The sequence below is a fragment of the Pallidibacillus pasinlerensis genome (assembly GCF_009996845.1).
GTDB lineage: Bacteria > Bacillota > Bacilli > Bacillales > Caldibacillaceae > Pallidibacillus > Pallidibacillus pasinlerensis.
In genome coordinates this window covers 1-57,671 of the sequence record NZ_JAACYS010000001.1, presented here as the reverse complement: position 1 = coordinate 57,671, position 57,671 = coordinate 1, and the positions used below count along the sequence as shown (strand labels likewise).

58 protein-coding genes and 1 other annotated feature (1 of these 59 running past the window's edge) are annotated in these 57,671 nt (G+C 34.3%); of the genes, 4 read left to right on the top strand and 54 right to left on the bottom strand.

What is annotated here, in order from left to right; genetic code table 11:
* The 37 genes from GW534_RS00290 to GW534_RS00110 all read right to left on the bottom strand — a co-directional run.
* Window positions 1-681, bottom strand: partial view of an RluA family pseudouridine synthase gene (locus GW534_RS00290; protein ID WP_161919049.1) — the 5' portion only. The gene continues 231 nt to the left of window position 1, outside the view; 681 of the gene's 912 nt are visible here — the first part of the coding sequence; its start codon is at window positions 679-681; its stop codon lies beyond the left edge, outside the window.
* Window positions 653-1,150, bottom strand: coding sequence for a signal peptidase II (gene lspA / locus GW534_RS00285; RefSeq protein ID WP_161919048.1), 498 nt, complete (start codon window positions 1,148-1,150; stop codon window positions 653-655). Before lspA ends, GW534_RS00290 begins: the two co-directional genes overlap by 29 nt.
* Window positions 1,151-1,297: 147 nt before the next feature.
* Window positions 1,298-1,615 carry a hypothetical protein gene (locus GW534_RS00280; protein ID WP_161919047.1) on the bottom strand — a complete coding sequence of 106 codons (318 nt, stop codon included), beginning with the start codon at window positions 1,613-1,615 and terminating at the stop codon, window positions 1,298-1,300.
* A gap of 183 nt (window positions 1,616-1,798) precedes the next feature.
* Window positions 1,799-4,573, bottom strand: coding sequence for an isoleucine--tRNA ligase (gene ileS / locus GW534_RS00275; protein ID WP_161919046.1), 2,775 nt, complete (start codon window positions 4,571-4,573; stop codon window positions 1,799-1,801).
* Between the two features lie 111 nt (window positions 4,574-4,684).
* Window positions 4,685-4,911, bottom strand: a binding site (T-box leader).
* A gap of 83 nt (window positions 4,912-4,994) precedes the next feature.
* Window positions 4,995-5,525, bottom strand: coding sequence for a DivIVA domain-containing protein (locus tag GW534_RS00270; protein ID WP_161919045.1), 531 nt, complete (start codon window positions 5,523-5,525; stop codon window positions 4,995-4,997).
* A 90-nt stretch (window positions 5,526-5,615) separates the two neighbouring features.
* Complete coding sequence (locus GW534_RS00265; RefSeq protein WP_161919044.1) at window positions 5,616-6,389, bottom strand: YlmH family RNA-binding protein; 774 nt, start codon at window positions 6,387-6,389, stop codon at window positions 5,616-5,618.
* A 12-nt stretch (window positions 6,390-6,401) separates the two neighbouring features.
* Window positions 6,402-6,656, bottom strand: a complete 255-nt coding sequence (locus GW534_RS00260) for a YggT family protein (RefSeq protein WP_161919043.1) — start codon at window positions 6,654-6,656, stop codon at window positions 6,402-6,404.
* A 3-nt stretch (window positions 6,657-6,659) separates the two neighbouring features.
* Window positions 6,660-7,124 (bottom strand): cell division protein SepF, encoded by a 465-nt coding sequence (locus tag GW534_RS00255; protein WP_161919042.1) that lies wholly within the window; start codon window positions 7,122-7,124, stop codon window positions 6,660-6,662.
* A 17-nt stretch (window positions 7,125-7,141) separates the two neighbouring features.
* Window positions 7,142-7,819 (bottom strand): YggS family pyridoxal phosphate-dependent enzyme, encoded by a 678-nt coding sequence (locus GW534_RS00250; RefSeq protein WP_161919041.1) that lies wholly within the window; start codon window positions 7,817-7,819, stop codon window positions 7,142-7,144.
* A gap of 2 nt (window positions 7,820-7,821) precedes the next feature.
* Entirely contained in the window at window positions 7,822-8,649 is an 828-nt protein-coding gene (pgeF, locus tag GW534_RS00245) for a peptidoglycan editing factor PgeF (protein WP_161919040.1), read from the bottom strand.
* 245 nt (window positions 8,650-8,894) lie between these two features.
* A complete protein-coding gene (gene sigG, locus GW534_RS00240; protein WP_161919039.1) occupies window positions 8,895-9,671 on the bottom strand; it encodes an RNA polymerase sporulation sigma factor SigG in 777 nt (258 codons plus the stop codon).
* 164 nt (window positions 9,672-9,835) lie between these two features.
* Window positions 9,836-10,558, bottom strand: a complete 723-nt coding sequence (gene sigE / locus GW534_RS00235) for an RNA polymerase sporulation sigma factor SigE (protein ID WP_161919038.1) — start codon at window positions 10,556-10,558, stop codon at window positions 9,836-9,838.
* Between the two features lie 36 nt (window positions 10,559-10,594).
* A complete protein-coding gene (gene spoIIGA / locus GW534_RS00230) occupies window positions 10,595-11,512 on the bottom strand; it encodes a sigma-E processing peptidase SpoIIGA (RefSeq protein ID WP_312854608.1) in 918 nt (305 codons plus the stop codon).
* A gap of 411 nt (window positions 11,513-11,923) precedes the next feature.
* Window positions 11,924-13,108: a cell division protein FtsZ gene (gene ftsZ / locus GW534_RS00225; RefSeq protein WP_161919036.1), complete on the bottom strand. Its 1,185-nt coding sequence runs from the start codon at window positions 13,106-13,108 to the stop codon at window positions 11,924-11,926.
* 36 nt (window positions 13,109-13,144) lie between these two features.
* Window positions 13,145-14,434, bottom strand: coding sequence for a cell division protein FtsA (ftsA, locus tag GW534_RS00220; protein WP_161919035.1), 1,290 nt, complete (start codon window positions 14,432-14,434; stop codon window positions 13,145-13,147).
* A 195-nt stretch (window positions 14,435-14,629) separates the two neighbouring features.
* Complete coding sequence (locus GW534_RS00215) at window positions 14,630-14,998, bottom strand: small basic family protein (RefSeq protein WP_161919034.1); 369 nt, start codon at window positions 14,996-14,998, stop codon at window positions 14,630-14,632.
* Window positions 14,999-15,017: 19 nt separating this feature from the next.
* Window positions 15,018-15,674 (bottom strand): DUF881 domain-containing protein, encoded by a 657-nt coding sequence (locus tag GW534_RS00210; RefSeq protein ID WP_161919033.1) that lies wholly within the window; start codon window positions 15,672-15,674, stop codon window positions 15,018-15,020.
* Between the two features lie 78 nt (window positions 15,675-15,752).
* The gene (locus GW534_RS00205) at window positions 15,753-16,457 is read right to left on the bottom strand and encodes a DUF881 domain-containing protein (protein ID WP_161919032.1); all 705 of its coding nucleotides are present in this window, start codon (window positions 16,455-16,457) and stop codon (window positions 15,753-15,755) included.
* A gap of 176 nt (window positions 16,458-16,633) precedes the next feature.
* Window positions 16,634-17,419 carry a cell division protein FtsQ/DivIB gene (locus GW534_RS00200; RefSeq protein ID WP_161919031.1) on the bottom strand — a complete coding sequence of 262 codons (786 nt, stop codon included), beginning with the start codon at window positions 17,417-17,419 and terminating at the stop codon, window positions 16,634-16,636.
* A 345-nt stretch (window positions 17,420-17,764) separates the two neighbouring features.
* On the bottom strand, window positions 17,765-18,865 hold the full coding sequence (gene spoVE, locus GW534_RS00195; RefSeq protein ID WP_161919030.1) for a stage V sporulation protein E: 1,101 nt from the start codon (window positions 18,863-18,865) through the stop codon (window positions 17,765-17,767).
* Between the two features lie 67 nt (window positions 18,866-18,932).
* Window positions 18,933-20,285 (bottom strand): UDP-N-acetylmuramoyl-L-alanine--D-glutamate ligase, encoded by a 1,353-nt coding sequence (gene murD, locus GW534_RS00190; RefSeq protein ID WP_161919029.1) that lies wholly within the window; start codon window positions 20,283-20,285, stop codon window positions 18,933-18,935.
* Window positions 20,286-21,260: a phospho-N-acetylmuramoyl-pentapeptide-transferase gene (gene mraY / locus GW534_RS00185; protein WP_161919028.1), complete on the bottom strand. Its 975-nt coding sequence runs from the start codon at window positions 21,258-21,260 to the stop codon at window positions 20,286-20,288.
* An 18-nt stretch (window positions 21,261-21,278) separates the two neighbouring features.
* Window positions 21,279-22,778: a UDP-N-acetylmuramoyl-L-alanyl-D-glutamate--2,6-diaminopimelate ligase gene (locus GW534_RS00180; protein WP_161919027.1), complete on the bottom strand. Its 1,500-nt coding sequence runs from the start codon at window positions 22,776-22,778 to the stop codon at window positions 21,279-21,281.
* A 391-nt stretch (window positions 22,779-23,169) separates the two neighbouring features.
* The gene (locus GW534_RS00175) at window positions 23,170-25,083 is read right to left on the bottom strand and encodes a stage V sporulation protein D (RefSeq protein WP_161919026.1); all 1,914 of its coding nucleotides are present in this window, start codon (window positions 25,081-25,083) and stop codon (window positions 23,170-23,172) included.
* 117 nt (window positions 25,084-25,200) lie between these two features.
* A complete protein-coding gene (locus tag GW534_RS00170) occupies window positions 25,201-27,402 on the bottom strand; it encodes a penicillin-binding protein (RefSeq protein ID WP_161919025.1) in 2,202 nt (733 codons plus the stop codon).
* Window positions 27,399-27,764, bottom strand: a complete 366-nt coding sequence (gene ftsL / locus GW534_RS00165; protein WP_161919024.1) for a cell division protein FtsL — start codon at window positions 27,762-27,764, stop codon at window positions 27,399-27,401. Before ftsL ends, GW534_RS00170 begins: the two co-directional genes overlap by 4 nt.
* Before the next feature lie 22 nt (window positions 27,765-27,786).
* Window positions 27,787-28,722 (bottom strand): 16S rRNA (cytosine(1402)-N(4))-methyltransferase RsmH, encoded by a 936-nt coding sequence (rsmH, locus tag GW534_RS00160; protein WP_161919023.1) that lies wholly within the window; start codon window positions 28,720-28,722, stop codon window positions 27,787-27,789.
* A gap of 80 nt (window positions 28,723-28,802) precedes the next feature.
* Window positions 28,803-29,234, bottom strand: coding sequence for a division/cell wall cluster transcriptional repressor MraZ (gene mraZ / locus GW534_RS00155; RefSeq protein ID WP_161919022.1), 432 nt, complete (start codon window positions 29,232-29,234; stop codon window positions 28,803-28,805).
* A 175-nt stretch (window positions 29,235-29,409) separates the two neighbouring features.
* A complete protein-coding gene (bshC, locus tag GW534_RS00150) occupies window positions 29,410-31,029 on the bottom strand; it encodes a bacillithiol biosynthesis cysteine-adding enzyme BshC (protein WP_161919021.1) in 1,620 nt (539 codons plus the stop codon).
* A 60-nt stretch (window positions 31,030-31,089) separates the two neighbouring features.
* Window positions 31,090-31,317, bottom strand: a complete 228-nt coding sequence (locus GW534_RS16870) for a DUF3397 family protein (protein WP_407670421.1) — start codon at window positions 31,315-31,317, stop codon at window positions 31,090-31,092.
* A gap of 153 nt (window positions 31,318-31,470) precedes the next feature.
* The gene (locus tag GW534_RS00140; protein WP_161919020.1) at window positions 31,471-32,358 is read right to left on the bottom strand and encodes a 2-dehydropantoate 2-reductase; all 888 of its coding nucleotides are present in this window, start codon (window positions 32,356-32,358) and stop codon (window positions 31,471-31,473) included.
* Window positions 32,359-32,716: 358 nt separating this feature from the next.
* Complete coding sequence (locus GW534_RS00135; RefSeq protein WP_202630772.1) at window positions 32,717-34,252, bottom strand: acyl-CoA carboxylase subunit beta; 1,536 nt, start codon at window positions 34,250-34,252, stop codon at window positions 32,717-32,719.
* A 17-nt stretch (window positions 34,253-34,269) separates the two neighbouring features.
* On the bottom strand, window positions 34,270-34,482 hold the full coding sequence (locus tag GW534_RS00130) for an acetyl-CoA carboxylase biotin carboxyl carrier protein subunit (protein WP_161919018.1): 213 nt from the start codon (window positions 34,480-34,482) through the stop codon (window positions 34,270-34,272).
* Window positions 34,483-34,495: 13 nt separating this feature from the next.
* Window positions 34,496-35,836 (bottom strand): acetyl-CoA carboxylase biotin carboxylase subunit, encoded by a 1,341-nt coding sequence (locus tag GW534_RS00125; RefSeq protein ID WP_161919017.1) that lies wholly within the window; start codon window positions 35,834-35,836, stop codon window positions 34,496-34,498.
* A 281-nt stretch (window positions 35,837-36,117) separates the two neighbouring features.
* Entirely contained in the window at window positions 36,118-36,732 is a 615-nt protein-coding gene (locus GW534_RS00120; RefSeq protein WP_161919016.1) for an RsfA family transcriptional regulator, read from the bottom strand.
* 370 nt (window positions 36,733-37,102) lie between these two features.
* Window positions 37,103-37,276, bottom strand: coding sequence for a 50S ribosomal protein L32 (gene rpmF, locus GW534_RS00115; RefSeq protein ID WP_161919015.1), 174 nt, complete (start codon window positions 37,274-37,276; stop codon window positions 37,103-37,105).
* Between the two features lie 29 nt (window positions 37,277-37,305).
* The gene (locus GW534_RS00110; RefSeq protein WP_161919014.1) at window positions 37,306-37,833 is read right to left on the bottom strand and encodes a YceD family protein; all 528 of its coding nucleotides are present in this window, start codon (window positions 37,831-37,833) and stop codon (window positions 37,306-37,308) included.
* A 242-nt stretch (window positions 37,834-38,075) separates the two neighbouring features.
* Here GW534_RS00110 and GW534_RS00105 point away from each other — a divergent pair, with 242 nt between their 5' ends.
* Window positions 38,076-39,284: a nucleotidyltransferase gene (locus tag GW534_RS00105; RefSeq protein ID WP_161919013.1), complete on the top strand. Its 1,209-nt coding sequence runs from the start codon at window positions 38,076-38,078 to the stop codon at window positions 39,282-39,284.
* 188 nt (window positions 39,285-39,472) lie between these two features.
* Here the strand turns inward: GW534_RS00105 and GW534_RS00100 are convergent, their stop codons facing one another.
* Both GW534_RS00100 and GW534_RS00095 read right to left on the bottom strand, forming a co-directional pair.
* Entirely contained in the window at window positions 39,473-40,489 is a 1,017-nt protein-coding gene (locus tag GW534_RS00100; protein ID WP_161919012.1) for a SepM family pheromone-processing serine protease, read from the bottom strand.
* On the bottom strand, window positions 40,486-41,277 hold the full coding sequence (locus GW534_RS00095; protein ID WP_161919011.1) for a patatin-like phospholipase family protein: 792 nt from the start codon (window positions 41,275-41,277) through the stop codon (window positions 40,486-40,488). The genes GW534_RS00100 and GW534_RS00095 overlap by 4 nt, the downstream gene beginning before the upstream one ends.
* A 244-nt stretch (window positions 41,278-41,521) precedes the next feature.
* Between GW534_RS00095 and ylbJ the strand changes: the two genes are divergently transcribed.
* Window positions 41,522-42,721, top strand: coding sequence for a sporulation integral membrane protein YlbJ (gene ylbJ / locus GW534_RS00090; RefSeq protein ID WP_161919010.1), 1,200 nt, complete (start codon window positions 41,522-41,524; stop codon window positions 42,719-42,721).
* Window positions 42,722-42,780: 59 nt separating this feature from the next.
* Here the strand turns inward: ylbJ and coaD are convergent, their stop codons facing one another.
* The 8 genes from coaD to GW534_RS00050 all read right to left on the bottom strand — a co-directional run bounded on the left by coaD (window position 42,781) and on the right by GW534_RS00050 (window position 48,456).
* Window positions 42,781-43,266: a pantetheine-phosphate adenylyltransferase gene (gene coaD / locus GW534_RS00085; protein WP_161919009.1), complete on the bottom strand. Its 486-nt coding sequence runs from the start codon at window positions 43,264-43,266 to the stop codon at window positions 42,781-42,783.
* Between the two features lie 11 nt (window positions 43,267-43,277).
* Window positions 43,278-43,832, bottom strand: a complete 555-nt coding sequence (gene rsmD, locus GW534_RS00080) for a 16S rRNA (guanine(966)-N(2))-methyltransferase RsmD (RefSeq protein ID WP_161919008.1) — start codon at window positions 43,830-43,832, stop codon at window positions 43,278-43,280.
* A 410-nt stretch (window positions 43,833-44,242) separates the two neighbouring features.
* Window positions 44,243-45,652 (bottom strand): hypothetical protein, encoded by a 1,410-nt coding sequence (locus GW534_RS00075; RefSeq protein ID WP_161919007.1) that lies wholly within the window; start codon window positions 45,650-45,652, stop codon window positions 44,243-44,245.
* A gap of 133 nt (window positions 45,653-45,785) precedes the next feature.
* The gene (locus GW534_RS00070) at window positions 45,786-46,064 is read right to left on the bottom strand and encodes a YlbG family protein (protein ID WP_161919006.1); all 279 of its coding nucleotides are present in this window, start codon (window positions 46,062-46,064) and stop codon (window positions 45,786-45,788) included.
* A gap of 33 nt (window positions 46,065-46,097) precedes the next feature.
* Window positions 46,098-46,538 (bottom strand): YlbF family regulator, encoded by a 441-nt coding sequence (locus GW534_RS00065; RefSeq protein WP_161919005.1) that lies wholly within the window; start codon window positions 46,536-46,538, stop codon window positions 46,098-46,100.
* Between the two features lie 206 nt (window positions 46,539-46,744).
* The gene (locus GW534_RS00060; protein ID WP_161919004.1) at window positions 46,745-46,984 is read right to left on the bottom strand and encodes a YlbE-like family protein; all 240 of its coding nucleotides are present in this window, start codon (window positions 46,982-46,984) and stop codon (window positions 46,745-46,747) included.
* Window positions 46,985-46,999: 15 nt separating this feature from the next.
* Window positions 47,000-47,434 (bottom strand): spore coat protein YlbD, encoded by a 435-nt coding sequence (ylbD, locus tag GW534_RS00055; RefSeq protein WP_161919003.1) that lies wholly within the window; start codon window positions 47,432-47,434, stop codon window positions 47,000-47,002.
* 170 nt (window positions 47,435-47,604) lie between these two features.
* On the bottom strand, window positions 47,605-48,456 hold the full coding sequence (locus tag GW534_RS00050; RefSeq protein WP_312854607.1) for a CAP domain-containing protein: 852 nt from the start codon (window positions 48,454-48,456) through the stop codon (window positions 47,605-47,607).
* 546 nt (window positions 48,457-49,002) lie between these two features.
* Between GW534_RS00050 and GW534_RS00045 the strand changes: the two genes are divergently transcribed.
* Complete coding sequence (locus GW534_RS00045; RefSeq protein ID WP_161919002.1) at window positions 49,003-49,389, top strand: YugN family protein; 387 nt, start codon at window positions 49,003-49,005, stop codon at window positions 49,387-49,389.
* A 258-nt stretch (window positions 49,390-49,647) separates the two neighbouring features.
* Here GW534_RS00045 and GW534_RS00040 read toward each other — a convergent pair whose 3' ends face one another.
* The 7 genes from GW534_RS00040 to cyoE all read right to left on the bottom strand — a co-directional run bounded on the left by GW534_RS00040 (window position 49,648) and on the right by cyoE (window position 56,323).
* Complete coding sequence (locus tag GW534_RS00040; protein ID WP_161919001.1) at window positions 49,648-50,112, bottom strand: DUF420 domain-containing protein; 465 nt, start codon at window positions 50,110-50,112, stop codon at window positions 49,648-49,650.
* A gap of 46 nt (window positions 50,113-50,158) precedes the next feature.
* A complete protein-coding gene (ctaG, locus tag GW534_RS00035) occupies window positions 50,159-51,064 on the bottom strand; it encodes a cytochrome c oxidase assembly factor CtaG (protein ID WP_161919000.1) in 906 nt (301 codons plus the stop codon).
* Window positions 51,065-51,300: 236 nt separating this feature from the next.
* Window positions 51,301-51,630 (bottom strand): cytochrome c oxidase subunit IVB, encoded by a 330-nt coding sequence (ctaF, locus tag GW534_RS00030; protein WP_161918999.1) that lies wholly within the window; start codon window positions 51,628-51,630, stop codon window positions 51,301-51,303.
* A 5-nt stretch (window positions 51,631-51,635) separates the two neighbouring features.
* Window positions 51,636-52,268, bottom strand: coding sequence for a cytochrome c oxidase subunit 3 (locus GW534_RS00025; protein ID WP_161918998.1), 633 nt, complete (start codon window positions 52,266-52,268; stop codon window positions 51,636-51,638).
* On the bottom strand, window positions 52,265-54,154 hold the full coding sequence (locus tag GW534_RS00020) for a cytochrome c oxidase subunit I (RefSeq protein ID WP_161918997.1): 1,890 nt from the start codon (window positions 54,152-54,154) through the stop codon (window positions 52,265-52,267). The genes GW534_RS00025 and GW534_RS00020 overlap by 4 nt, the downstream gene beginning before the upstream one ends.
* Window positions 54,155-54,181: 27 nt before the next feature.
* The gene (coxB, locus tag GW534_RS00015; RefSeq protein WP_161918996.1) at window positions 54,182-55,246 is read right to left on the bottom strand and encodes a cytochrome c oxidase subunit II; all 1,065 of its coding nucleotides are present in this window, start codon (window positions 55,244-55,246) and stop codon (window positions 54,182-54,184) included.
* Between the two features lie 174 nt (window positions 55,247-55,420).
* The gene (gene cyoE, locus GW534_RS00010) at window positions 55,421-56,323 is read right to left on the bottom strand and encodes a heme o synthase (protein WP_312854606.1); all 903 of its coding nucleotides are present in this window, start codon (window positions 56,321-56,323) and stop codon (window positions 55,421-55,423) included.
* Window positions 56,324-56,716: 393 nt separating this feature from the next.
* Here cyoE and GW534_RS00005 point away from each other — a divergent pair.
* On the top strand, window positions 56,717-57,671 hold a 955-nt coding region (locus GW534_RS00005; RefSeq protein WP_161918995.1), incomplete at its 3' end, for a COX15/CtaA family protein.

The following is a 57,671-nucleotide window of genomic DNA, read 5'->3' as shown; positions in this document are numbered from 1 at the left end:
TTCACATTCGACATGGGTAAAATCCGTAAAACGTTCAATCACTCTAAAATGGGTGACGGCATGTTTTCCATTATCGACGACGGCCATTTTTTGTCGATCCGTTTTATCACGACCAATAGGTGCATCGATTGTTCCGAAATCATGGGGAATTACACCATGGACAATTGCCTCATACTTTCTTGTTACTGTTTTTGCAACAAGTTGTTCAACTAAAGCTTCATGGGCTACGTCATTTTTTGCCACCATTAATAAACCAGAAGTGTCTTTATCAATACGGTGAACGATTCCTGGACGCATGACACCATTGATGCCAGAGAGATCTTTACAATGGGCCATTAATCCATTAACTAATGTTCCGGATGTGTGTCCCGGTGCCGGATGAACAACCATTCCTCGTGGTTTATTAACGACAATGACATCACTATCTTCATAAACAATATCTAAGTCCATTTCTTCCGCTTCAATATTTAATGGAACAGGTTCAGGAATGTTAACAATGATTTTATCATTCACTTCACATTTATAATTTGTTTTCACTTTTTTACCATTAACTAACACATGTTCAGATTTAATCCATTCTTGGATTTGTGTGCGGGACCATTCTTCATCAACGGTAGTTAATAGTTTGTCGATACGAATCCCTGCTTCTTCTTCACTTACTAGATGATAAACCTTCTCCATCTTTTTTCTCCTTTTTATTCTTTCTTTCATCAAGAATCATAAAAATAATTAATAAAATAACACCGACTGTTAAAGCCGAGTCCGCAATATTAAACACTGGAAAATTATAGCCAAAAATATTAGTAAAATGGAGAAAATCTACGACTTCCTGCCTAAATAATCGATCAATAAAGTTTCCAATTGCTCCACCTAACATTAAGCCAAGAGCAGTACCGAAAAGAGGCTCACCCTTCGTATGTTTTTGTATGTAATATATTAATATAACAACAACAACGACTGTTACAATATAGAAAAACCACATTTGTCCTTGTAGCATTCCCCATGCAGCACCTTTATTACGATGAGAGGTAATGTGGAAGAAATTTTCAATTACTGGAATACTTTCCCCTAATTCCATCGATTTAACGATAATCCACTTTGTAAGTTGATCGATGCCAATTATAATTAAAGCAATAATATAGTATACCAAACTTTCCCCTCCAAACTTTAAGTGAACTCTTTTGCATTTTAGCATAAATTACCACATTATGCGATGTTTACTATAAGAAAAGAAGTTATATTATAAAAGTTAGGGTCGACTAAAAAATTTAAAAAATGTATATTTTTAGCCAACCCATTAAAAGTTTGGAGTTTTTATTTGGCTCGGTGGAAAAACTGGTTTTTTAAAGTATTTTAAAATAGAATTCACTTCACTTATTGAACGTACATTCGGTTGGAATGTTAATAATTCAAGTGGGATAGTGCTTCCAGTTTCTTCGCAAACGCCAAAATCACCGTCTTCAATTTTTTTAATCGTCGCTATTATGTCAAGTAACTCCTCTTCCGCCATTTGTTTCACATAAGGTGATAATTGTTGATTATAAAGGCGTTCTTCCAAATCTTCCTTCATTGCCAATAATTCCTCATAAAGTGAATATAGCAATGTGTTTTCCATGAAAAACCTCCCTATACGTTCAATAATCTATTTTTCATTGTATGTATAGTATGACCGAATGTGACGAGGAAAGTTTGAAAAAAATATTGCTTTTTTGACGATAGAAGGAAATTGAGGGAGATTTTTCAAAAGAAAAGGGCTGTCAATAAGACAACCCATGATTGATTTTCATTTGTCAAAAAATTATTTTACTGTATTACTATAATTTTCTTCTACAACCTCAGCACAGCGTGGGCATAATGTAGGATGGTTTTCGTTTTGACCAACATCTGGTGTTACAACCCAACAACGTTCACAAGTTTCACCTTCTGCTTTAGTCACTACAATTGCAGAATGTTCTAGTTTTAATGCATTTTCTGGGGCATCTTCGTAGCTGCCGGCAACTTCTAAGTCAGATACGATGAAAATTTGTCCAACGTTTTCGTCAATCGAATCAAGTAATTCTTTTACATGTTCACGAACATATAATGTAACTTTCGCTGTTAAAGATTTACCGATTACTTTTTCATTACGTGCTTCTTCTAATGCTTTTAATACTTCATCACGAAGCTTCATGAATTTCGTCCATTTTTCCACTAATTGATCAGCATTAGGAAGTTCTTTATACTCAGGAATATCAGTTAATTGTACACTTTCTTCTTCTACTCCTGGAATGTATTCCCAAATTTCATCTGCTGTATGTGGAATGATTGGCGATAACATTTTTGTTAAAGCAACTAGGCATTCATAGATTACGGTTTGCATGGAACGACGAACTGGATTATTTTCCGCTTCAATGTAAAGTACGTCTTTTGCAAAGTCTAAGTAGAACGCACTTAAATCTAATGTAATAAAATGAGTTAAGTCATGGTAAATTTCTGAGAATCGGTAATTTACATAGTTTTCACGAACATTTTTAATTAGTTGATTTAATTTTACAAGCATAAATTTGTCAACTTCACGTAAGTTCTCATATGGGACAGCGTCTTTTTTAACGTCAAAGTCATTTAAGTTACCTAACATAAAGCGAACGGTGTTACGGATTTTACGGTACACTTCAGAAATTTGTTTAAAGTGATCCATTGAAACTTTAACATCTTGTGTATAGTCAACGGAAGTTACCCATAGACGCAGTACGTCAGCACCGTATTGTTTTGTTACTTGTTCAGGAACAATGACGTTACCTACGGATTTAGACATTTTCTTACCTTCACCATCAACGGTAAATCCGTTAGAAACAACACCTTCATATGGTGCGACACCATTTACTGCTACACTAATGATTAAGCTTGAGTTAAACCAGCCACGATATTGGTCAGAACCTTCTAAATAAATATCCGCTGGGAATTTTAATTCTTCGCGTGTACGTAAAACACCGTGGTGAGAAGAACCAGAGTCGAACCAAACGTCCATAATATCTGTTTCTTTCGTAAACTCACCATTCGGACTACCTGGATGTGTAAAGCCTTCAGGAAGTAAATCTTTCGCATCGCGCTCGAACCAAACATTGGAACCATGTTCTTCAAATAATTTTGCCACATGTTCAATTGTTTCTTCAGTAATAATTGGTTCACCATTTTCCGCATAAAAGACTGGAATTGGAACACCCCAAACACGTTGACGAGAAATACACCAGTCACCACGGTCACGAATCATGTTGTAAAGTCTTGTTTCGCCCCATTGGTTAAACCATTTAACATTTTGAATTTCTTGTAATAATTTTTCACGAATTGGCTCAATCGATGCAAACCATTGAGGTGTTGCACGGAAAATAACTGGTTTTTTCGTACGCCAATCATGTGGATAGGAGTGAGTAATAAAAGTAAGTTTTAATAAAGCGCCTACTTCTTCTAATTTTTGTGTAATTGCTTTATTTGCTTTATCGTAAAACATGCCTTCGAATCCAGGTGCCTCTTCTGTCATATGACCACGATCATCTACTGGAGCTAATACACCTAAATTGTATTTTTGACCGATACGGAAGTCGTCTTCCCCGTGTCCTGGAGCTGTATGAACGGCTCCTGTACCTGCATCTAAAGTGACGTGTTCACCGCACATCACAAGAGAATCACGATCATAAATCGGATGTTTTGCAACGACGTATTCTAACTCTTTTCCTTTCACTGTTTGAACAACTTTATAGTCTGTCCATTCGATTTCTTCTGCCACAGTTTTTAATAAATCTTCAGCAATTAGGAATTTACGGTCCCCAACGTTTACAACAATATAGTTAAACTCAGGGTGAACAGAAATACCTAAGTTAGCTGGAATTGTCCATGGTGTCGTTGTCCAAATCACAATTTCAGTATCATTATCTAAAACACCTTTTCCATCTTTTACTGGGAAAGCAACATAAATCGATGGTGAACGGACATCTTTATATTCAATTTCCGCTTCAGCTAAAGCTGATTCAGATGATGGTGACCAATAAACTGGTTTTGAACCTTTATAGATTAAGCCTTTTTTTGCCATTTCACCGAATACGCGAATTTGTTGCGCTTCGAAAATTGGATTTAGGGTTAAATAAGGATTTTCCCAGTCTCCACGAACACCTAAACTCTTAAACCCTTTTCTTTGAATATCAATTTGTTCAAAAGCATATTGTTCACAAAGCTTACGGAACTCGGAAACGGACATTTCTTTTCGATTTACACCTTTTTTCGTTAATTCTTGTTCAATCGGTAAACCATGTGTATCCCAACCAGGAACATATGGAGCATCGTAACCTAACATTGATCTTGAACGTACAATTAAATCTTTTAATACTTTGTTTAATGCGTGCCCCATGTGAAGACTACCGTTCGCATAAGGTGGTCCATCATGTAGTACATACTTCGGACGACCTTTTGTCCGTTCTTGTACTTTTTTGTAAATATCCATTTCTTCCCATTTTGCTTGAATTTCAGGTTCTTTTTTCGTTAAATTTCCACGCATTGGAAATTTTGTTTTTGGCATTAATAATGTTTCTTTATAATCCAATTTCTTACACCTTCCTTTTATTATCTTCATCATTACCTGTTAAGTAATTTTCTAATCATTTTAGGAAAATAAATTAGAAATTATTAGAAATACAAAAAGCCCTCTCATCCCATTTGGGACGAGAAGGCTATTCCCGCGGTACCACCCAATTAGGCAAAAATATAAAATAATTTTGCCCACTTGTATTCGTTAACGTGCACGCACGCTTGTACTTACTATAATTTCGGTACAAGAACTCCAGGGTGATCTTCCAACTTCTTCTTTTACCGGACTCCCACCATCACCGGTTCGCTGTAGAAAAGAATTAGAAGTTGTACTTTCCCTCTCATCGTTTCTAATTATTAAATTCGATACGTATAAATATTAGTATAACGAATTATATGCAAAATTTACTAATTCGTCAACTTTTTATTAAAAATTATTATTTTTGTGTACTAAATTGAACTTCTTCGTCCTCTTCTAAAGACTTCAATTCAGTAGCATCAATATCAAATTCCATTAATTGATCCCAATCTTTACTATCTACCATTTCTAATTGGGCTTCAATTAACATTCTAAAACGATTGCGGAATACTTTTGACTGTTTCTTTAAATCTTCAATTTCTAATGCAATTTTTCTTGCTTTAGAAAGAGCTTCATTTACAATACGATCGGCATTTTTTTCCGCTTCACGAATGATTAGTTTTGCTTCTTTTTGGGCGCTACTTTTTACTTCTTCTGCAGCCTCTTGTGCAACAACAATCGATTTATTTAATGTTTCTTCGATATTATTGTAACGGCTTAATCTTTCTTCTAAATCTTTTATTCGCTCTTCAAGTTCTTTTTTATCACGAATAATAATTTCATAATCTTTAATAACTTGATCTAGAAACTCATTAACTTCGTCTTCATCGTAGCCTCGAAATGATTTGGAAAACTCTTTATTATGTATGTCTAATGGCGTTAACGGCATAAAGCCACCTCCAAAGTAAATATCATATTATTTTATATTATAAACTATTTTTCGACAGTTTGTGATAATTTTCCTGCAAAACGGGTAAATTTATTTAAAATAACCGAGACGGATTCGCCATTTGTTTTTTCTCGTTTGTTCACCAATGAAAGTTAACTTCATGCGCCCAATTCTTTTTGCAGAAATTAAATCACCTTCATCTAACAGATAAGATGGTGATTCAACGATTCTAAAATTTACTTTCACAAGGCCATTTTCAATTAATTTCTGTGTCTTTTCACGTGAAAGACGACTGGCCGTTGATAAAACCGCATCTAACCGTAAAGAAGAAACGGTAAATTCCTTTTCTTCAGTTTGTTCGTTTGCTTTGATTGCTTCAGATAAAGGTAAATCTTCCAATTTTACGGTTGCTTTTCCAACTTGATGAAAATGTATGCGAATATAGTCAGCAATTTCTTTTGCAACGAAAAATTGGATTCGTTCCCCATCGATTAATATATCGCCATATTTTTCCCTTTTCAACCCAATCCCCATTAAACTACCTAAAACTTGGGGATGGGATAAATTGACAAATTTTACTGGATATTTAATCTCAAATAGTTGAATTTCAAAGTCGTCATCTTCCGGTTGAAAATAATCCGGATATATAAGTGCTCTTTTTCTTTCTGCACTGTTTGCTCCACCAAATAATTGGTACTTTACTTCCCCATTTTGTCCAATGATGGATTGGACGATGAACTGTTCCCGTGGGTCTAAAAAATCCGTTAATTTCGGAGAATAATTCATTTCAACATAATTTTTCCAACTCATTACTTGATCAATAAACTCTTTTTCTTCAGGGCGAAAATGTTGATAAATTGACATACTATCTCCTTACTAGAAAATCATTAATAATACTTGAATTAAACCAACTTTTGCAAATTGAAGTACTAAAATAGCGACAATTGGAGATAGGTCGAACAATCCTAAAGGTGGGATGAATCTTCTAAAAGGTTCTAAATACGGCTCACATATTTTCGCTAAAAATTCACCAATAGCGGTTTCCCGAGAACCCGGTACCCATGACATGAAAATGTAAATAATTAATGCAATAAAATAAATTTGAAATAACAGATTAACAATTGCAACCAATGCTTACCACCTCGTATCATCAAATTCTTGATCTATAAACATATCCGAAATATTTCCTGATACTTCAACATTATCAGGTGTACACAAAATAATATTTGTGCCTACCTTTTGTATATCTCCACCTAATGCATAAACTGTTCCGCTTAAAAAGTCGACAATTCTTTTTGCTTGGTTTTTATCAATTCGTTGTAAATTAACGACAACCGCTCTCCGATTTTTTATATGGTCCGCAATTTCTTGTGCCTCTGCAAATACTCGAGGTTCTGAAAGAACTAGTTTCGACTGGTTTTTCACACTTTCTAGTTTAACAACATTACTTCTAGTTTGGTTCACTTTTTCATGGACTACATTTTCCTTTTGAACAGGATAATGTTCTTTTTTATTATCGCTATAATTTTCATCATCGTATTCTTCTTCATAAGATTCATCTAAGAAAAACCAGTTTTTTATTTTTGATTTAAATCCCATTCGGGGTCACCTCCAAACTATTCACCTACAAGGGCTGTACCAATACGTATATAAGTTGCTCCTTCTTCTATGGCAATCTCATAGTCATTGGACATTCCCATCGATAATTCGGTACATGGGGCATATTCTAACTCCAACTGTTGAATTTGTTGTTGGAGTTGGCGAAGCTTTTGAAAACATGTTCGCAAGATTGTTTCATCTTCTATATGCGGCGCCATCGTCATTAAACCAATAATACGAATATTTGGGTACTGTTGTAAAGATTTTACAAATTCTACAGTTTCTTCAGGTGCAATCCCGTGTTTCGATTCTTCACCACTGACATTTACTTGTACAAAACAATTGATCGGTTTTGTTGCTCGTTTATTTATTTCTTTTGCTAATGATTTTCGGTCAAGGGAATGAATATAATGAACTTTATCAATTATATTTTTTACCTTTCTTGATTGCAACGTACCTATAAAATGCCATGTAGGTTTATCTCCCAACACTTCATATTTATTTAAAAATTCATGATCACGGTTTTCACCTAAATGAATTACTCCAGCTTCAATCGCTTCTTTAGTTCGTTCAATAGTAGAATATTTCGTTACAGCGATAATTTTAATTTCTTGAGGATCACGACCTACTTTTTCACATGTTTGCTTTATCTTCTCTTGAATTACTGCTAAATTTTCTTTTACACTTGTTGCCAAGTCTAATCCTCCTTCTCCTTAATCCCTATAAATCCCATCATACGTCCAGTCTTTCCCTGGTCACGACGATGAGAGTAAAACTGTGAATTCTCACAGCTAGTACAAAGACTTGTCAATTGAATTTGATTTTCCCGTAGACCTATTTGTGTTAATAAGGCTTTATTTAATCCTTTTAAATCAAGTTTATATTGGTTCGGTTTAATTTCATTATAAAAACGTTCATGATGACTTAGATTCATGATTTTTACTTCATTAATTACTCTATCATCTACAATATAACAATGTTCGCAAATAGATGGTCCAATACAAGCATAAACGCTAGATAAATCAATACCCTTATGTTGCCAATCATTTAGCAAAGATTGGACGATTTTTTTCACAGTACCTTTCCAGCCTGCATGGACAATTCCAACCATTTGCTCCTGTGGTGCATAAAAGTAAATAGGCACACAGTCGGCATACATCAAACCAAGTAATGTTCCTGGTTGATTCGTGTAAATGCCGTCACAATCTTTTATACTCGTTTCAAAATCAAGAGCACCACTTCCCCAATGTTCTTGATTAACGTACTGAACGTTATTTCCGTGCGTCTGTTGTAAACACACCCATTGATTAAGCGGAATTTGAATTTGGTCAGCCAATTTTTCTCGATTTTTCACAACGGTATGGCTGTCGTCACCTACGTGAAGACCTAAATTATTACTTTTATAATGAGAAAGACTGAAACCATTGTTTTTAGTAGTAAATCCAGCAATAATTCGTGGATTTAGTTTTTGCCATTCTTCAATAACGAAAAATGTTGGATCTTTAAGAAGAAAAGGTTCAGTCATTTCATCACCTGCTTTTAAAATTTTAAGATTTAGTATAAAGCATCCTTAAATGTTTAAAATTTTATAAGGACATTATTTTCGCTCACTGTTCTACTTATTATAATACAGCTTAAAATAAGAATCTCTTTTTAAGTTTACCATAGAAACTTGAAAAACTTAACAAAATTTGCTAATCCATAATAAAAAACAAAGGACTTCTGTAATTACTACAGAAAGTCCTTTCATTTGTAATTATCTATTTTAATTTATTGTATATTTTTCGACATTTGTTTAATTGCTGCTTTTTCCAAACGAGAGACTTGTGCCTGTGATATACCGATTTCTTCGGCTACTTCCATTTGTGTCTTCCCTTGGAAAAACCGTTTTTTCAAAATCATCTTCTCACGTTCATTAAGCCTTCGTATTCCTTCTTTTAAAGCGATTTCATCAATCCAATTTGAATCCTTATTTTTTTCATCACTAATTTGATCTACTACGTAAATCGGATCACCGCCATCATTATAAATCGGTTCAAAAAGGGATACAGGGTCTTGAATTGCATCTAAAGCAAAAACGATTTCTTCTTTCGGTACATCGAGTTCTTTTGCAATTTCTTCAGCAGTCGGTTCCTTTGATGACTCGGCCATAAGTCGCTCGCGAACTTGCAAAGATTTATAAGCAATATCGCGTAGGGACCGAGAGACTCTTATTGGATTATTATCCCGTAAGTATCGGCGAATTTCTCCAATAATCATGGGAACCGCATAAGTTGAAAAGCGAACATTTTGGCTTAAATCAAAATTATCAATAGATTTCATAAGACCAATACAACCAACTTGGAATAAGTCATCGACATATTCCCCTCGATTATTAAATCTTTGAATGACACTTAATACGAGACGTAAATTCCCATTTACTAATTTTTCTCGAGCAGATAAATCACCCGCCTGCATTTGTTTAAATAGTTCTCTCATCTCTTCATTTTTTAAAACGGGTAACTTAGAAGTATCCACTCCACAGATCTCTACTTTGTTGCGCATCATCGTCTGTTCCCTCCTCACAGGAGTGCTTTACAATTTTCAGTATCTCCGTGGGAGGGAAAAATATGCAGCATAAAAAAATAATATATAGTTAAAAGGTAGTCTAAAACCGTTATATGTTACTGTTTATTGGAATAAATTTTTTTAATAAAATATGTTAGTATATTTTATACCATTTTTTCAAATTCTTTCCGTAAACGTTTGAATATTCTCTTCTCAAGCCTAGAAATGTATGATTGAGAAATCCCTAGCATATCAGCGACATCCTTTTGTGTCTTCTCTTCACCACCGACAAGGCCAAAACGTAATTCCATTATTTGTTTTTCACGGTCTGATAACGTATGAAGTGCTTTCATTAATAATTTTCGGTCTACACGAGCTTCTAAATCTTTTGTAATAATGTCATCTTCTGTTCCGAGAACGTCTGATAAAAGCAATTCATTACCGTCCCAATCAATATTTAATGGCTCATCAAAGGAAACTTCAGACCTCACTTTATTGTTTCTTCGTAAATACATTAATATTTCATTTTCAATACAGCGAGAAGCATATGTTGCAAGTTTAATTTTTTTCTCAGGATTAAATGTGTTAACCCCTTTAATTAAACCGATAGTACCTATACTAATTAAATCTTCTATATTAATCCCTGTATTTTCGAATTTTTTCGCTATATACACAACGAGACGTAAATTTCTTTCAATTAGCATGGAGCGTGCTGTTTCGTCTCCTTTTGGGAGTTTTTGGATTAAAATTTCTTCTTCTTCCTTCGTTAATGGTGGAGGTAAAGCCTCGCTACCACCGATATAGAAAATCTCATCTGCCTTCTTAATATGTAGCTTTCTCAACAACTTCGACCAGTAATAGGTTAAATAAAATTTAAATTTTTTCATTTTCAAACTCCCTTCTAACTTTTATTTTTTATATTTTTAAGATACTTGTTGACCTTTTGCACTAGTAAGAATTTTAGGATGGATAATGCTATCGAATGTGTCATCACTAGAGAGTTTTTGATTCACTAACCCAATTAATAATTTGTCTGTTTGAAATTTCTCCTCATTTTGCATGAACATAACCTTATCAGGTCGAAATGTAACAATCAGTTGATGGTCTTTACCAACAACGCGATATGGGACAACGGATAGACGATTCCCCCACTCATTTGGGACTTCATTGCTCTCGTTCCACAATTGATTAACATTATTAAAAATCGGGATTATTTCTTTCGGAAGAAGATTAGTCATTTTTTTTAAGGAAACAATCATCACCGGTCTTCTCGTAAGCGGATCATACAATTGGTTACCACTATCTACCAATCCTCGTAAACGAACGGATTTATCAAATATGAATACCTCTAAGTCAATGAGCTGATCAGATTGAATTTTATGATTTTCAAACCGATCGAACGTATTTTTTGAAAAATACCAAAGCACAGGAAAACCGAGAATAACGAACAACCAACTAATCGGATCTCCAAAACCTTGAATATGAGTTAAAAAGAGGGCATTTGCAAGATCGTAATCAAAATTCAACAAATAATGAACACCAATCATTGCACCTCCCATTGCAAATGTTACGAGATAAAAAATTGATAAGTTCGCAAAAAAGTATTTCATTCGCTTAAAGCCAAAGGCTACAATAACCATCAAAATTGAAATGAAAATTTTAAAAAATGAAGATGTTAATATTGCAAAGGGTGTAAAAGGTGCAAAAATAATTAATGAACCAAAAAATCCACCGAGAAAAACGCGCCATTTTTTGGTTCTTCTTTTTAATATTAATCCAGTTAAAAAAAGCAAAAGACTATCAAATAAAAAATTAAGTATCCAGATAATATCTAAATACACGGTCAACAGAGTATACCCCTTATTATTAATTTTAAGTTGGATTGGATAGACTATTATTTAATCTCCTATTCTTATCCATAAGTATATTCTGATTTTATTCAAAAGTGTGTCGCTTTATGTCATGGAAATGTAGGAAGTTTTCAGGAAAAAACCATTATTTTGTCGTGGAAAAACGAATGGGAATTGTGGATATATACAGAACTTAAAGAAAAGGATTTAGAACATATTTTACTGTAGTTTCGTTTTCTTGAAGATTAATGTTACTTTCCATAGTAACTTTAGCAAGTTTTGTAGAGTAAAAGGTTACTAGCGATATTATGGGGTAATTATTTCATTGGGAGTTTTTAGTGAAACATAAAAAGATTACCCACCGAAAGAAATTTTTCTTACACATGGGTAATCTTTTCCATTTTATAGTCTGCGTTTATTACGGTTACGAAGGAATGCTGGGATATCTAACATATCTTCCTGATAGTCCACATTTGTTTCCCTTGCAGGTTCCTGATATTGAGGTTGTTCATTAACTGGTTGTTCTCTTCTTTGTTGTGTTTGGCTTTGGTTTTGACTTTGACTTTGTGTTGAAGTCGTTGTTTTAGCTTGTTTAACATTAGGACGAGTTTGAGGTTGTTTATTTTGATTTGAATCCTCATTAAATCCAGTAGCAATGACCGTAACAACGATTTCATCTTTCAAGTTTTCATTAATTACAGAACCAAAGATCATGTTAACTTCTTCGTCAGACGCAGAAGAAACAATTTCAGCTGCTTCTTGTACTTCAAATAAACTTAAGTTAACGCCACCTGTAATATTCATGATGACACCTTGGGCACCATCGATAGATGTCTCTAACAATGGACTATTAATTGCTTTTTTCGCTGCTTCAGCCGCTCGATTTTCTCCAGAAGCAATTCCGATTCCCATAAGTGCTGAACCTTTATTGGACATAATCGTTTTCACGTCAGCGAAGTCAAGGTTAATTAGACCTGGTACTGCGATTAAATCGGAAATTCCTTGTACACCTTGACGTAATACATTGTCAGCTTCTTTAAACGCTTCTAACATCGGTGTACTTTTATCGACGATTTCTAATAGTCGGTCGTTCGGAATAACAATTAAAGTATCAACAGAATCTTTCATTGTAGTGATACCGTTTGCTGCGTATGTTTGACGTCTTTTACCTTCAAAAGAAAATGGACGTGTAACTACTCCGACAGTTAGTGCACCAAGTTCTTTTGCAATTTTCGCAATTACAGGTGCTGCACCCGTACCAGTACCGCCACCCATTCCTGCGGTAACGAAAACCATATCTGCACCTTTAACTACTTCTTCAATTTGTTCTTTACTTTCTTCAGCAGCTTTTTTACCTACTTCAGGATTAGCACCGGCACCTAATCCTTTCGTAAGTTTTGCACCGATTTGAATTTTTATATCAGCTTTCGATAAATTTAAAGCTTGAGCATCAGTATTGACGGCAATAAATTCAACCCCTTGAACTCCATGCTCAATCATTCGATTTACTGCATTATTTCCGCCGCCACCGACACCAATTACTTTTATTGTCGCTAATTGGTCGATTTGTGATTCAAATTCCAACATGCAAAAATCCTCCTAATTCCTTATTCCTATTATTTTCTATTCAAAAAAAGAGCCTAGGAACTTTTTCATTTTTGAAAACTTCCCATCTTGTTGTGGTTCTTTATTATTGTTGTTGTTAACTTTTGCTTGTGGTTTTGCCGTTTTACGTTCCTTTTGCTCAACTGGTACAACGGCGGTTTCAGTTTCTTTTCCTTGTAATCTAGCATTCTCATAAGCATATTTTATAATTCCAACTGCAGTTGTATATTGGGGCTCACGCACTCCAATATAATCTGGGATCGCTACCCGTACACGATTTTGGAAAATCGCTTGTGCTAACTCAGGTAGACCTTGCATGCTTGCAGTACCACCAGTTAATACAAATCCTCCTGGTAATTCTTCAATGCCCATTTTTTGAATTTCATAGGCAACAAGCTCTAATAATTCTACTAATCTTGCTTCGATAATTTCGGCAAGGAATTGTTGATTGTATTCTTGTTTTTCATTACTGCCAATTATTTGTACTGTAAATGTTTCATCTTCTGATGCTAAATCATATAATGCTTGGCCATATTTGATTTTTACAGCTTCAGCATCTTCCGTCGAAGTTCTAAGTACAATGGAAATGTCCTTAGTAATTTGGTCACCACCAATAGGTAACATAGCTGTACCTTTAATAAAACCATCTTCAAATACGGTAACGGTAGTGGAACCTCCTCCGATTTCAATAAGTGCTGAACCTAAGTATTTTTCATCAGAAGATAAAGCAACTTCTCCGGTTGCTAAAGGCTGAAGAACAATGTCAACTATCTCGAGTCCCGCCTTTTCTACGCAACGAAGTATATTAAGTAAAAATGTACGTGGTCCTATTACTAATGAACCTTCCATTTCTAGACGTACACCAATCATTCCTCTTGGATCATTTATTTCATCTTGTGTATCGACAATAAATTGCTTTCTAATAATATTTATAATTTCTCGATCAGGCGGTATTGATATTACCTGAGCCGCATCAATTACTCGATAGACATCTTCATCCGTAATTTCTCGATTCTCACTACTAACGGCAACAACTCCATGACAATCGATGAGAGAGATATTTTGTGCAGGTATACCTACAATCACTTGGTTTATCTCCATATCGATCATTCGTTCAGCCTGTTCTTTCGCCCGTTTAATAGATTGAACAGTTTTATCAATATCGATAATGGCACCTTTTTTCAAGCCTTCGGACTTCACATTTCCAACGCCAATTACATTTAAGGATTTATTTACCATCTCACCGATAATTATCTTCACATTGGATGTACCGATGTCTAAACTTACATAGATCGCATTGCTGTTCATCTATGGCACCTCCTTTTTCCCACATATTTCGTGTGAACAACAATATAAATGTTTTTAATATAATTTTCCAATAAAAAAATGAACGAAATTATGTTTAAAAAATGCATATACATTTATTAAAACGTATTTTTCAAAAACAGTAAACGAAAAAATAATAGCACTAGAAATATTCGCTTTTTTCAATGGTTTTTCCTTTTATTTTATCGTTCTTTTTTCACTTTTTCTCGGAAATGACCACTTTGTAATTAAAATTCTTCTTATGACGGCAATATTTTGGAATAACCTTACTCCAAATGCAAAAACTGCCGCTAAATACAAGTCTACACCAATCTGGACGCCGAGGAAAGCTAAACTTGCTGCTAAAATAATATTTGTGAAAAAACCCGTTACAAATATCTTTTCGTCATATAAATTTTGCAATTGTGCTCGAATACCACCAACTAATGTGTCTAATGCAGCTAGTATAGCAATGGAAAGGTAATCTGAATATTGATTCGGTATTTCCAAATCTGTTAATATTCCGAGACTTAAACCAATAATTAAACTCAATATAGGGAGCCACATTCTAAATATCTATCCCCTTCTAATTTACAATCTCCATCGATTTAATATGAAAATCACCATTGTAGGCAGGAATCGTTATACTTTGTTTCGGTTCCGAAATTGATATATTAAATCGATCAATAAAAAAGTCATCAGAAATTGTCGAAACTTGCATATAATTATACAACTTTTCCGCAGATTCTTCATCTTCTGTTACTACTTTTATTTGCATCGGAAAATTTTTTAATGGAAAACCGTCAACTTTCGTCTCCCCTTCAATGTAGCGTATTGTAGAATATGTAATTATCCGCTGGTCAGCAATAGAAATCGCTTTAGCACCATAACGATTTAATTCATTCATTAGTTTCCGTAATACAGATGGCGATATATATGGATTAGAGTCACCGGCGTTAATAAATTCATCTGCTTTAGAAACGGTTATTATAATACCTGGACCTTCCAATTCCTCCAACCCCGCTTCTAATCGTAGGTCATTTAAAGTATCTTGCAGTATACTTCTTCCTGACTGGGCATTTTTTGTTTCATATTGAGCAAGCCGTTCATCTACTTCCTGTATTTCTTTTAATATGTTTGATTCAGTTTTCATTGCTTCTGTCAATTTTTGCCTTAATTCCCAAGTATCTTGTGACTCAACAGTTTCTTCTTTCTTTAATGAGTTAATTTGGATTGCTAACATTACTCCAAATAAAAAACAAATAAAAATGAAACCTTTCTTGTTTATCGTTATCATTTCCATCAAACTTTCTATCGTCAATTACGAATCGTTTTTACCAAGTATAGTTTTCATAACAATTTTATCCTTTTTTTCTAACTTAAAAACGATATTATCATTTACGAGTTGGTCTTTTACACCACCTTGTATATTTATCGCTTTTACTAAAGTATCAGCATCGCCTATCGCACTGATAACAAAGGGAGCAGGAAACTGTTCGCCATCGACAGTTATGACAGGTCCAGTACATTCTATATAGGAATTACTAGTTAATCGTTTCCCATTAATTGCTATAGCTTCAGCACCAGATATGTACAATTCATTAACAACATTTAAAACATGGTGCTCATGAACGAGGAAACTATTTATATCACCAGCTTTAGGATCGAATGTACCATCGTCTAACGTAACTTCTATCCCTTCCCCTTGAACTGCCACTTTACCAAGTACCATACGTAACTCTTCAACTTCTTCAGCTAAATGAGCGAGAAGCTTTTCATCTTCAACAATACTTTCTTCTAATTCAAATAACGTTTTCTGTTTTTCAAAAAGCTCTTCTTGTAAACGAGTATTTTTTTCTTCTAAATCATTTAATTGATTTCGTAATTGAATGTTTCTTTCCCATTCACGATCATTAATTGTTACTTGATTTGCATTATTTTTTGTTAATTGATAAGAGTAACTAATCATAAAGCCGAGTACTAAAAAAACAAGAGCAAAAACAATTCGATTTTTTTTCAACTTCATCGACACTTTCTTTATAAAATTACTGTTACAGGCGATCCCTAATTACACAAAAATAAATACAAGATGGAATTTGATTGCAAAATAAAAAACTATTTATGTTAAATTTTATTAAATTAAATTGTGTAGAATTATGGACCGCCTACTACATCTTTTATTTTTTATTAAATATAAGATTACTATTCCTGTGAATTTTCTTCATTTGGATCTGAATTTGAAGTTTCTGCCTGATAGGATTTAAAAAAGGCACCTACTTCAATATCGATTATCCCTTTATCTTCTGGATCTAATTGTTTTACGAATGTAGGATAATATTTCATTTTTTCTGCAAAAGTTCGTAATGTAGCCCGAACCTCATTTCCATCATTCATAAAGGCAGTAATACTATATTCATCCGTTTCTTTTGGGGTATAAATAATTTCCGATATTGAATGTCGAATTTCTTCTGGCATTTCCTTTAACGCATCGGCTAGAAGACTCCGGATATTTGAATCATTAAAATTTTGCAGGACAGGACCTATTGTTGGAGCATTTGTTGGATTTTGCTTAACCACAATTCCGTTTTCTAAAAAAGGGGAAATAGTTCCGTTTTCTTGTAAATATCCTAATATTTTTTGTTCTTCTATTGTTAACGTAACTTTGTTTGGAAATCGCATTGAAATTTCGACATCTTTTATTGTTGGTATGGATAAAATTCGTTCTGCAATTTCCGCTTTATTCAAATTAAAAAGAACCGTTTTGTCGGTTAAGTTACTTAGTGAAATAATCTCTTCTTTCGTTACGAGATAATTTCCTTCAACATGAATTTCACCAATTTTACTATATGGTGAATTAAAATAAAGAATTGATAGGATTAACATAAAAAATAAAAATAATAAGGTGACAATTCTTCGATTTGCCTTTTTCTTACGTTGCTCTTTTAATTTTGGAATTCGATCTTCGATTGATATTACTTTTTTTGCCAAACTTTACACCTCACCTACGCAAGAGGTTTATATTAATATATTTTAAATATTTCACGATTAATAATATATAGCCTTTTAGTACCAATTTTATATAACCCCATTATAACATAGGATTACAGACAATTCCGATACAAATGATACAGATTTTATTTTAATTTTTTATGTTTTTTTGAAAAAGCAAGATGTGGTATTTAACGCTCCTGGTAAACCTAATAATACAACATTGTATGAGGGTTTTGTTCCTTGTATTGGAAATGTAAATATAATATTACAAAAATGAAACTGGGGTGTTATAAAAATTTTAAACATGAAAAAGAGCGGAACTAATTCCGCCCTAATTTTAAATTAAATCCTAGCATATCTACTAATATTCAATAATATTCCTACGGCCATGAGCATTAATGTAAGGGATGAGCCTCCATAGCTAAAAAATGGGAGGGTAATTCCGGTAACTGGGATTAATCCAGTAACAACTCCGATATTAATCATTACTTGAACCGCAATCATCGAGATAATCCCGACGGCTAAAAAGCTACCATATAAATCTGGTGCGTTTAATGCAACCCGAATGCCTCGCCATAACAATAAAGCAAATAATAGTAAAACGAAGGCTCCGCCAATAAACCCTAATTCTTCAGCTAGAATAGCAAAAATAAAATCTGTTTGTGGTTCCGGTAAATAGAAAAACTTTTGTCTACTTTGTCCAAGTCCTAAGCCGAACAATCCGCCTGGTCCAATCGCATACAATGATTGAATAATTTGAAATCCAGTTCCTAACGGGTCAGACCAAGGATCAAGATATGATGTAATCCGAGCCATTCGATATGGGGCCGCTAAAATTAAGCCGACAAAACCAGTAACCCCAACTAATCCTAGCCCAATAAAATGGGATATTTTTGCACCTGCAACAAAGATCATAATCATACAAGTGCCGACCATAACCGTACCTGTTCCTAAGTCCGGTTGAAGCATAATTAAACCGAAGGCTAGGAAAACGAGTGCTAGACTTGGAACAAATCCTTTTGTAAATTGGGTAATATTTCTTTGATTCGCAGATAAAAATTTAGCTAAAAAAACAATCATCGCTAACTTCATAAATTCAGAAGGTTGGATGGAAAATGCGCCGACACCAATCCAACTTCGCGAACCATTTCGCACAATTCCAATTCCAGGAATTAATACAGCGATAAGTAATATAAAACAAAAAATTAATAGAACCTTAGACCAATTGCGCCATGTCCAGTAATCAACATTCATAATGAAAAACATCGCAACGAGTCCGACGACGGCAAATAAAAGTTGCCTTTTTGCAAAATAAAAGGAATCGTCGAAATTGTAATCGGCCCAAACGGCACTGGCACTATATACCATGATTAATCCGATGGACAATAGTAATAAAATGACAATTACTAAAATAAAATCTGGAGTCGTTTTTTTTACCGGCAAAACAGGTCACCCCATTAAAGCAAATTAAAGCTTGAACCTATTTTCCTTAGTAAGTTTGTCCAAGCTTTTATACTAGCTTATGCACCGCATTTATAAAAATGTCTCCTCGTATTTCAAAATTTTTATATTGATCCCAACTTGCACACGCTGGCGATAATAATACAACATCACCTGGTTGGGACAAGGAGTAAGCTAGTGGTACAGCCTCTTCAACATTATTGACGGCATGTAAGCTTTCTATCCCTGCTTTTTCACCTGTTTGAATAAGTTTATCTTTCGTCTCTCCGAACGTTATTAGCGCTTTTACATTATCCAGATACGGGATTAACTCATCGAAGCCATTTCCACGATCTAATCCCCCAGCGAGTAAAACAATTGGTTGTTTAAACGAGGTAAGGGCCATTCTCGTCGCTAAAATATTCGTTGCCTTTGAATCATTGTAAAATAAAGTACCATTGATATCGCGAACGAATTGTAAACGATGTTTTACCCCATGGAAAGTAGTTAACACTTGTTCAATTGCATCATTCGTAACACCAGTCAGTTTAGCTGCTGCCACACTCGCTAAAATATTTTCCAGATTAAACTTACCCGGTAACACAACTTTACTATATTCAATTACTTTTTCACCGTTGAAATAAATATAACCATCTTTTACTGATACACCGTTTTCTAAATACTCTTCCGTTGAAAATGGAATGACCGTAGCCTTCGTCTCCTCAGCAAGCTGTCTACATTCTTCCTGATTAAAGTTTAAAATTAGGAAGTCTTCTTCCCTTTGATTTTTATAAATATTTTTCTTCGCTTCAACATACTGTTCTCTCGTACCGTGATAATCAAGATGTGCCTCATAAAGATTTGTAATAATAGCAATATGTGGGCGAAATTCGCGAATTCCCATTAATTGGAACGAGGATAACTCAATCACAATTTTATTTTCACTCGTCGCTTCTTTTGCAACACCTGAAGCTACTGTACCGATGTTACCGGCAATTAACGGGTTCTTTTGGCCTTCTTTTAACATTTCAAAAATTAACGTTGTTGTCGTCGTTTTTCCGTTTGTCCCTGTTATACCGATGAATTCCGCTTCAGATATTTTATAAGCAAGCTCTACTTCTGTAATAACAGGAATTTTTCTCGAAATTGCATCTTCAATTAAAAAGTTGGAATAAGGAATACCTGGATTTTTTACGACTAATTGAAAGCCTTCATCTAACAAATCTTCTGGGTGTTCGCCACAAATTACCTTAATCCCTTTTTCTAATAAACTTTGTGCTTCTGGATTTTCTGAAAAAGGTTTTAGATCATTTACAGTAACAAGGGCACCTAATTCATGTAAAAGAAGGGCGGCACTAACACCGCTTTTTGCTAATCCTAAAACTAATACTTTTTTATTGCGATAATCTGTTATAGTTTTCAATTATAACCACACCTCAACATAGATTCCTAACACTGCAAACAGTAAACCAACTGTCCAAAACGTGACTACAACACGCCATTCACTCCACCCACTTAATTCATAATGATGGTGTAATGGGCTCATTTTAAATACACGTTTTCCAGTTGTTTTAAATGATGCCACTTGGATAATAACAGATAAAGTCTCTATAACAAATATTCCACCAATAATGACAAGTAATAATTCCATATTCGTTAAAATGGATACTGTCGCAATGGCACCACCTAGCGCTAGAGAACCAGTATCACCCATAAACACTTTAGCTGGATGAGCATTAAAGACTAAGAAACCTAATACAGCACCAACAATAGCAACAGAAAAGATTGCTGTTTCAAAATCTCCTTGATTCCATGCCAAAATTGCATAGGCACCAAAGGCAATTGCTGCAGTACCGGAAACTAAACCATCTAAACCGTCCGTTAAATTAACTGCATTCGAAAAGCCGACAAGCCAAAAGACGATAAATAAAATATAAAACCATCCTAAATCGATTGAAACATCTAGTAATGGAATATGTAACGCTGTTGACATGTCAAAGGAAATATAAACAAAGAAAAATATGATAGAAATAAGCACTTGACCTAAAAACTTTTGCTTAGATGTTAAGCCAAGATTTCGTTTTAATGCTACTTTAATAAAATCATCTAAAAAGCCTAATATTCCAAATCCAATCGTAACTAATAATAGTAAATAAACTTCGACGGTCATTTTCGAAAATACGCTTGTTATGACAATTGTCGTTACGATAATTGAAAGTAATATCATAATTCCGCCCATTGTTGGCGTTCCGGATTTTTTTTGGTGTGATTTTGGTCCTTCTTCCCGAATACTTTGTCCAAATTTCAATCTCCTAAGAAAAGGTATAAAAATTGGGGAGAGGATAACGGTTATAGCAAATGCTGTTAATATTGTGTATACGATGACTTGTTCTTGCATAATAAAAACTCCCTCCCTTTACTGTTCTTCCTTCTTGATTGTATTTGCTACCTTTGCTTCGATTGCCTCTTTTGCTACTATGCGATCATCAAAGTCATATTTTGTTTCACCAATAATTTGATAATCTTCATGGCCTTTTCCTGCAATTACAACGATATCACCGTTATTTGCATGTTGAATTGCATGGTAAATCGCCTCTTTACGGTCTTGAATAACTTCATATTGCAAACCTATGACACCTTGAACCATATCATCTAATATTTGTTTTGGATCTTCAGTTCTAGGGTTGTCAGATGTAAAGATAGGATTCGTTGCATATTTGCAAGCCACTTGTGCCATTAATGGACGTTTTGTACGATCCCGATCTCCACCACAGCCGACTACGCAAAAAATATTCGCATCCTTTGATAAAGATTTCACAGTTTGTAAAACATTTTCTAAACTATCTGGTGTATGTGCATAATCAACAATTACTGGGAATGATTGGCCAGCTTTTACTAACTCAAATCGACCAGGTACCGATTGAAAACTACGTAAACTATTAACAATCGTATCTATTGGTAGATTCGCAGCAATCCCAACGGCAATCGCACTCAAAACGTTATATACGTTAAATTTTCCGATTAAATTCGTTTCAACTGTAGTATGACCGACCGGTGTTTCTAAATCAAAGGATGTACCGTTTGCTGTAAAGCGGATATTTTTCGCCTGAACATCACTCGGACTTTCAATTCCATAAGTAATGACATTCGCTGCAGTCATTCGGCTATATTCATCACTTACTGGATCATCCCCGTTTAATACAGCAAACTTCGGCCGACTTTCGGAATATTGATTACCTAGTTGAGAGAATAATAAACTTTTTGCCTTCTTATATTCATCCATCGTTTTATGATAGTCTAAATGATCTTGTGTTAAATTCGTAAATACGGCTACATCGTAATCACAACCCCATGTACGACCTTGGATTAATGCATGGGATGATACTTCCATACTAACTACGTCAATTCCGTTTTGAATCATTTGTTGGAAAGTTTTTTGTAACGTAATACTATCTGGTGTTGTATTCACCGTTTCAAGTTTTTGCTCACCAATTTTTGTGTACAACGTTCCAATTAATCCTGTTTGTTTTCCTGCTTCGTTAAAAATGTGATCTACAATATGGCTGACAGAAGTTTTACCATTCGTACCTGTTACACCTATTAAAAATAGCTGTTGTGACGGATGTCCATAAAACACATCAGCTAACATCGCCATCGCACGTTTCGTATCTCTAACAATAATAGTTGGAACACGTAAGTCTGGAATTTCTCGATTTGCAACAACGGCAACAGCACCTTTTTTCACTGCATCATGAGCAAAGTTATGCCCATCAAATTTGTCACCTTCAATACAAATGAAAAGTGTATTATTCGTAACTTTTCTCGTATCTTGTTCAATTGACTGAATATCTATTTTACCGTTATCATTTATAATTTTTGCAAAGGGTAAAACATTTACTAATGTATGGAGTTCCATTACAACATCTCCTTCTTTAAAACACGCTTATTTCTATTTAATAACTATTTATTGAAAATAACCAACATCCATTGTACAGTAAACGGTCTATTTTTTCTATGTTTGTTTCATTAAAATTCCATTAGAATTGATAACAAGTGTTTGTAATTTAAATAAAGATAGACTTATCCTATCACAAACATTGTACTTTAAATGACGGATAATTATGTAACCTTTAAGTAAAATATTTAGGTTTATACTCAATTTAAAGTTTTATTACATATGATAAATAGTTTTCCTAAAAAAAATGAAAATGGTTGCCCATTTTCATTCTAAAAGTTTCAATATTCGTTTTATCGGACAATTAAAATGGAAAACCATATTAATACTATCTCGTTACGAAAAGCTCCTATTAATCTAGGAAAATACGTATCGTTGAGCCTTCTTTCACCTTCGTACCTGGTTGTGGTTCTTGTTTTACAATTTTGTCGCCTTCTCCATTAATATCAACTTTTAAATTGAAAAATTGATTGGCGATTTCTTTTCGTTCCAGTCCGATTAAATCCGGCACCTCAACCATAGGTGTATCAAGCCATGTTGTTTCTTTTTCTATTTGATTTTCTCGAGGACTTACTTTTAATACGCGCATACTATCTTCAATAATATTTCCTACAATTGGGGCAGCAACAGTTCCGCCAAATTGAACGGTTCCTTTAGGGTTGTCAACTGCAACATATACTACAATTTGGGGATCATCTGATGGAGCGAACCCAATAAATGAAACGATATGGTTGTTTTCTAAATAACGTCCACCTTGTGCTTTTTGCGCTGTTCCCGTTTTCCCTCCGACACGATATCCATCAACAAAAGCGTTTTTACCAGTACCTTGTGCAACGACACTTTCTAATGCGTAACGAAGTTCTTTTGACGTTTCTTCAGAAATTACTTTTCGTTTAGCAACGGGACTTTTCCGCATGACAACTTCCTCTGTTTCTGGATTTACAAGTTCTTTTACAACATAAGGTTGGTAAAGGGTACCACCGTTTATCGCTGCCGAAACAGCGGCCACTTGTTGGATAGGTGTAACAGAAACACCTTGGCCGAATGCGGTTGTGGCAAGTTCAACGGGTCCTACGTTTTCTAACTTAAATAGTATTCCCGTCCCTTCTCCTACTAAGTCAATCCCTGTTTTTTCACCAAAACCAAAGTCACGAATATATTCAAAAAGTTTTTCTTTTCCCAACCGTTCACCTAGTTCAACGAAACCAGGGTTACAAGAATTTTGTACAACTTCCAGAAATGTTTGCGAGCCATGTCCTCCACGTTTCCAGCAATGGAGCTGACTACCGCCTACTTTAACTCGACCAGAATCATAAAATTGGTCTTCTTCAAGATTAACCTTTTTCTCTTCCAGAGCAGCGGCTAATGTAATAATTTTAAACGTTGACCCAGGTTCATACGTACTCCATATCGGTAAGTTACGGTTATATATTTCAGGGGCTACATGTTGAAATTCAGAAGGGTTAAAATTCGGTCTCGAAGCCATTCCTAATATTTCACCCGTTTTCGGATCCATCGCGATAGCAATTAAGCCATCCGGATTATATTGAGCATCAGCATTGTCTAATTCTCTTTCAAGTATCGTTTGAATTTGTGAATCAATCGTTAAAACAAGATCAAGACCATCAACGGGTGGTTGGTAATCATCAGGCATATTTTCCATTCGTTCTCCTTTAGCTGTTGAGTAAAATTGAACGGCACCTCTTTTTCCTGCCAACTCTTCATCATAGGATAATTCCAATCCCATCAATCCTTGGTTATCAATGCCTGTAAATCCTAATACATGGGATAAGTAGTCACCAAATGGATAGTATCTTTTTGAATCCTCTGCGATATAAATACCGGGTAAATTCAATTCTTCTATTTGCTTTGCCTTTTCGTTCGAAATTTTCCGACCAGCCTTTAATCGTTCAATACTCGATTTCTTTGTAATTTGTTGGTAGACTTCTTGCACATTTGCATTTAAAAAGTTTGCTAGTTTTTCAGCAGTAGTTGCGGGGTCTTTCACTTGTCGCGGTACGACATAAATTGTCGGTGAACTTATATTTGTCGCAAGGGCAATACCGTTACGATCTAAAATTTCTCCTCGTTTCGGTTCAAAGGGAATTTCTCTATTCCATGAATTCTTCGCCCTTTCCGTTAACATATCCCCTAGAGCAAATTGAACATAAGCTAAACGTAATCCAATGATTATAAAAATTAAAAATCCAGCTAACAGGATTATTACTAGTCTTTTTCGCACGGTAACTTGAGAAACCTTTCGCATATAACCCCTCCTATCCATGCCTGTACCATATATATGCATGTCCAAATCTCAGTAGAACGGACAACTTTAAAGCAAAAGAAAAACACGCCATTTCGGACGTGTTTAATATAAGTGAATCTATTCACTTTCCTCTTCTGAATCCTTTTTATCTTTTTCTTCACTTTGTACCTTCAAACGATCTAATGGGGGTTGTAGTTGAATCTCTAATTTACTTTCTTCCGTTATGATAGAGTTAGGTGCAATATTTTGACTTATAACAAATCCGTTACCCTCTATATTAAAATCAATTCCTGTCGCTTGAATAAATTTCATCACATCTAATTTTGACCAACCTGTCATATCAGGAATAACCATATCACCATCTGTAACAATCAAAACTTTTTCATTTTCTATTAACTTAGCATTTACTCCAGGCATCGTTGCATTAACATTTTTTCCATTACCAATAACGACTGGAGTCAATTTAAGTTGTGATAAATCCGTTATTACTTTGTCAACTTTTTTACCTGTATAATCCGGAATTGTATTAATCGCTGCTTCTTCAATCGTTTCATCCGGTTCAATATTTAAATATTGTAAACTATTTTTCATTACCGAGTTAAATATTTTCGAAACAGGTACAGAACCACTTTCATATTTTTCAATATCAAGTTGCGGTTGTTTTACTAACACATATACGATTAACTCAGGGTCATCAGCAGGTGCTGCGCCAATAAAGGAGAATAAGTAATTATTCCAACCAGTTAAGATACCTTTACCAGGTTCATAGATTTGTGCAGTACCTGTTTTCCCTGCAACAGGGTAACCATCAATGTTGAATCGTTTTCCAGTCCCATGTTCTCCACTTACAGTCGTTTCAAGTAGTTGTAATGTTTTTTTAGCCGTATCCGCTGATATCGGAGAACCTACTACTTTCATTTCACTATCTTTAATAATTTTCCCATCCTCATCGACTATTTTCTCGATTAAGTATGGTTTCATCATTTTACCTTCATTTGTTATTGCAGTCATCGCTTGAATCATCTGTAATACGGTCACGCTTGTTCCTTGTCCATATGACGTAGCATATTGATCCCGCGGCCAGCGATATTGAATTACTCCTGAAGCTTCATTCGCTAACCCGATTCCAGTAGGCATGCCAAACTTAAAATAATCTAAGTAGTTACGGAATGTGTCTGTACCCATTTTTTTCACAAGATTAGCCATGGCTACGTTAGAAGAACGTTGAATTCCTTCTGCGTAAGTGATTTCACCCCAACCGTCATCATTATGGTCATATATCGGTTTTGAGCCTTCAACTTTAAACTGACCAGATAGGTACTTTTCATTTTCATTAAAAACGCCTTCTTCAATTGCAGCTGCTATCGGTACAAATTTAAAAGTTGAACCAGGTTCATAAGCCGTTTCGACTATAATGTTTTGCCAATTTTCCTCAATACCTTCACGAGTATTCGGATTAAAAGTCGGGCGTTGAGCCATTGCTAAAATTGCACCTGTTTTTGCATCTGCTACAAGCCCCATCATTTCAACGGGTTCATATTCTAAATTAACTTCATTCATTGCTTCTTCTAGGAATGTTTGAATCTTTCTATCTATCGTTAAATAAACTTCATGTCCATTTTCCGGTTCATCAACTACTGCGCCTGACGTCGGAAGAATAATACCCCACCGGTCACTTTCGTATTTGATTTTCCCGTTTTTTCCTTCTAAATACTCATTTAAACTTGCTTCAATACCCATTTGACCGACAAGTTTATGATTTTTCGGGTCTTCTAAACTGGCAAAACCAATTAAGTGGGAAGCTAAAATACCGTTCGGATAAGAACGTTTTGATTCACGAACAAAAGTAATACCAGGTAATTTCAAAGCGTCAATTTGCTTTTTTTGTTCATATGAAAAATCGCGACCAGCTTTACCGAATTCTACTTGGAAAGCATCTTTCGTTAATATGGAATATATTTCTGATTTTTCCATATCTATATATTGAGACAACACATCTGCTGTTTTCTCAGGGTCTACAACATGTTTCGGTGTTTCTGCATTTTCAGGAGTAACAGAAGAATCAAGAATAGCTATTAGTTTATACGTAACTGTATCTTGCGCAAGGGGTTCACCGTTACGATCTAATATCGAACCACGAGAGGCTTCTAATAAAGCTTCTTTCGAGTATTTTTCTTGTGCATAAGCTCGTAACTCTTTCCCTTCTGCTTGTCCTGTTATTTGAATGACTAAAAATCGGTATGATAATAGAAAAAAGAGCAAGCTGAATATTGTAAACAATGCCAGTGCTCTTCGATTCATACTTTTTCTTTTTTTCATGGTGTAGGTACACCTTTCACATTATTATTTTGTAATTTTAACCCTTTTTCTTTCGCGACTTTTAATACTCTGTCATATTCTAGCAATACGTCAACTTGACTTTGCAAATCTTCAATCTCTGTTAATTGCTCATCAATTTTTACATTAGCAGCTTCAATTTCTCTGTTCACTTTATAAATAGATGATTGGTTTGTAATAATTACATAGGACAAACAAAAACAAATAATACCAAATAGGAGATAAATATATTTTTCACCTTTCGTTATTTTGATTCTTTTTTTATTCGTACTTGGACGTTGTTCAGGTTTTGTTTGCGGTTGTACAACTTCTTGCTGAATATACTTCTTGGCGAGATTGATCATGATTTGCCCCCCTCATCATTTTTCACGTTAATTTTTCTGCAATTCGTAATTTAGCTGAATGAGCTCGATTATTTCTTTCCAATTCTTCGTCTGAAGGAACAATCGGTTTTCTCGTAATGATTTTTAATGTTGGTTGGTACTCTTCTGGTACGAATGGTAAACCTGAATAAATTTCTGGCACTTCGGCATATTGTTTGAACGTTTGTTTTGCAATCCGATCTTCAAGGGAGTGGAATGTAATAACAGCGACTCTGCCACCCTTTTTCAACAAATCGATTGCTTGTTCTAATGAATTTTCAAAACTATTTAGTTCATCATTAACTGCAATACGTAAGGCTTGGAAAACACGTTTAGCCGGATGTCCACCTTTTCGTCGTGCAGGAGCTGGAATAGACTCCTTTATTATATCGACTAATTGACCTGTTGTTTCAATAACGCCGTTTTCTCTTTCCCGCTCTATTTTCCTAGCAATTTGTTTCGAAAACTTTTCTTCTCCGTAGCGAAAAAAAATAGAGACAAGTTTTTCATATGGCCATTCATTAACAATGGTTTTTGCTGTTAATTCATTTTCTTGATTCATGCGCATATCTAAAACTGCGTCATGTTGATAACTAAATCCCCGTTCCGGTTCGTCAAATTGTGGTGAAGAAACCCCTAAATCATACAAAACCCCATCAACTTGTGTAATTCCCCGTGCATTTAGTTCCTCTTTAATCGATGCAAAATTGTTATGAATAAGCTCAACTTTATGTTGATATGATTCTAATTTAATTTTTGCGTGATCAATGGCAGTCATGTCTTGATCAAAGGCATAAAGTTTTCCCGCATCCGAAAGCTGTTTTAATATGGCCTCACTATGCCCTGCACCGCCTAAAGTACAATCAACATATATGCCGTCTGGATTAATATTTAATCCTTCCACCGCTTCTTCTAAAAGAACAGTTGTATGTTTAAACATGGAAGTTCTTCCTTTCTTTTCTTGTGCTAAATCTAAAGTTTGTTTATTAAAAGAGAAAATAACCTTCCTTTATTTTTCCCTTACAGGTCAAAATCAATCAAATTTTCCGCAATTTCTGCAAAGGATTCTTCAGATTCCGCAAAGTAATTTTCCCAAATTTCTTTGTTCCAAATTTCAATCCGGTTAGAAACACCTAATACGACGCATTCTTTTTCAAGTTTTCCATATTGGCGCAAAGTGGAAGGAATATTAATTCGACCTTGTTTATCAATTTCGCATTCTGTTGCCCCTGAAAAGAAAAACCTTGCAAAGGCACGAGCGTCTTTTTTCGTCATTGGGAGGGATTTTATCTTTTCTTCAATTACTTTCCATTCATCCATGGGATAACCGAATAAACATTGGTCTAGTCCTCGGGTTAAAACGAATACATCACCGAGGTCTTCACGAAATTTGGCAGGAACGATTAATCTGCCTTTCGCATCAACATTATGTTGGTATTCTCCCATGAACATGTTATTCCCCTCCACTTCTTAACCTAAATTTACCACATTCCCCCACTTTGTTCCACTCTTTTTTTATTACGTTAAAAAAATGTAATAAACATGCCTCCTTCTGTCAAAACAAGAAAAAAACTGCCATAAAGGCAGTTTTTTCGATTGTATAATATTCCGATTTTCCAAAAATTTATTACAATTTGATTACATAGTGGTTTCCATTACAACTGAATTTCTCATCACAAACTTCATTAATAAATTCTAGACCATATTGATTGAGAAAATAAAAGATGTTCCAACATCGCTCTTGAAAACCACTGAAAGGATATAGCGCTTCTCCAATTCGATCATATTTATTTAAAACTATGTGGTATTTTCGCTTAATAGCATCTTCTGTTTTTAATAACAAATAATCGAGTTGATTCGTTATAAAGTTTGAATTTTTATCAATGATTGGTAGCATCCCTTTATCAAAATCGCGCAATTTCTCATACACTTTTTCATATTGAGCTAAAATTTCCGTACGTGCTGTCTCCACCGTTTCCTCAATCGCTTTATCTTTCAACGATTCAATAAAATTATGCTTATCTTTTTCAACACCATTTATTAGTACATTTTCTATGTTTAGTCGTAAATCATTTAAATCTGATTCGATATTCCGCTCCAAATAAGTGATATTTATACGTGGAACGATGATTGGCATTTTTATTTCAGCAAATTCAAAGATTTTCTTCAACTCAGCCCAATATGAAATTTCCCCAGGTCCAGCTATAAATGATAACGTTGGGAATAAAAATTCCTGCATTAACGGTCTTGTCACCACATTATTACTAAATTTTTCAGGAGTCTCTTCTACCATATGAAGTAAATCTGATTTCGCAAAGGAGTTTTCACCCGCATAAACCCGTTCATTTTTTCGATCATATTGAAGCAATACTCTTTCGCCCTGTTGTTCGTAAAATAATTGGAAATTATCTTTATCTGAATCTATCATATTCCCGTAGCCTTCGTTGGCAAGCTCTTGCTGTTGTTCCAATAACAAATCTGTTACAAGTTCACCATTTTCAACCATCCACTTAAAATAGGATTGTTCGATTTTTCTTAATTCAGGATGGGCTGAATCAACTAGCAATAAACCATATTCTTTGAAACAGGAATTAATGATTTTCGCAAAAAATTCCGTATATGTCATTTCTTCATCAATTTGATCATGAATAAATGACAATACATCCTTTGTATAGGACGTTTCTCCAAAACTAGCAAACACATCTTGAATCCAGGCAATTAACTGTTCTTTATTTAAAGATACTTTGGAGACCATCTGTTTTTTATGGCGCAGTTTTTGTTCAAAAGTAGACTTATTTAGCATTCCGTCATTCAGTTTATAAACATGGTTCACTTCCAGAATGTCATGGTCTTCACCCGCAATCCAAAAGATTGGTACAACTGGTTTATTTAAGATTTTTTTCTTTTCTTTGGCATCATGAATAATGGAAAAAACTTTATGTATTGTATATAAAGGACCTGTCAAAAGTCCTGCCTGTTGTCCACCAATGACAACAACACTATCTTGTTCTTTAAGATGTTGTATGGACTGTTCAATTTGACTCGACATGCCAAATTTCTGCATATAATTCTTAATATGTTCCGCTAGCTGTTTTCGTGGAAAATCTCGCTTCATCAATTCGTCATATCTTGAAAATACGTCCTCTTCTTTTTGAAAATGGTAATGAAATAAAGATGCATCATTATTTAACATGTATTGATTTACGAGTTTATTTTTTGAAGCAAGTTGTAATTGAATCACTTCCATGAAGTGTAACTTCCTTTCATTTGTTTTTTCGTTACATTTCATTATTGTATCTGTTCCAATTTAATGAATAAAGGCGTTCGTTAAGACACCAACAACTAATAACAGTAAATGGCTAACTAAAGACACGATAAAAAAACTATGCCAACTGTATTTTATGATTTTTGGAAAATGAAATGAATGATGTCGTTTCCAATATCGCCAAATAAACATTAAGATGAACAATACCATAAATAGTATTATAAAGAAATGTAAAGAGACACCCCAAATTTCTTTAATTAAAAAGTAAATGGAAAAAAAAGATTGTTGATAAATCAGCAGACAATCGAATTGCGATCTTCTTTGTTTTCCCTAAGGCTAAAAGAATGAAAAAAATGATTAAATAAACAAGTATTAGTGCGAAAATAAAAATTGAAATAATTGTCGCCAAAATGGAATCCATTTTTATCTATCACCTGTTCTTCCTCTCAACGTTTCATATGCAGCATATAGTAGCGGAATTTGAATATTCTTTTCCTCTGCTTTATTTATTAGCGGTGTAATAATCCCATCAATTTCAATGCGATTATTTAATTTTATGTCTCGTAACATGGATGATTCATTTTCCGCTGTATTTTTACATATCGTTTCTAAATATTGTAATGCACTTTGTTGATCAACAATTTGAAGAACATTTGCAACTTCTTGGAAAAATTTTTGAAACAACTGATTGAAAAACGGATTAAATAATAATTCACCGTTTTTTATGTTTAATATCGCAGTGAGCGGATTAATGACTGCATTGGCAAGCAATTTATTTTCTAACATTTTCATATAATCTGCTTCTATTACAAATGGAAATTCTTCCATTGACAATATTTCACGAACTGTATGTACATTATTTTCAATACCTTTATATTCGGAAATACGTGTAAGTCCTTGTCCAGTATGTCGTACAGTTGTATTTCCTTCCTTCATTGCCCCATGTTCCACCACACCTAGGAGAATACATTCGTGCGCAAGCTTTTTCAGTTCAGGTAAATGACCGATTCCATTTTGTAAAAATAATAGTATCGCATTTTTATCCGTCTGTTGAAGAACTGGAATTACATTATTTAAATGGTATTGTTTTACACAAATTATGTATAAATCTGCCGGTTCTAAAGCGGTAGATACCGAAGCTTGAATCGGAAAGTTTTGTTGTTCATTTTTCTTTTTTAAATTAACCCCATGACGGTTAATTTGCTCTACTTGTGAGTCTGTTCGACAATAAACTGTTACTTCATGATATTTACTTAAGTAGCATGAAAACAATAGTCCAATCGAACCACCACCGATAATCCCAATTTTCATAAATATCACCTAGTTCTTTTATATTCATCTTATCAAAAACTACGCTTATTGGCATTGAAATAAACTTACAGAATACTATATTACTAAAAATAAGATTGACCGAAAAGTAAAATTTCGAGCGAATGTAAACATAGTGGAAGTGGCGGCGACTCGGAAAAATGTAAGGCATTTTTCCTGCGATGCATATTTATAGAAGTAAACTCAGAGTCCTGACGGTAAAAAGCATGAGCTGAAGCCCCCGGAGAAAGCGCAGCAATGACGAGGCTGAGGCCGTGCGCATACGCCACTGAAACGATCTTAAAAATTAATAAAGACTGTCATAACGACAGCCTTATTTTCACTCTATACTTTATAAATCCTACACCGGATACACCGGATGTTTTCTTTCGCTAAATTGTACGTCTTTCGATTCATACATTGATAATCGGTCAATTAATACTTTTCGTAAATTATTCGGTTCAACAATATCATCGATAATAAGTTCTGATGCTAGTTTATAAATATTTATTTGATCCTTATATTCTTCCTGTTTCTCTTTAATAAATTGATACCTTTCTTTCGGATCTTCAATTTCACTAATTTTTCGTGCATAAACGGCATTTACTGCAGCTTCTGGTCCCATAACCGCAATTTGTGCTGTCGGTAAAGCGATACAAACATCTGGTTCAAAGGCTGGCCCAGCCATCGCATATAAACCTGCTCCATACGCTTTTCGCACAATTACGGAAATTTTCGGTACGGTTGCATTACTCATTGCTGCAATCATTTTCGCTCCGTGACGAATAATCCCTTGTCTTTCAACTTGTGTACCAATCATAAAACCAGGTACGTCAGCTAAAAAGATTAACGGAATATGATAAGCATCACAGAGCATGATAAATTTCGCTGCTTTATCTGCTGAATCAACAAAAAGTACGCCACCTTTTACTTTCGGTTGATTAGCTATAATTCCGACGGTTTGTCCATCGATTCTAGCAAGTCCAGTAATAATTTCTGGGGCAAATAATTTTTTAATTTCAAAAAAACTTCCCTCATCGACTAAAGTATCAATACAATCGTACATATTAAACGGCACATTTTGATTCGTTGGAATAATCTTTTCTAACGACTCGTCTGATTCCGGTTTTCTACTTTCATATTTTTCAGTTTTCTCCGTATAATTTTGCGGAAAATATGTAATATATTTTTTAGCCATTTCAATTGCTTCTTCTTCATTTTTCGCTAAGTAATCGCCACAACCACTTACGGTACAATGCATTCTTGCACCGCCCATTTCTTCTAATGAAACCTTTTCACCTATGACTTTTTCAGCCATTCGCGGTGAACCTAAATACATTGAAGCATTTTTATCCACCATAATGACAATATCACAAAACGCAGGGATGTATGCCCCACCTGCTGCGGAAGGCCCAAATAAAATACAAACTTGTGGAACCATACCACTCATTTTTACTTGATTGTAAAAAATCCTTCCTGCTCCGCGACGATTTGGGAACATGTCGACTTGATCCGTAATTCTCGCACCTGCAGAGTCAACTAAATAAAAAATAGGTACCTTTAACTTCATTGCTGTTTCTTGAATACGTATAATTTTTTCTACTGTGCGCGCTCCCCAAGATCCGGCTTTAACCGTTGAATCATTTGCCATCACACAAACGACTCGTCCATTAATTTTACCGATTGCTGTAACAACTCCATCTGCAGGTAAATCCCCTTCTTCAAAATTAGCAAAAGCACCATCTTCCTCATATTCGCCATTATCGAACAATAAACGTAATCGATCGCGGACAAACAATTTATTTTTCTCTGCTAATCGTTGGTGATAATCAGGATGCCCTCCTTTGAAAATCGTATCACGTTTTTCTCTTAAATCAACGGAAAGCTTTTCTCCCATTTGTAGACCTCCTAACATTAGCGTAATGTTACTAATACATCTCCTTCGTTCACAAAGTCTCCCTCTGCTACATGAATTGTCTCAATCTCGCCGGAAACATTACTTTCAACCGGAATCTCCATTTTCATAGATTCTAATACAATGACAACTTGTCCTTCTTCTACCTTTTCCCCCTCACTTACAAGCACTTGAAAAATTGTTCCTGCCATTTCTGCTTGAATTTTGTTCATTTTAAGTCCCCTCCTACGCCTTTGTCTTCATTACTTTTAATAGATTTGTAGTATATTGTCCATTTTGGAAATTTGGTTCTTCCAATATATGTAAAAACAATGGAATATTCGTTTGGATACCGCTAATAACAGTTTCATTAAAAAACTTCCTTGCTTGCTGTAAACACTCTTCTCTCGTATGTTCGTGAAAAATAACTTTTGCAATTAACGGATCATAAAATGGAGTAACTGTATTTCCAGCTTCATATCCAGTATCAATCCGTGCATTCGTTACATTTCCCCATTTTAATTCGGTAATTTTACCTGGGGATGGATAAAAGTTTTTCGGATTTTCTGCATAAACTCGGAACTCAATCGCACATCCGTTAGCAGTTATTTCATCTTGTTTTACAGGAATTGGTAAACCCTTCGCAATATTTATTTGCCATTCAACTAAATCAATTCCTGTTATCTTTTCTGTAATTGGATGCTCAACTTGAAGACGTGTATTCATTTCGAGAAAATAAATATTTTCCTTTTCATCAACGATAAACTCAATCGTACCAGCATTAGTGTAAGATACTGCTTTTGCCGCTTTTAATGCCGCTAAATACAATTTTTTTCTCGTTTCCTCAGATATGTTCGGTGATAACGCCTCTTCGACTACTTTTTGATTTCTTCGTTGAATTGAACAGTTTCTTTCAAATAAATGAACAAAATTTCCTAATTTATCACCAAAAATTTGCACTTCAATATGGCGAGCATTTTCTATGTATTTCTCCAAGAAAACGTTTTCAGAATTAAAATACGCTTTAGCTCTGGAGACTACTTTAGGAAAGTGTGCTACTAAATCTTGTTCTGTCTCACAAAGCACCATTCCAATGCCCCCACCACCGCCACTAGCTTTTAACATAATTGGATAACCAATTTCTTTGGCAACACGAATTGCTTCTTCTAGGTCCTTTATCCCTTCGTCTATTCCTGGTACAACAGGAACTCCAGCCTGAATCATCGTTTTTCGTGCAGAAATTTTATCGCCCATTAGTGAAAGAATTTCTGCATTTGGTCCAATAAATGTGATTCCAGCCTGTTCTACTTGATTTACGAAATCCCCGTTCTCAGATAATAGTCCATAGCCGGGATGAATCGCATCAACTTTATACTCTTTTGCAACTTCAATAATTTTTTCTGCATTTAAATAGGAGTCTTGTACAGGACCTTTCCCAATACAAACTGCCACATCAGCTTCTTTTACAAAAGGCAGCTCATAATCCGCTTCAGAATATACAACAACGGTTTCAATTCCTATTCGTTTACAAGTAGAAATTATTCTTCTAGCAATTTCCCCTCTATTTGCAATTAAAATTCGCTTCAAAAGATCCTCCCCCCCATAAAAATTAACTTGGGTACATAGTTTTTAAAGCTTGTTATATTAATATATTCTTTATGAATTGACAAATTCCTGCAAAATTTAGAATCAATCCACTTTTTAGAATAATATTCTATAATCAATATTACCATTATTTTTTTGAAAATAAAGTAAAAAAGTATATTAATTTTATGTAAAAAGCTTAAAAATAATAATCCCACTGTATTTTTATTTTTGAAATAGAATTTAAATCCTTTACAGTGGGACTAAATATATTTATAAAAATATTATTTATTTCGAATCACATCTAAGTTACCGTTTGGATCCATCTGAAATTTCATGCGGACATTCTTTTCATCTTCACTAACTGCAAGCTTTCTCGCTTTTTCCATAATTGAAAGTAACGCTAAATAATCATCTTTTAAAGTTTTATTTTCTTTCTTTAAAATTTCATTTTCGCGGGATTTTTCCTGTACTTTCTCTTCTAATTCTTCATAACGTTCTTTTAAATTTTGTAACTCTTGTCTTAATGATTCAACATTACTTTCCTTTTCTTTAAATTGTTCTAAGTAAGAAATAACCTTTTCTAAAGAAAGGTCCCCGTGTTCACTTTTAGGTAGCACCCTTTCTTCAATTAACTCAATACTTAAATCATAATGAGGTTGCGGATTTTTCTTTAATTCTTTCCGTTGTTTTTTTGCTAATTCAACCCCTGACTTATATTGTTTTCTAACAAAAGAATTCCAACGAAAACCACAAGCAGCCGGTGTACGATTTAATTTTTGCCCTACTTCTTCAAAGGCTTTTAATTGAGTACTCCCTTCCCTTATATGCCGTAAAACAACTTCTGCCAAAAGCAAATCTTCATCCTTTGTCCATGCATCTTGACGGACAATCGTCATGAATATCCCTCCTTAAAAATTTCTCATTCTCTATTCAAAAATTTGACAACATAGAGTAAATTAGTGGATCGATTGTGAACAGTTTTAATAATGTATATGCCACAACTAGAAACGATAGACTTTTTTTGCTCTACCTTAGCAGGTCCATTGTGAAAAAATTTAATGGGATAAGACTATTGGGGAGAATCGGATTAATAGACAAACTCTATCAACAAAATTTTTTAATAAAAGAGAGTTGTAGAAAAGTAAAAATGCAGGCGTCATGTGTGAAATATATATTGATTAATATTTAATACACAGAAAAAATTCAAAAAATAAAAGAGGTTACCTTAAAAAGAATATTTCTTCTTAAGACAACCTCTTTCAGTTATTAATTGCTGATTACTTCTTTACCTTTATAAGTTCCGCAACTTGGGCAAACGCGGTGAGCTAATTTCATTTCTCCGCAATTTGGGCATTCAGTCATGCCAGGAACTGCTAATTTATAATGTGTACGACGTAGGCGTTTTCTAGTCTTTGAAGTTCTTCTTTTTGGTACAGCCATGTTTCCCACCTCCTTAAACAGGATGAATATCATTCTTTTTCTTGATTAAGTAATTTTGCAAGTTTCGCTAACCGAGGATCAACTTTTTGCTCACTGTCAATTTCTTCTTCTTTGACAAATTGCCAATTTTTCCCTGATTGAAGAGATGCTGGCATTTCTTCATCCTCATCATTATAAACCTGCATTGGAATTTCAAGTAAAATTAATTCTTCTATAATCGGGGTTAAATCGACCATCCCACCTTGAATAACATGTAGGTTATCATCCGTATTTTCTTCAAAACCCGATATTTCATCACGAAAAATTTCAGTCGTCTGAATTGAGAATGGATATTGAACATCTTCCCATGTTCTCGAATTCGGCAAAATCATCTTTCCCGATATGTCGAGATAAAACGTGACTTCTTTCGAACGAATATCAGCTCTACCTTTAATACGGACTGGTGAAATTGATCGAATTTGTGGATCTCTCAGTTTCACTGAATCCAAGTTTACCTTCTCGTCAAAGGTTAACCCATTATTTCTAAACTTTTGTAACTGTATCATTGACCACTTCATAACAATCACCCCAAGGCAACAAAGGTAATTATAGCTTTCCTAACACCATTTGTCAATATTTTTTCTTTACAGTCTTGATTGTTTATGTAAAAAATTACATAATGTTAACAACTAGTCTTTTTCTTAATTTTGACTAAATTATCAGCTAATTTACTGAAGTTCAAACACTGTATTAATAGATATAGTCAATATATTACCATTTATTTGTAGAAATGAACATAGTATATTTTTTGGAGGTAATTATGGAAAGTTGTGGTATCGTTGTCGAATATAATCCTTTTCACAACGGACATTTACACCATTTACAACAATCTAAAGCAGTTACAAATGCGGACGTTGTAATTGCCGTTATGAGTGGGAATTTTTTACAACGTGGAGAACCGGCCCTTGTCTCAAAATTTGTGCGGACAAAAATGGCCTTGAAAAACGGTGTTGATATCGTTATTGAACTCCCTTACGCCTTCGCTACACAGAAAGCAGAAGATTTCGCTAAAGGAGCCGTTGATATTCTTGCAAGTTTAGGTTGTTCTTACATATGCTTTGGCAGTGAGTCGGGCAATATTGAACAATTTACAAAAACATATACCATCATGCAAGAAAATATGACAGAATACAATAAATTTGTTAAACGTTACATGAATGAAGGATTTAGTTATCCGGAAGCAACTTCCCGAGCATTTAAAAAAATTGCTCCATCAAGTGAAGTTGTAGATCTTTCAAAGCCAAATAATATTCTCGGTTATCATTATGTCAAGGCTATTAAGGACTTAAATTTAAATATACAACCAGTTACAATCGAAAGAATTCAGTCAGGTTATAATGATGTAACACTATCTCCTTCTAATATATCAAGTGCCACGAGTATTCGCCAAACATTGTTTAAAGCTAAGGATTTAGAAACAATAAAAAAACAAGTACCTATGGAAACTTACGAACAATTAGTAACTTATCAAGAAGAATACGTTTCCTTTGTGCAGTGGGAAAATTTATGGCCATTTTTAAAATATCGAATTTTACAAAGTGAGCCTGAAGAATTAAAAGACATTTATGAAGTGGAAGAAGGGTTGGAAAACCGTTATATTCGCTTCGCCAAAGAATCGATAACATTTCATGAATTTATGGAAAAAGTGAAAACAAAACGTTATACGTGGACAAGACTGCAACGGACATGTGTGCATATATTAACGAATACAAACAAGGATATAATGCGGGAGCGTTCTAAACGTGCGGAGTATATCCGTTTACTCGGATTTACAAAAAAAGGGCGGGAATATTTGAATCAATATAAGGAACATTTTACTTTGCCGCTTATAACAAATTTATCTCAGGCTGATCCAGAAAAAATTCGCCTCGACGTAAAAGCAGCTCATATGTATTCCTTTGCCTATCCGAACGAAATTGGCCAAAAAATAATCAAGCAAGAATATCAACAACCGCCGATTATGGAATAGGGTTCGTCTAATTAACTAGTTCATATAATTAATGGAAAAATAGAGGCGGCGAATAATTAAGTGAAGGTGGCGGCGACTCCAGCGGGAACAGCGCGAGCCGAAGACCCCGCAGGAGCGTAAGCTTCGAGGAGGCTGAGGCCGTGCCACTGGATGCGCGTCCGCCACCGTAACATATTTTTTATAGACGTTTATTTTTCCTCTAAAGATTGTAAAAACTCAATCGCATCGTCAAAGTCATCAACGGGTACGATAATCATATCTGTCCCAATATCCTTCGCCGTCTCTACGGCCACTTCATAGTTCGATCCTTTTTTACCATTTTCATTCGGCGCAAAGAATATTTCAGCACCCTCTTTATCTGCTGCTACAACTTTTTGATCGATTCCCCCTATTGGTCCCACTTTACCTTCTGGTGAAATTGTTCCTGTACCTGCAATAATATACCCTTTCGAAATATCCGCTTCAACTAATTGATTATATATTTCTAAAGAGAACATTAGTCCAGCCGATGGTCCACCAATTTCATCCGTATTAATATTCACTTTCGGATCGGACTTAATTTCTTTATCTTCAACAAGAGTAATCCCAATCCCTGTTTTTCCAATTTCATCGAGTAACTGCAATGTAATTGTTTCGGTTAAAACCTGTTCCTTACGGTGGATTGTTACCTCGATTTTATCTCCTGCCTCTTTACTTTGAATATAATCGGTAAATCCTTTTGCTGTATCAAAAGAATTACCGTCAATAGCCGTAATCCGATCACCTGGTTGTAATATACCGTCTGCAGGGCTATCTTCCATTACACTTAATATATAAATTCCATTCATATGAACTTCTATTTCTTTATCTGCCTTTTCAAAGGCAACTTGAATGGCATTTTCTTGGGAGTTTTCCATGTAATAAAGTTGCCGAACGGTATATTCTTCATCCGTCTCATTTTCAAGTCGAATCGCAGTCAACGGTTCTAGTTGATAATATTTATTCACTTTTGTTATTAAATAAGTTAACACATTCGCTTTTCCGATTCGTATCGTCGTTAACATAAATTTACCATCATTTTCATATCCACTTTCTACTTCAATAAATTCATCTAATACTTTTGCTAAACCCGGTCTTGAAACGTAGTATGGTAATGGGTAAAAATTAGCAAACAATACTATAATAAGAATAATAGAAAATAATAATAGACGACCATTTCTTCTCACCTAGGGTTCTCCTTCCAACTTTGGATTACGCTTTTAATTTCCTTCAGTGCCTTTCGGGTTACTTCTTCTCCAGCTTGCACTAATGTGTCAATTTTATCATAGGCATACGAACTAAAATGTTGAATAGGCGGACGCAAATAAATATCCGATAAAAGCTCGCGATTTTGGACAAGTTCTTGCTGCATTATATCAAGACTTTGTAAAATAACACCATAAATATTTGTGATTTCCGGATTTTTATTTAAACCAGAAACGTCAACGGCAATTACAATATCAGCACCCATTTCTTTCACAACAGAGACAGGTACTCGATCAGCGACACCGCCATCAACTAACATCTTTCCATCAATAACTTCCGGCACAAATATTCCTGGGATTGATATGCTCGCTCGTACCGCTTCAGCAGTAGGGCCAGATTGAAAAACAACCTTTTCACCATTATAAATGTCCGTTGCAACTATGGCGATTTCAGGATTTAATTGTTCAATGTTTTTATTATGGGTAAAAAGCCGAATAAACTCCTTAATTCGATTTCCGGTAATAAAGCCCAATTTCGGAGGCATTGTCACATCGATAAAAAATTTTCGTTGAAATGAATGGGCGATTTTTAACATGTTTTCTATACTATGTCCTGCACCATAAAACGCAGCAACTAATGCCCCCATACTACTACCTGCAATCATATGTATTGGAATATTTTCCTCTTCTAATACTTTTAAAACACCAACATGTGCAAAGCCCCGAGCACCACCAGAGCCTAATGCTAAACCAATTTTCGGTTCCCCCATCTTGTTCCCCCTATTCTTTAAATCTTAAAGTTTTATAATATATCTATTTTACACTACAAATATATAAATGAACTGGTTTAAAAGTAAATTACATCAATTATGATTAAAAATTTTCCACAGAAGATTGTAGTCTATTTTAATTCTTTTTTACTCCTTTCATTCATACATTAGTTTAGGAACATTGGACAAGTATGTATTTTATTATATTAATTTTATTGGGTAAAAATGTAAGGAGGAAATAAACTTGCAAACATCAAAATTAGTAACAATTATTTTAGCATCCTCCGTTTTGGTTTTTGCAATAGCTTTAATTTCTCATCCAAAACAAGCACTTGAAGCCTCAATATATGGATTACATACGTGGTGGGAGGTCGTTTTCCCGTCCTTACTTCCTTTTTTTATCATAGCTGAAGTGCTCATCGGTTTTGGAGTCGTAAAATTTATCGGGGTATTACTAGAACCATTAATGCGACCATTGTTTCGCGTACCTGGAGTTGGTGGCTTCGTGTGGTCGATGGGAATGGCTTCAGGAAACCCTGCTAGTGCGAAATTTATCGTTCTGCTACGGGAAGAGAATCAACTTACAAGATTGGAAGCAGAAAGACTTGTTGCCTTTACAAGTTGTGCGAATCCATTATTTATTTTCGGGGCAGTAGCTGTCGGTTTTTTCCACAATCCGCAGTTAGGAATCATTTTAGCAATATCACATTATACAGCAAACATATTTGTAGGATTTGTTATGCGTTTTTACGGTAGAAAAGAAGAAGAAAAAGGTGAAAAGACTAAATTCTCCGTTATAGAAGCCTTTAAAAAAATGCACGAAACGAGGATAGCTGACAAAAGACCGTTCGGAAAATTACTTGGTGACGCCGTAATATCGTCAATTAATACACTACTTATGATTGGTGGATTTATTATCCTTTTTTCAGTTGTTAACCGCCTATTGTCAATTATGAACATAACGGACTTTTTTGCATTAAGTGTCCAATTTATTTTTTCATTACTATCAATACCCGTTAATTTAGGTATTCCCTTTATTTCAGGACTGTTCGAAATGACAATTGGCAGTGATTTAATAAGTGAAACGAAAAATGTAACCTTACTAGAACAATCGATTGTCGTTTCCTTTTTATTAGCCTTTGGTGGCTTTAGTATTCAAGCTCAAGTTGCGAGTATCCTTTCTAAAAGCGATATTCGTTTTGCACCATTTTTTTTCGCTCGATTTTTACAAGGTATTTTTGCGTCAGTATTAACCCTCCTTATTTGGGTTCCAATTTATGAAAACAAATTAAAAGATGCGGCTATTTCACAACCTGTCTTTTTCCTAAATCAAGATCATGCCTCAAATGTGCTCAATTACATTACAGAAATCGGGCCGATTATTACGTTAACAGCCCTTGTAACCTATCTATTCATTTATACAAAAAAACATTTTATTAAATAAAAAAAGTCTGACCCAAAGAAAAACGAATAAATACATTTTTCATGGTGTCAGACATTTTATTACTTATTAAATTTTTTTATTAATGCTTCATTAACTACCGGTGGTACAAGGTCAGACACATCACCACGATACTTAGCCACTTCTTTAACAATACTTGAACTTAAAAATGAATATTGTTTGTTCGTCATAATAAAGAATGTGTCGATATCTTGATCTAACTTTCGGTTCATCGCTGCGTTTCTCATTTCATATTCAAAGTCAGAAATTGCTCGTAGACCACGAAGAATGACTTTTGCATTAACACTTTTAGCATACTCTACTAATAGACCGTTAAAGGAATCAACAACTACATTCGGAATATCTTTTGTTGATTCTTTAATTAGACGAAGACGTTCTTCTAAATCAAATAAGTTCGTCGTTTTCTCTGCATTATGTAAAACTGTAACATACACTCTATCAAAAATCTTTGCACCACGTGTTATTATATCTAGGTGTCCATTTGTAATTGGATCAAAACTCCCTGGACATACTGCAATCCTTTCCACTTCGCATCCTCCTAGTCAGTATATTGATATAATGAAATTGAAATCGTGCCGTAGTGGACCGTCCGAGTTTTTACGAGACTTTCAATTTGGTCAGGTAATATATTTTCTTTTGCATGTTCACAGACAATAATACCTGTATTATCTAAAAGTTGATGATTTGAAATTTTCGTTAAAATCGTTGTATAAACGTCTTTCTTATAAGGCGGATCCATCCAAATAACTTCAAATTTAAGTTGACGTTCAATAATAATCTCTAACGCCCGCTTCCAATCATTTTTATAAATTTCTGCCTTCGCTTCGAATCCACATAGTTTAATATTTTCTTTTATCGTTCGAATCGCTTTGTAATCGCTATCAATAAATAAAACCTTATCAAGGCCACGACTAATCCCTTCAATCCCTAGGCCACCACTTCCAGCAAATAAATCAAGACCTAAACCACCGTCAAAATATGGACCAATTATATTAAATACGGACTCTTTTACTTTATCCGTCGTTGGTCGCGTATTTTTTCCCGGTACTGCTTTTAATTGTCTTCCTTTTTGAGAACCTGATATTACACGCAAATTATCACCTAAATTCTACCTATCGAATCATCTTCACTTTTTGAAAAATTTAATTCGTTTATCATCCTATCATAAATAGAAAAGAAAGGCTACTGTCAACAAACACAATTTTTCCCAAAAATAATGTATAAGAAAAATGAATTTGGTCATAATGAAAATGACAACATCAAATAACGATGGTGTTGTTGCCAACCGCGGAGAAGACTTACGTTTCCCCATAAGTTCTTCCTCCGGTTTCTCCTCTCCCTTTGCCTTCACTCTTGTAATAGAGTTTGAAGGAGCCCTGTAGATTTTCCTACAGGGATTTTTTTACATTTTGTTACTTAATTTATTCTTTATAAAGGAAGCGTCCGTCAAGGAAAAATCGTAAAAGGGGCTGCTATTATAAGCAACCCCTATATTATCGTGCCTTAATAAATTTGTATTTGTTCTTCTAAATTATACAATTCAAATTTAAAGATATCACTAAACACTTTTTCCGTTGCATATATTTTTTCATCAATAATAATTATTGGATCAATTTTTTCATTCGCAAAGAATCCATACATTTCTTCATTAAAAATAAATATATCGCGATTTTTATAAAAACGGTAAACATCTACACCATCCGTTATATAAAATTCGGTATCTGATATTTTTTTAAAATCAAATCCGAATTCGCTAATAATCGTTTCAAAAGGCAAATACATATGTTGATTTTTAATAATCACAGGCTCATCTAACTCACGATTTCCTTGAAGAATAATCGGTTTATTCATCGTGAAATACATTTCAACGTAAGAACCTAACTGAGTTTGACACCTTTCAAAAAAGGATGTATTCATATTTTTAATTTGCCCTAAATAATAATCTAATATTTTAGCATCAATCTTTCCATAACGATTATCCTGTAAAATTAATGTAATCCATTGTTGCTTCTCTTCTTCTGATACGTTTTTTTCCAATTCATTTATATATAATTGAAGTTCATTTGCTGGAGTATAATCTGCGATATAAGCAGCTAACAAATCAAATAACCAGCGCTCCTCTTCTTTTCCATCCGAATAATTTTCCATTAGAAATCGAGTAATCCAGTCCATTTCAATCTGATTTGGCTCATCATTTGATGAAGTAATCACTAAACCTGATAGAGATTGTGGTGAAAATTCATTGGATATAATTAGCGTTGGGTATTTCTTATTTTCAAGCTTAGTAAAAACTTCTAGAAAAGAAAGGGTTTCAGTATTAATTTCTCCTTCATAATAAAGTGGAATTTTTTCATTAACTTTCGTATATTGAAGTGGTTCCTTATGCCAGATGAGCGGAAGATTTTCAGTTTGTTGACTGACAAAAGAAAAGTAACGAACATTTTCCATTTCATCATAAAAAGTTAACGGTGCATTCGTTGCCCAATAACCGGTAATCTCATTATCAACTGTTATATTAATTGTAGTTTCATTAACTGGAATATTATTTAACTTAACGAACCAATCTTGCAAAATATGTGAACTATGGGCAGAATCAAAGCGAATTTCATAATGGTAATGAACATTTTTATTGTCAACATTTATAACTTCACGGCATTCAATATTTCCTTCATTCCCACACTTAATCTCAGAAATCAATTCTGGATAAATTACTGAAATTTCATCCCCATTCACATGGAAAAATGTATGTGAAATAATGAGTCGATCACTTTTTTGCTTTATTTCAATTTGTTGTTCTAATTTATCTTGATCGTTTAAAATCGAAATACCTTTAAACTCATTCCATTGCCAATAAATAAATCCTATTAAAGAAAGGGTTAAAATAAGAAAAATTGCCCATCCCGTCTTTCGCATCTACCAATACTCCTTCAAAATTGTCTATAACATTATTATACAATATATAAAACTTTAATTACGGAAAACTTACTATGACTTTTTAACTAATATTAAGTAGAAAAAAAGAAGCTGTCATTTGACAGCTCACTAACTAAAAACCTAGTTTATAATCAAGTTCTTCTTTTGTTTCATCCGTTTTTTTACTTTCAAACTCTGTTTTTAAAAATGGACGATAGGAAGGTTCTACACGTTTTACATATGATAAACCTTTCAACTTTTCCATAATCGCTTCACATTCTGCCATATCACAATAAAGAACAGCATATTTTAATCGTTTCGAAATATAATGTACATTACCATATTTTCTTAAATTTTTTGCAGCTTTTAACGAATAAAACCAAACGATCATCCCTTGTCTTTGTCCAATCATATATCTTCCCCTATTTCTATCTCAAATTCTAAATTACGCACTACAGCCGCAACTACCACCTGTTGAACAACCTACTTTATGTTTAGTTTCAAAGAATGGATTACCTGTGTCAACCTTTACACTTTCAGAAACGGATCGACCGATAATATAACTAATTTCATCTAGTAGATTTTGTAAGGCTGTTTCTGCCTGTTTAAAGCTGGCAACGTTATCGTCCATATCCATCTCACGTTTTGCAAGGCGAGTCTCCTTCATTATCGTTTGATAGTCTGGATGATAACGTCCAAATCGTTGAACATATTCATACTGTTCTTTCAGTTTCGTAAAACGATTAATTTTATTTTGTGTTTCTGGATCAGTCTTCATTTTATATAAACGTTGGCGATAATTTTCTGCCACTTCGCTATCAATAATCATTCGTGCAATATCTTCAGCCGTATCTAAAATTTGTACTCTTTCTAATGTTGCAAGCATATTTGCACCTCCTCTTTTTATCATATCATAAATTATAAATAAATTGGAATTTTAGTTTTTTCATTTACTGAATTGTCTTATTTTTATGTATAAAAGACTGTCCAATTTTACACCTCATTTACTGAATATTTCATACAAAGAGGTTGGACAGTCTTTATAAATTATATTGCTTATAAATATTGGTTTAGAACTGTTAAAAAGTGCTTTTATGTCGACTGATTCATATTTTCTAACATTGACAACATCATATACGCTATATTCATCCCCATCGATACTTTTTCAACTCGATCAGGAATCGTTTTCTTATAATACTTCATTGCTTCTTGTTCAAATTGTTTTAACTTCCAAGGACGTCTCGATAACTCTTGATACCAAGCAGGGTGTTCACGGATAAAATTTTGTAAATCCTTTTTACTGACAATATAATTATATACTTCTTTTCTCAAGTTTAATCACTTCCTCTAGTCTTTTCGAAAGGCGAATGGATTTCTTGGACCTCTTCGTCGTCCTCTCATATTGTTCATTCCATCCGTTTCATTCTGGTTTTTATTCATCTCGGTTAAAAATTGTTGGAGGGATTCAATAGCAGTATTTAATTGTTCAATATGTTGTTGAACTTGGTCCATGTCTAATTTTTTTACATAATTTATAATTTGCATAAATAATTCAGATCCTGTTTTTTCATCAGAATCCTTTTCTGTTTTTTTGTTGGCGGATTGCTTGGAAGACTCTCGTTTATATTTACGCCATGAAGGATCGTCTTCACCTAGTAAGTACCATTCTTCAAATAGTTGTTGCCAAGTTGTGTTACCCTTTCTAACTTCTTTTATCAAATCAGGGTGTCGCTTAACAAATTGTTTAAATTCATCAACTTTTTTCGTTTTTGTTTTAGTCATCTACCTCACCTCACGAATCAGCCATATATATAGCCTATGAATCGCGAGCAAAAGAGGGAACAGATTTTTAGTAGTACAATCGTTTTGCTTATGAAAATGTTTTATAAAAGCGTAAGCCACTAAAGATTAATATAAATAAAATGAGGACCGTCTTAAAGACAACCCTCATTTTATTCCCACGATTTTTCTAAAAAGATTTGTGTATAATATTTTTTATATACACCTACTCCAATATGGGTGAAATTTTCATTTAATAATGTATCCCTGTGCCCTTTACTGTTTAACCAACCACTTACGACTGCGATACTGTCCGTATATTGATAGGCGATATTTTCACCTGCTGATTCAAAAAAGATGTTTCCCCTTGCTAATCGATCAGCTAATTGGCCAAATTTTTCAGATTCATGGGAAAAAGTTTCTGTTTCAAACATATCGACACTATGATTAAATGCAACTTCTCTTACTGCTTCATCCCATGTTAACTCTTCCAACGAAAATTCATTTCGAATAATATTCGTTAATTCAAAAATTTGTTTTTCAGTTGCCGAATCTGCTAACGACCACTCTTCATCAGTCATGGGACCCGCTTCAATTAGTTTCCCACGATATGTCATATCATAAGGTCGATGTTTAACTAATGTTTTTTCATCCATAAACCGAATAAACAATAAATTTCCTTCAAACTGGTCAAAATACAGTTGAGCAAATATATCCCCCAACGGAATCAATGGATTAATATTTAAGTCGTCTTCAAATAATTCAAAACGATAAACTCCTTCCTCTATTTTCAATTCGATTTCCGGTTGCATTGTCATCTTTTGATAAACAGATTCTAAATTCTCACCAATTTTAAATGGGCTTGTATCAATATTTGCTGTTGCAACAGCAATCGAAACGATCGAATGATTTAAAACGCCGACCATCATGTACCGATCATCATTGTTATATATATACCAGGAATATCCATAATAAGAAGGATCAATACGGGTAGGCTTTCCATATTCTTTTTGGAAGGTATCAATGGTCTGACCGATATAAGTAGATATACCCTCAGTTGGTCGATTTTCTTCATTAGGAAGGCTTTCCTCATTAACATCTAATTTTTCATCTTTGACTACATCGGATTCTTCTACTAATATCTTTTCATTTGTTTGAAATATATTTAATGATATGCCGATTACTAATATAATTGTAAGTACAACTAAAATTCGGAATAAACTCTTCAGAGGAATCCCTCCCTTCTTAACACCTAATAATATCTCGTTACATTATATGAAAAATTTTTCCTAATTAGAATAACTCTACTTAATAAGTATTTCGATTCCTACTATTTTTAATTGATAGCTTATTATCTCCGAACAATTTTTATTACTAATTATACCATTTTATTTTTTTATAATAAATATCAACTTCGTTAACTAACCGTTAAAATTGTATTATGTATCAACAGGGTTTTTATAGAAAAGTTTTAATCGACGGAAAATTCCTTTTATTCGTTGAAATATAAGCAATTTTCATCTATGATAAATTTATAGAATGGATTTAAATATGAAGTTGGAGGGGAAACGATGTACATTGAAAATACGGGTATTGAAACGTTAATCTTAGACTTAAATACGTTAGATGACATACTACCGCAATACGGATTAATTCGTCCTGGTGCATGGGATTATGAAAGAGTTACATACGATAGGAAAATCGTTCTTAATGACCATGTATATTATTTAAGGGTGCAAGGGGTTGCCATTGAAGGCGATATTGGTGCCCAAGAAGCAACAATTCAATTAAAAGTGCCGATTTTAGGGAAACATTATTATCCACATGGAGTTGAGTATGGAGAGGATGAAAACTTTCCAAAGGCTTTAGTCAATCAATGTCGGAAAATTTTAGAAGCGGCGTATTCTGAACTTGAGCCTTTAGCTGAAAAAAACGAAGTAGAAGTATCTGAGGAATGATCATTACGTTTTTATAAAAACAATCGTATCCATCAACTATATACACAGTAAAGAAGGGGCTGTCCGAAAAGTAGAAAATACAGATCTTTTATGAGGAAAATTGGCGGCGACTCCAGCGGGAACAGCACGAGCCTATAGACTCCGCAAACGCGCTTGTGCGTTGAGGAGGCTGAGGCCGTGCCCGCGGAAAGCGTCCGCCAAAGTACCGAATAATTCCATCAATAATGTCTAAAAATTGACTTTTTGGACAGCCGCTTTTTAAAACCCAAATATTGCTCTAATCATTGATGTTGTTTCTCCACCTGGATACAGTACATACAATAACACGTATACGGTAACACCAGTAATTGCTGTAAAAAACCAAATTATACTTGTAATTGGCCCAAGTTTCCGGTGTTTATCTAACAAGTCTTTTAATCCTAAATAAATTGTCCGTAGACCTAAAACGCCACCAACAGTAGCAAGGATAATGTGGAAAATTAGAAACGTATGGTAAAACCATTTTAAATTTTCAGGTCCACCAAAGGATGTATTTCCGATAAAAATTGTCCGAGTTAAATAAATTGTCAGGAATATGACAGCAAAAACAGCAGCTGTCAGCATTAATTTTTTGTGCGTCTCTATCTTTTTCTGATTAATGAAATACCAACCTATTGCAACACAGATTGCACTTAATACGATAAATGCTGTACTTACAGTAGGCCAAAAATAAAATTTCTCCATAATTGCTACCTCTTTGTTAAGTATTGTATTCTAGGAACCTATTTTATTAGTTTTTATATATGTTTCTCCATTGTTGATTAATCGGATCAGGCCCTTGTTGTTGTTCCTTTCGATACCACTCCGTTAAAACTTTATACAAAATTATACCGTAAAAGAATTCTTGTAATATTTTCATCAATACCCCACCTGATTGCTGATCATATAGTGGTGGCATTATATTAAACATTTCTGGTCCTGATAATTGTAAACTTGAAATTACTTCAGGCGGAACACATAATGTCAAAGACTGAATCCAACTTTGATAATTTGAGTATGCAGCATAAATAAGTTCATTGTTAAAAATGATTAATGCACACGCAGGTGTTATTAATACACTGTTAGCAAACAAATAACCAACTTTCCATAACCCTTGTAATGGTGATTTCTCAACTTTATTTAATAATGGCCAGAACATAAACAATGCAAAAATAAACAATATTGTTGTTCCAATACTATGATACCAAATATTCGTTTTAACCTTGTCGAATATGAACGGAATATGATAAAACGAGAATAATCCATTAAAACAAATAAGCGCTACAATTGGTTTTGTAAAAAGTTTGAATATATGTTTAATAATTGATAATGAAAGGATTTTTTTCCACATCCAAATTGGAATAGCCGAGATTAGTAATTGCGGAACTAATAGTAGTAAAAAAGCCATCTGAATCATATGAAAAGTAAACATTAAATGGCTCAATAAATCGATTGGTGACCCTTTTAAAATATAAACGAGAAGTGCTGCGGTAACAAAAAGGGCACCTTGTTTTTTCGTTAGTTTTTCTGTTCCTTCAAACCAATGCCGTTTTTTTATTGTTACAAAGAAAAATAATCCAGTGATAACTAAAATAAATAGAAAAAGATACGGACTCCACAACGCACGAAAACCAAATTGATCAAGTTGATAAAACATAGAGCACCCCTTTATAATAATAATTATACATATTTTTCCAACGTGTAGTAAATAAGGATATTTGACATAATTTCGACTTTTTACTTCGTTTCTTTTAATCTATATGAAACAGACAAGGGGCTAGCCCATTTATTGACCCGCCCCCTTCTTTCCAAAAAATTCGTGAAGTTACAATTTAATATGTGCAAAATTGGGACAGATTGTAATCTGGACAGCCCCTATACATAGCACTTTATTTACCACCAAATAATTGTCATATAGCAAAGTACAGTAATGAATGCGACGAACATTGCCGAATACATGAAGAACATGACCATACCATGTCCTTTTTCACTTGCATGCATGAAATAATACAGTTGAAAAAGCGCTTGAACACTAGCAAGTAGTAGTAAGATAGGAACTACAAAACTCTTAGGCAGACCATAACCTACAGCTAAAAATGAAATTATAGTCAGAAAAGCCATTAAGCCAAAACTAATTAATTGAAGCCGCATCCCTTCAGCGCTTTTTCTTCTTCGATATTCGTATTGTGCACGCAACTCCTGTTTATTCATATTATTTTCCATTCGCTTCACCCCAACATTCCCATTAAATAAACTACAGAGAAGATGAAGACCCATACAAGATCGATAAAGTGCCAGTATAGACTTGCAACATAATATTTCGGTGCATTGTATAAATTCAGTCCACGTTTTTGATTTCTAATGATTAGTGCTGTAATCCATCCTAATCCAAAACATACGTGGGCACCGTGAGTGCCAACGAGAGTGTAGTATGCACTACTAAAGGCGCTACTACCGAATGTAAAGCTGTATTCATACACATAATGAGTAAACTCGTAGATTTCTAGGGCTAAGAAAGATAGCCCTAGTAAAACGGTAATAAAGAACCATAGTTGCATTTGTTTAAAATTGTAGTTACGCATATGATAAATCGCATACACACTCGTTAACGAACTTGTTAACAGGATGGCTGTCATGATAAAAACTAATTCCAAGCTATAAATATCAGCTGCTAAGGCGTGATCTGAATTTGGAACCGAATCCTTTAACGCTAGATACGTTGCGAAAAGGGATGCGAAAAGGACGGTCTCACCCGCTAGGAATAGCCAGAAGCCAATAAATTTATTTTTTCCTTCTTGTGTATACGTTTCAGGATGCTCTGGCCAAGTTTCTGGCGTGAATTTTTGTTCTAATAAATTCATGAAACTTTTCCTCCCTTCGCATCATCGTCCTCTAACTCTTCTTTTGGAATGTAATATCCGAGATCGTCACGCAGTGAACGGAGTAGCATCGTACCGAACGTCATTGCAAGACCAAATATTAATACGACAGTTCCCATCGGATGACCGTCTCCAACTTGGTTGAGCGGGTTATACATTGCTCCAAAGCCGGCAATAAATAACCCTAATGCGATAAAGAATGGAAGTATCGAACCTTTCGGCATATGAATGTCTTGTAATGGTTCAGCAGGTGGTAATTCCTTATTACCTTCCATCTTTTCAAGCCACCAAGTATCTTGACCGCGCACTAATGGTAATTGTTTAAAGTTATAGTATGGCGGTGGTGATGGAAGTGCCCATTCAATTGTACGACCGTCTCCCCACGGATCGTTGGCAACCTGTTGTTTACTCATACTTGTAATTACAATATTTACTAACAAGACAATTACTCCAATTGTCATTAATATTGCACCTAAAGAACTGATAAAGTTATACAAGTCTAGCCCTTGACCTGGTAAGAATGTTGCGACTCTTCGTGGCATTCCCATTAATCCTAAGAAATGCTGTACGAAAAACGTCATATGGAATCCAACGAAGAAGAAAGCAAACGTAACATAACCTAACTTTTCGCTTAACATTTTACCGAACATTTTTGGCCAATAGAAATGTGCCGCCGCAAAGATTGCAAATACTACCCCACCGATAATAACGTAATGGAAGTGAGCAACGATAAAGTACGTATCATGTAACTGGTAATCTAAAGGAGCAATACCTTGCATAACACCTGTTACCCCCCCCATAACAAAGGATGGAATAAATCCTAATGCCCAAATCATCGGTACGGTAATTTTTATACTTCCGCCCCACATTGTGAGTAACCAGTTAAAGATTTTAATTCCTGTTGGCACCGCGATAGCCATTGTAGCAACGGCAAAAATCGCATTCGCTACGTTTCCTAAGCCAGTTGTAAACATATGGTGAGCCCAAACCATAAATCCTAAGAAACCAATAAGAATTGTTGCAAAGACCATGGATGAGTAACCGAATAAGCGCTTTCTAGAGAATGTCGGAATAATTTCCGAGAAAATGCCAAAAGCTGGTAGTATTAAAATGTATACTTCAGGATGTCCGAAAATCCAGAAGAAGTGTTCCCAAATAATTGTGTTTCCACCTAATGTAACGTCAAAAATGGCTGAATTGAATAATCTGTCAAAAATCAAATAAAACACACTAATTGTTAATGGTGGGAATGCCATAAGAATAAGTGATGATGCAATAAATGTTGTCCATGTAAATAATGGCATTCTCATGAAGGACATTCCTGGTGCTCGCATCGTTATGATCGTTGCTAAGAAGTTGATTCCCGACATCAATGTTCCGAAACCAGATATTTGAATCCCTAATGTATAGAAGTCAATACCGTGTCCTTCTGAAGCTAATGATAATGATGCATAAGATGTCCAACCTGCATCAGGTGCTCCGCCTAAAAACCATGATAAATTCAGGAAAATTCCGCCCCAGAAAAACAGCCAAAATCCTAATGCGTTTAAAAACGGAAACGCTACATCCCGTGCACCAATTTGCAATGGCACAACCGCGTTCATGTACGCGAACAATAATGGCATTGCTGCAAGGAAAATCATTGTTGTTCCGTGCATTGTCATAAGTTCATTAAACAACTGCTCATTTACGAAATTATTTTGTGGTTTCATTAATTGGATACGGATGAATAAAGCTTCAAGACCACCAAGCAAGAAGAAGAAACCACCAGCACCTAAATATAGATGCGCAATCTTTTTATGGTCCACTGTCGTTAGATATTCCCAAACAGTGGATAAAAAGCTTTTCCTAACCGCAATAGTACTCAATTGCTTTTACCTCCCTCTAAAAATCTATTATTCTTGCGCTTTTAAACTCATTAAGTATTCAGCTAAAGCATCAAGTTCTTCTTCCGAAAAATTCGCAGAGTCATACATTAAGTTTCCAGGCTTTATATCACCAGGATTTTGTATCCATTCTTTGATGTTTTCTTTCGTATAAGGGAGTATTCCAGCTACTCTTGTTCGATTACCAAAGTCTGCTAAATTTGGTGCAATCCGTGCTTCAGCTGGCATCGAATTTTCAGCAGATACAGCATGACATCCAATACAACTATTTTCGAAAATTTCTTTTCCTTGTTGTGCTACTGCCGTTTGTGGCTCTGGCTCTTCAAAGTTTTGCATTGCTACAACCCATTCATCAAATTCTGCCCTTGGTACAGCCTTAACCTTAAAGTCCATATACGCATGGGATGGACCACATAATTCTGCACATTTTCCATAAAATATATTTCCAGCTTCATCCGCTTTCTCTCCATCAAATACTAAATAAAACGAGTTTTCGTTATCTGTATTTGTATCAATTTTTCCACCTATTGCAGGTATCCAGAAAGCATGCTTAACATCAGAAGCAATTAGATTGAAGTAAATTTTTTCATCTGTTGGAACTACTAAATCTTGAGATGTAACTATACCTTGATCTGGATATTCAAATTCCCACCAATAAAGACTTGCACGGACATTGATAACTAAATTCTCTCGATTTCCATCTTTATCAACTTTATCCCTTTCAGACACGTCCCCTAAATTAAATGTTTCTGCTACTGTTGGTACTGCTAAAATGAGGATTAAGATGATAGGAATAATCGTCCAAATAATTTCCAATTTGTGACTACCTTCAACTTGTTCAGGGATTTTGTCTTCTTCTCCCTTTTTCCTTCTAAATCTGATTAGTACAATGACATAAATAATAACAACAACAACGATAACTAAAGTCATAACTCCGGTGCTTAATAGGAGTAAATTAAATTGTCTTTCTGCAACTTCTCCTGCTGGTTTTAATGTTGATAAGTAAGGTTCTCCACATGCTGTTAGAATGAGTGCAAAGATTAGTAGAGAAAGATAAAGCCCCCATTTTTTCATCGTGAATCTCCCCTTTTATTCAAAATAAAACATATTCTATTACTTTTATAACTGTTTTCATTATATATTTTATTTTAAATTTTTCAAAAATTTTGCTCAAAAAATTTTCATATTAACAGAGGTTAACATCGTTGCTAACGTATTAATATGAAAATTTAATAGTTTTAAATATATTTAAATCAAAGTAGCAATAATCATTCCGACGAACAAAATAGTTAAATAATTTAGAGAGAAAACAAACATCTTAGTTGCCCATTTCATATCATCTTTTCTATAGTTTACAACTCCAATTAGAATCCATGCAACATTTAAAACTGTACCTAATATCACAAAGAGGATTCCTAAGTCTGTAAAGAAAAATGGTAAAGGTAAAAGACAGATAAGCCAAATCATTATTTGTCTTTTCGTTATATCAAATCCATATACAACAGGTAGCATCGGAATTCCTGCAAGACGATATTCTTCTGTCTTTCTCATAGCAAGTGCCAGGAAGTGAGGGATTTGCCAAATAAACATAATGATAAATAAAACCCATGCTACTACGTGAAGATCTGGATCAATTGCTGCCCAACCGATTAACGGTGGTACAGCTCCGGAAAAAGCTCCAACTACTGTATTAATCGTATATTTCCTTTTCGTCCACATTGAATAAAGAACGACATAAACAAATGAACCGAAAGCACCGATTATCCCTGCTGAAACAGATGTAGCAAATAGAAATATTAAACCAACAGTAACAAAGGATAATCCAATTGTAAGCGCAAAAGCTGGTGTAAAGTTCCCTGTTACAGTTGGACGTTTTTGTGTCCGCTTCATTTTCGAATCAATATCAATATCGATATAGTTATTCAAGGCACAGGATCCTGCTATAACTAACCAAACACCTAGACACGTAAGTATAACTTTATCTAAATATGGCAAGAAATTTAAGCCGTTATAATGTAACGCTAGCCACATTCCTGTTACTGCAGTGATAATATTTGAATTAATAATTCCAATTTTAATTAATGCTAAAAAGTCTTTAAAGACAGACGTTTTTACTTCCTCTTTTTCAACATTTCCATTTCCTTGATGAATCTCTTTATTAATTGCTTTACTTTCCAAAATTGTGCCTCCTTCCACCAAAGGAAAAGCTTTTCATTTACTACTATAAACGATACAGAAAAAGATTTCTATTATTTGAAATTAGTAATTTTGGATAAGCCTACCAAAAACCTTTGAAAACGTTTCAAAAAATACGCTTTAACTTATATTTAAACATAAATAATAGTTTTTTGTGACCGAATGAGTTAATTTTTTTGACAATTTTGTGACTTTTTGAAAATACATAGTATATTATTTTACTTATTGGGAGTTTTTAGATACAAATATAAATATAGGAATTATTTTTATATTTGGATTATTTGTGTTTTATTTAATTTTACGGATATTGGTATTTATACCGATAATCCTAATAAGTAGGTGAACCAAGTGCTGAAAAAATTAAAACTTCTTGCCGTTGCATCTAGTCTAGGGATGATTGTTCTTTTATTAGGTGGAGCATTAGTAACGAAAACAAACTCTGGTGATGCGTGTGGTACATCTTGGCCATTATGCCATGGACAATTGATCCCAAGTAATATTACGATTGAAACAATCATTGAATTATCTCACCGAATTGTAACTGGTATTGTTGCGATTGTTGTTACAGTATTTGCCTTTCTTTGTTGGAAATACATTGGACATATCCGTGAAACAAAAACATTATCGACAATTGCTGTTGGATTTATTATAATTCAAAGTTTAATTGGAGCAGCAAACGTCATTTGGAGTCAATCAGATTTTATACTAGCCATTCATTTTGGTGTATCCTTAATTTCCTTTGCTGCAGTATTTCTGCTTACTTTGCTTGTGTTTGAGATCGATAAAAAATTTAAAGCAGAGCTTTTAGTAATCGATAAGCGTATGAAAATACATACAATCGGATTATTTCTCTATAGTTTTATCGTTATTTATACCGGGGCTTTAGTGAGGCATACGGAATCAAGTATGGTATGTGGCAGTTGGCCATTTTGTCAAAGTGGCATATTGAATTTCCCACAAAACACGTATGAATGGATTCAAATGGGGCATCGATTCGCTGCAGGAATTTTATTTATTTGGATTTTGTATACAATGATTATTGCGGTTAAATCTTATAAAGATAAACCAATCCTCTACTATGGATGGGTCATCGCCTTTAGTTTGATCTCGGCACAAATCGCAACTGGTGCAATGGTTGTCTTTTTAAATCTTAATTTGATTATCGCGCTATTCCATGCACTTTTTATTACAATTTTATTTGGAATTCTAAGCTACTTCGTCTTCCTTATTTCAAGAAGTAAAGTTAATGAAGAAAAAGTGGAAAAGTTATATCAAAATAAAGCAATTTATCCGATATCAACTG

Bases quoted from the DNA above. Each gene is read 5' to 3' on its own strand.
- rpmF (WP_161919015.1), bottom strand. From the start codon at position 37,276: ATGGCTGTACCAAAAAGAAGAACTTCAAAGACTAGAAAACGCCTACGT.
- GW534_RS00135 (WP_202630772.1), bottom strand. From the start codon at position 34,252: ATGGGAGAAAAGCTTTCCGTTGATTTAAGAGAAAAACGTGATACGATT.
- mraZ (WP_161919022.1), bottom strand. From the start codon at position 29,234: ATGTTCATGGGAGAATACCAACATAATGTTGATGCGAAAGGCAGATTA.
- GW534_RS00210 (WP_161919033.1), bottom strand. From the start codon at position 15,674: ATGTTAGCAATCCAAATTAACTCATTAAAGAAAGAAGAAACTGTTGAG.
- GW534_RS00280 (WP_161919047.1), bottom strand. From the start codon at position 1,615: ATGGAAAACACATTGCTATATTCACTTTATGAGGAATTATTGGCAATG.
- ftsZ (WP_161919036.1), bottom strand. From the start codon at position 13,108: ATGTTGGAATTTGAATCACAAATCGACCAATTAGCGACAATAAAAGTA.
- GW534_RS00255 (WP_161919042.1), bottom strand. From the start codon at position 7,124: ATGGGATTTAAATCAAAAATAAAAAACTGGTTTTTCTTAGATGAATCT.
- GW534_RS00170 (WP_161919025.1), bottom strand. From the start codon at position 27,402: ATGAAAAAAAGAAAAAGTATGAATCGAAGAGCACTGGCATTGTTTACA.
- sigE (WP_161919038.1), bottom strand. From the start codon at position 10,558: ATGAAAAAATTTAAATTTTATTTAACCTATTACTGGTCGAAGTTGTTG.
- ctaG (WP_161919000.1), bottom strand. From the start codon at position 51,064: ATGTTTTATCAACTTGATCAATTTGGTTTTCGTGCGTTGTGGAGTCCG.
- ftsL (WP_161919024.1), bottom strand. From the start codon at position 27,764: ATGATCAATCTCGCCAAGAAGTATATTCAGCAAGAAGTTGTACAACCG.
- GW534_RS00045 (WP_161919002.1), top strand. From the start codon at position 49,003: ATGTACATTGAAAATACGGGTATTGAAACGTTAATCTTAGACTTAAAT.
- pgeF (WP_161919040.1), bottom strand. From the start codon at position 8,649: ATGACTGAACCTTTTCTTCTTAAAGATCCAACATTTTTCGTTATTGAA.
- GW534_RS00175 (WP_161919026.1), bottom strand. From the start codon at position 25,083: ATGCGAAAGGTTTCTCAAGTTACCGTGCGAAAAAGACTAGTAATAATC.
- GW534_RS00265 (WP_161919044.1), bottom strand. From the start codon at position 6,389: ATGTCAATTTATCAACATTTTCGCCCTGAAGAAAAAGAGTTTATTGAT.
- GW534_RS00120 (WP_161919016.1), bottom strand. From the start codon at position 36,732: ATGACGATTGTCCGTCAAGATGCATGGACAAAGGATGAAGATTTGCTT.
- GW534_RS00140 (WP_161919020.1), bottom strand. From the start codon at position 32,358: ATGAAAATTGGGATTATCGGTGGTGGTTCGATTGGACTATTGTTTTCA.
- GW534_RS00075 (WP_161919007.1), bottom strand. From the start codon at position 45,652: ATGCGAAAGACGGGATGGGCAATTTTTCTTATTTTAACCCTTTCTTTA.
- GW534_RS00215 (WP_161919034.1), bottom strand. From the start codon at position 14,998: ATGTGGCTCCCTATATTGAGTTTAATTATTGGTTTAAGTCTCGGAATA.
- GW534_RS00180 (WP_161919027.1), bottom strand. From the start codon at position 22,778: ATGGAACTCCATACATTAGTAAATGTTTTACCCTTTGCAAAAATTATA.
- ftsA (WP_161919035.1), bottom strand. From the start codon at position 14,434: ATGAACAGCAATGCGATCTATGTAAGTTTAGACATCGGTACATCCAAT.
- ctaF (WP_161918999.1), bottom strand. From the start codon at position 51,630: ATGGAAAATAATATGAATAAACAGGAGTTGCGTGCACAATACGAATAT.
- GW534_RS00270 (WP_161919045.1), bottom strand. From the start codon at position 5,525: ATGCCGTTAACGCCATTAGACATACATAATAAAGAGTTTTCCAAATCA.
- GW534_RS00095 (WP_161919011.1), bottom strand. From the start codon at position 41,277: ATGGGGGAACCGAAAATTGGTTTAGCATTAGGCTCTGGTGGTGCTCGG.
- coxB (WP_161918996.1), bottom strand. From the start codon at position 55,246: ATGAAAAAATGGGGGCTTTATCTTTCTCTACTAATCTTTGCACTCATT.
- GW534_RS00105 (WP_161919013.1), top strand. From the start codon at position 38,076: ATGGAAAGTTGTGGTATCGTTGTCGAATATAATCCTTTTCACAACGGA.
- rsmH (WP_161919023.1), bottom strand. From the start codon at position 28,722: ATGTTTAAACATACAACTGTTCTTTTAGAAGAAGCGGTGGAAGGATTA.
- GW534_RS00025 (WP_161918998.1), bottom strand. From the start codon at position 52,268: ATGAATTTATTAGAACAAAAATTCACGCCAGAAACTTGGCCAGAGCAT.
- bshC (WP_161919021.1), bottom strand. From the start codon at position 31,029: ATGGAAGTGATTCAATTACAACTTGCTTCAAAAAATAAACTCGTAAAT.
- GW534_RS00065 (WP_161919005.1), bottom strand. From the start codon at position 46,538: ATGCTTGCAACATTAGAAAGAGTACAAATTTTAGATACGGCTGAAGAT.
- sigG (WP_161919039.1), bottom strand. From the start codon at position 9,671: ATGATGCGCAACAAAGTAGAGATCTGTGGAGTGGATACTTCTAAGTTA.
- mraY (WP_161919028.1), bottom strand. From the start codon at position 21,260: ATGCAAGAACAAGTCATCGTATACACAATATTAACAGCATTTGCTATA.
- GW534_RS00110 (WP_161919014.1), bottom strand. From the start codon at position 37,833: ATGAAGTGGTCAATGATACAGTTACAAAAGTTTAGAAATAATGGGTTA.
- GW534_RS00040 (WP_161919001.1), bottom strand. From the start codon at position 50,112: ATGGAGAAATTTTATTTTTGGCCTACTGTAAGTACAGCATTTATCGTA.
- GW534_RS00070 (WP_161919006.1), bottom strand. From the start codon at position 46,064: ATGATTGGACAAAGACAAGGGATGATCGTTTGGTTTTATTCGTTAAAA.
- ylbD (WP_161919003.1), bottom strand. From the start codon at position 47,434: ATGACTAAAACAAAAACGAAAAAAGTTGATGAATTTAAACAATTTGTT.
- GW534_RS00205 (WP_161919032.1), bottom strand. From the start codon at position 16,457: ATGAAGTTGAAAAAAAATCGAATTGTTTTTGCTCTTGTTTTTTTAGTA.
- GW534_RS00130 (WP_161919018.1), bottom strand. From the start codon at position 34,482: ATGAACAAAATTCAAGCAGAAATGGCAGGAACAATTTTTCAAGTGCTT.